The sequence below is a fragment of the Arthrobacter sp. sptzw42 genome (assembly GCF_059089685.1).
In genome coordinates, this window is sequence record NZ_JBNHEX010000011.1 from 1 (window position 1) to 55,366 (window position 55,366).

Genomic DNA, 55,366 nt, shown 5'->3' on the forward strand with positions numbered 1-55,366 from the left:
CCGGGAGGGTGTGGGAGAGTAGGTCACCGCCGGACAACCATTACCAGTAGGGCCCTGACAAACGACGTCAGGGCCCCACTGCTTTAACCACCACACCACCACCCCCGGCGAGCACTCCTGATGCCAGCCCCCGGCGACAAGGTCCGCCCCGCCGCAACTAAGGAAGCGATGTCCGGGACGCTGCAAGGAACTGCGAGAGCGTTGCCCGGAAGGCTGCAGGAACTGAGAGAGCGTCGCCGGGAAGGCTGCAGGAAGTGAGAGAGCGTCGCCCGGAAGGCTGCCAGGCGGGCTGATTGCTCTGGGTCCGCCCGCCAACCAACGTCCTGACTCAGTACAACCAGCAGCCGCCAGGACGTTCGAGCCCCAGAAAACCGTTGCGGGCGGCCCGAGGCGGTGGTTCCATGGTGGGCATGACAACCGCAGAGAGTTTTGTCCTGGCGATCGGGACCAAAAAGGGCCTCTGGTTGGCCACCAGCGGGGACAGGCGCCAATGGTCTTTCACCGGCCCGCACTTCCTGATGAGCGAGATTCCCAGCGTCGGGATCGACACCCGGGAGGGCCGCACCCGCATCATGGTCGGGGTCCGGAACGAGCACTGGGGGCCAACTGTTGCCCACTCCGATGACCTGGGCACCAGTTGGTCCGAACCGGAGCAGGGCGCCATCAGGTTCCCGGAGGACACCGGGGCGGCGCTGGAGCGGATCTGGCAGATTTACCCGGATGCCGAGTCCCGTCCGGGTGTGGTGTGGGCGGGAGCCGAGCCAATCTCCGTGTGGAAGTCCACCGATGGCGGCGAACACTTTGAACTGAACCGCGGTCTCTGGGACCACCCCCACCGGAACGAATGGGGTGCCGGCTACGGCGGTGCGGCCGCCCACTCCATAGTGGTCCACCCTGTCCGTGAAACCGTGCATATCGCCATGAGCACCGGCGGCGTTTACCGCTCGGTCGACGGCGGCACCTCCTGGGAGGCGCGGAACCGGGGAATCTCCGCCTACTTCATGCCGGACCCCAACCCTGAGTTCGGCCAGTGCGTGCACAAGATCGCCGCGGACGCCGCCGTCGACGGCCGCCTGTACGCCCAAAACCACCACGGTGTCTACCGCACGGATGACAACGCAGAGACGTGGAACTCCATCGCGGAGGGCCTGCCGGCGGACTTCGGATTCGTAATGCTGACCCACCCCCGCCGGGAAGGTACCGCCTGGGTCGTCCCGCTCAAGGCCGACGGCGAGCGAATCCCGCCCAACGGGGAACTGGCAGTGCACCGCACGGATGATGCCGGCGGCACGTGGAAGAGGCTCAGCAACGGGCTGCCAACAGGCGAATACAACAGCGTTCTCCGGGACGCTGCCTCGGTGGACACCGCGGAGCCGGCCGGTGTCTATTTCGGCACTCGTGGCGGCACGGTCTACGCCAGCGCGGACGAGGGGGAGACGTTCGCCGAGGTGGTGGCCCACCTGCCGGATGTGCTGTGTGTGCGGGCAGCCGTGGTTGCCGGTGCCTGAGATTACCGTGGTTCTTCCCAGCGTGCTGCAGCCCCTGGCCGGCGGGCAGTCCGTACTGACTGCGCCCGCCGCGGTGCCTGTGACGGTTGAAAACCTCCTGGACACCGCCACCGCCGGCTACCCTGTGCTCGCCAGGCGGCTCCGCGACGAGACCGGCGCCCTGCGGCGCTTCGTGAACATCTACGTGGACGGTGACGAGGTGCGGCGGCTGGAGGGCCTGGAGACGCGGGTGGCCCCGGGCCAGGAGGTGCTGATCATCCAGTCGGTGGCTGGCGGCTGAAACGCGGTTCGCGTGGAGCCTGCGCACGGGCAGCGGGCAGTCCTTCCTGACTACGCCCGCCGTGCCGAAGCTGCAGGCTCCACACAGGCAGTGGACGAAAGGTGTGTCAGGCGATCCGCCAGACGCTGCATTCGTCGGTGTTGATAGCCTTGCGGAGGCCGCTGATCCGGTCCAAAATCCACACCACGCCGATGCCGGGTGCTGTCTCCTGGACGCTGCCGCGGCGGATTACTACATCATCGTAGGAAGGTCCCACCGAGAGGCGGGCTTCGATTTCGTCGCCGCGGCGGAGCTGGTCCAGGGCGCGGACTCTGGTTACATGGGCTGCTGCTTCCTTCAACATGGCGGGGCCTCCTGGCTGGAGCTGGTGCCGGCTCTTGCCTGCATTACCAAGTGTGGGCGGCCAATGTTGCGGCTTGGTTTCCTGACGGTTAGACGCCGGTTAGTTCTTGAAGCCGGTACTGTTTCCCAACCGCAAGCCGGGACAGTCGGGTCCTAAGGTGGTGCCATGGAGATCGTTGATGGGATCAGGACCGCCTTGCTGGGTGCGGCGGCAATAGCGCCGCTGGCTACGTTCGGCGTCGTGTTGGTGGCCTACCTGACGTACCGGCAAAGATCGCACGCGGACAGGCGCGACCAGTGGTGGAAGCGGGCGCAATGGGCCATTGACTCCGCACTGAATGACGCCGACCCGCAGCGACGGCTGGCCGGCCTGACGGTGCTGGTGAAGCTCATCGGCAGCGATCTCGCCAATGCCGAGGATGCAGCGTTGATGAGTTCCCTGGCCGTTGGCATCCGCGACCAGGAGCAGGACGGCCGGCGCACTGTAACCGTACCCCCACCCGTGAGGGAGCGGATCCTGGCAGAAGCTGACCGCCTGTTGGCGGCGTCCTCAGCCCGCTGACCGCCATGACCGGCCTTGGGTACTTCCCGGCCGCTGCCGTCCCGCCGCCGGATGCCTGCGCACTCAAGGTGCCAGCCGGTCGCCCTTCCGGTGGACCCGGAACCAGCGGTAACCGTACCGTCCCAGCTCAACCGTGAAGCCGCCGTCTGGCTCCAGAGGCACGTTGTCGCCGTCGAACAGGTCCAGCAGGATGGCATCCTGGAATGCCTGCTCCGGCCCGTCTTCCGGCCCGGCCTTGGCAGTGACTTTTACCGGTTCCTCGCCGAGGTTATGCAGGAGGACCAGGGTGCCGCCGTCGGAGCTGCAGGTGTGTGCGAAAACCGCGGGCTCCGGCTGGTCGATGATGGCGAATTTGCCCCAGCCCAGCTCAGGGGATTCGCGGTAGCGCAGGATCAGGGTGGCCATGAAGTTGAACAGGGAGCCGGGGTCGCGCTTTGCGTCGGCGGCGTTAACCCGTTCCGGGCCGTACTCCCCGCGGGCCAGCGATGCCACCAGGTCTGATGCTTTGGCCGTGGAGAAACCGCCGTTGTCCGCGTCGCTCCACTGCATGGGGGTGCGCACCGCGGCGCGGCTCTTTTGCTGGAGGTCCTCGCCCATGCCGATCTCCTCGCCGTAGAACAGCACCGGGGTGCCGGGGAGGGAAAACATCAGTGAGTACACCATCCGAAGGCGCTCCGGGTCACCGCCCAGCATCGGGGGGAGGCGCCGGCGCAGCCCGCGGCCGTAGATCTGCATGTCCTCCTCCGGGCCGAAGGCGGCGAAAACCTCGCCGCGTTCGCCGTCGCTGAGCTTGTCCAGGGTGAGTTCGTCATGGTTGCGCACGAACATGGCCCACTGGTTGTCGGGATGGAGCGCCGGGCGGCTGGTGAGCGTTTCTGCCAGTGGCCGGGCATCCTGCCGGGCCAGGGACAGGTAGAGGTGCTGCATGGTCATAAAGTCGAACTGCATATTCAGTTCGTTGCCTTCCGGGCCGCCGAAGTACTCCAGCTGCTCTTTGTACGGCAGGTTCACCTCGCCCAGCAGCACCGCGCTCCCGTTCCGGCGGCTGACGAAACTCCGCAACGCGGTGAGGTAGCCGTGGGGATCCAGGTTGGCCGCCTCCTCCTTGGGCTGGCCGCGGGTTTCCAGGAAGAACGGCACGGCGTCCAGCCGGAAGCCGTCCAGCCCAAGTTCGAGCCACAGGCCCATGGCCTTCGCAATCTGATTCCGCACCGCAGGGTTGGTGACGTTCAGGTCCGGCTGGTGCTTGGCGAACATGTGCAGGTACCACTCCCCGGTGGCGTCATCCTGGGTCCACAGCGAGGTTTCCTCTCCAGGGAACACCACCTCGGCGGACGTGTCCGGGGGAGTGTCGCTGCGCCACACGTAGAAGTTCCGGTACGGATTGTCGGTGGACTGCCGGGCCTGAACGAACCAGGGGTGCTGGTCCGAGGTGTGGTTGACCACGAAGTCCGCGATGACCCGCATGCCCCGGTCCTTGGCCGCGCGGATGAACTCCACCAGGTCCCCCATGGTGCCCAGCCGGGGGTCGACGCCAAAGAAATCGGTGACGTCGTAGCCGTCGTCCCGGTCCGGGGAGGGGTAGAACGGCATCAGCCAGATGCAGGTGACGCCCAGCGCAGCGAGGTAGTCCACGCGCTGGGTGAGGCCGTCGAAATCACCGGTGCCGTCGCCGTCATCGTCGAAGAACGTCTCCACGTCCAGGCAATAGACCACTGCGTTCTTCCACCAGAGGTCTGAGGTTTCGGCGATCCTCACGCCGGAGCGCCCGACGCCGGTTCGGCAGCGGAGGCGACCAACTGGGGTTCGGCCGGGGTACCGGAAGTGATGCTGCCGGGAGTGCGGAGCTGCGGCAGGACCTCCCCGGCAAAGGCATCGATGAACCGTTCCTGTTCCTGTCCCACGAAGTGCAGGTAGAGCTCGTCGAACCCCAGGTCCGCGTAACCGGCCAACAGGTCCACGTGCCGGTCCAGGCTGGCTGAGATGTTGACCGTCTTGCGGACCTGCTCCTCTGTCACGTGTTCGCCCACGAGGTCGAAGTGTCCGGCCGTGGGCAGGTCCCAGGGGATGGGCGGATCGTAGGTGTTGGTGCGCCACTGATCGAGGGCAATGGCCGTTGCCTCGTCCTCGTTCGCGGCCCAGGACAGGTGGACCTGCAGGACAGCCTTGCCCTGTCCGCCGTTGTCCCGGTAGGCGGCGAGCACTTCCCGAAGCTTGTCAGCAGGCTGGTTAACGGTGACCAGCCCATCGGCCCAGCTGGCAGCCCGCCGGGCGGTGTCCGCGCTGACCGCGGGAGCAATGAGCGGCGGCGGATTTTCGGGAACATCCCAGATCCGCGCCTGCTCCACGGTAACCAGGCCGCGGTGGGTGACCTCCTCGCCGCGGTGCAGCCGCCGAATCACCTCAACACACTCCTCCAGCCGGCGCTGGCGGATGTCCTTCGCCGGCCATCCGTCACCGGTAATGTGTTCGTTCATGTTCTCGCCGCTGCCTGGTGCAAGCCAGAAGCGGTCCGGGAACATGCTGGCCAGGGTGGCCGAAGCATGCGCGGTGATGGCCGGGTGGTACCGCTGTCCGGGCGCCGTCACCACCCCGAAGCGGAGCTGTGTGGTGGCCAGCGCCGCACCCAGCCACGACCAGGCGAACCCCGAGTGCCCCTGCCGGGCGGACCACGGCTCAATGTGGTCCGAGCACATGGCGGCGTCAAAGCCCGCCCGTTCGGCGTGCTGGACGTCCTTGAGCAGTTGGCCGGGACTGATCTGTTCGTGGGAGGCATGGAAGCCGACAGTAACCATCCGTTAACCTCTACCGTCACGGACGGTGCTGTGTCGAGGATTTTCTTGGCGCCGCCGCCGGGGACCGGGGGCGGCGCCAGGTGCACGCTACTTGTCGGATAAGTCTGTAACTTGTAGTACTGCGCTCCCCGGAACTCCTGCGCAGGCGGAACTGGAAGGAAGTACCACTCGTGGGCGGTGTGCTGATCGGGTTGGCGGTGATCGGCGTCGTCATCGCGGTGGGATACATCGCCGCACGGTGCGGGCTGGGCGGTGAGCCGACCGTTTCGGCGTTGACAAAAACCGCGTTCTTCATCACCAACCCCGTGCTGCTGTTCACAGTGGTACTGGAATCCGATGTCACCACCATCTTTTCCGCGTACGTTCCGCTGGCGCTGGTCACTGCCCTCTTCACCGCACTGCTGTACATCCTGGCCAGCCGGCTGTGGTTCCGCCGCCCGCTCGCGGAAACGGCCATCGGCGCCATGGCCAGCTCTTACGTCAACGCCAACAACATCGGCATCCCCATAACCCTGTACGCCTTGGGCGACGCAACGCCGGTGGCCCCGGTCCTGCTGGTCCAGCTGCTCCTGCTGGCACCGCTGGTCCTCACCCTCCTGGACCTGTCGGCGGCGGGCCGGTTTTCCCCGAAGCTGATGCTCACGCAACCCTTCCGGAATCCCATGATCATCGCGACCCTCCTGGGTGTGGTCCTGGCAGCGTTCGACGTCGAACTGCCCGAACCCGTGATGGCGCCATTGACACTCCTGGGCGGTGCCGCCGTTCCGGTGGTGCTGCTGGCTTTCGGCATGTCCCTGCACGGCAGCCGGATGCTGGGCAGCGGCGGGCACACGGCGGAGATCCTTACTGCCACCGCGCTGAAGTCCGCGGTGATGCCCGCAGTAGCCTTCGTCGTCGGGCGCTTCCTGTTCAATCTGGACCAGCACATGCTCCTGGGTGTGGTGCTGATGGCGGCCCTGCCGCCGGCCCAAAATGTCTTCCTGTTCGCCAGCAAGTACGGGAGGGGAGTTGCGGTGGCCCGGGAAAGCATCCTCATTTCGACGGCCGCGGCCGCCCCGGTGCTGGTCCTGATCGTGTGGTTGCTCGCGGGATAAGCAACCCCTGCAACCCGGGCTCCGTGACCCCTGCAACCCGCCTGGGGTTCCACGAGCGGCTGTCTCCGGGCAAGAATGGGCACATGGAACTTCCCGTGATGCCGCCCGTCCCGCCCATGCTCGCCAAGGCCGTCAGCGGCGTCCCGGAAGGGGACCTCAGCTATGAGCCAAAGTGGGACGGCTTCCGGTCCATCATCTTCCGTGACGGCGACGAGGTGGAGATCGGCAGCCGCAATGAAAAGCCCATGACCCGCTACTTTCCCGAACTCGCGGAGGCGCTGAAGGAGAACCTCCCTGAGCGCTGCGTGGTGGATGGCGAGATCATCCTGATTGGCTCCTCCGGTGACCGCCTCGATTTCGATGCTCTCCAGCAGCGCATCCACCCGGCGGCCAGCCGGGTGAAGCTGCTCGCTGCGCAGACGCCCGCCTCGTTCGTTGCCTTTGATCTGCTGTCCCTGGGTGATGACGATTACACGGGCAAACCTTTCACCGAGCGGCGGGCGGCGCTTGAAAAGGCGCTGGCGGCCAGCAGGGCCCCGGTGCATCTCACCGCCGCCACCACGGACAAGGCCACGGCGGAACAGTGGTTCGAACAGTTCGAGGGCGCGGGCCTGGACGGCATTGTTGCCAAGCGCCTGGACGGGCGGTATGAGCCGGACAAGCGGGTGATGTTGAAAACCAAGCACGAGCGCACCGCCGACTGCGTGGTTGCAGGGTACCGGCTGCACAAGAGCGGACCGGACGCCATCGGCTCGCTGCTGCTCGGCCTGTACAAGGACGACGGCGCCCTGGCCAGCGTGGGCGTGATCGGCGCCTTCCCCATGAAGCGCCGGCAGGAGCTGTACGAACAGCTCCAGCCGCTGGTCACCGGCTTCGACGGCCACCCCTGGGCCTGGGGAAAGCAGGAGGAAGGGGAGCGGACCCCGCGGAACGCCGAAGGGAGCCGCTGGAGCGCCGGGAAGGACCTCTCCTTTGTGCCGCTGCGCCCGGAACTGGTGGTGGAGGTCCGGTACGACCACATGGAGGGGGACCGTTTCCGGCACACCGCCCAGTTCAACCGCTGGCGGCCGGACCGGGACCCGGATTCGTGCACCTACGCGCAGCTGGAGGAGCCTGTCAGCTTTGACCTGGCGTCTGTGTTGGAGACCGGCCGGCCTTAGTTGGGCTTCGCACCGTCCAGGACACTCCACAGCCCGTCCGCGCGGCAGGGGATCGAGGCCTCCACCAGCGCCTGGCTGTGCTGGTGCTGCGGCGCGGCGAAGAAGTCCTTGGTTTCCGCCACCTCAACCACCCGGCCCTCAAGCAGAACAGCTACGCGGTCGCACATGTACCGCACCACGTCCATATCGTGCGAGATGACGATCAGGGACAGGTTGCGCTCACGCTGGAGCCGCAGCAGCAGGTTGAGGATGGTGCGCTGTGTGAGGGCGTCAAGTGCCGAGGTGGCTTCATCACAGATCAGGACCTGCGGCTCCAGCAGCAGGGCCCTTGCGATGGTGGCACGCTGCAGTTGGCCGCCTGAGCACTGGCCGGGGCGCTTGTCCAGCAAGGCCGCATCCAGCTCCACCTCAGCCATCACGGCGGTTATCCGCTGGTCCTGCTGTTCCGGCGACAAGCCGTGGCGTGTGTGCAGCGGGGCCTGGAGGCTGGTGCGGAGCGTCATCCGCGGGTCAAACGCGCCGTGCGGTTCCTGGAACACCAGCTGCACGGCCGTGGCCTCGTGAGGTCCGGCAGCATCGAGCTGCCGGGTGATGGTTCCCGTGCTGGCGGTCTCGAGGCCCACAATGGCCTTGGCCAGGGTGCTCTTGCCGGAGCCTGACTGGCCCAGCACGCCCAGGATTTCCCCGCGCCGAAGGGTCAGTGACACGTCCTGCAGCGCCGCGTGGCCCAGCTTCCGCCGCGACCCGAAGTGCTTGCCCACGCCGCTGAGCACCAGGACTTCACGTTCCCTGGACGGCGGACGACGGCGGGACTCCGGCGCAAGGCGTGCGGCGGCCAGCAGCTCACGGGTATAGGCGGTTTCGGGCCGGGTGAGGAGGGCGCCGGCGGGGCCGGCTTCCACAATGCTGCCCGAGTTCATCACGAGCACGCGGTCGGCAAATGCGGCAACGGAGGCGATGTTGTGGGTGATGTAGAGGATGCCCAGGCCGCGTTCCCGGCGTTCCCTGTCCAGCAGCTGCAGGATCTGGCGCTCCAGCACCTTGTCCAGCGCCGACGTCGGCTCATCCGCCAGCAGCATGCCGGGCTGCCCGGCCAGCGCCAGTGCGGTCATGGCCCGCTGTGCCATGCCTCCGGAGAGCTGGTGCGGATAGGCCCGGATGCCCTTGCCGGGATCGGCAAAGCCCACCTCCTCGAGCAGTTCCAGCGCCTTGCTGCGCGCCTTCGCTCCCCGCAGCTTGGCATGCAGGCGCAGCGGTTCCTTGAGGTGCTGCTCAATGGTCCGGTTCGGGTTGAACATGCGCTTGGGCTGCTGGAACAGCATCCCCAACCGTCCGCCGCGCACCGAGTTGAGTTCCTGTTCGGACGCACGGGTCAGGTCCAGGTCGCCGAGCCTGATGGAACCACCGGCAATGCCAAGGCTGGGCGGCAGCAGCTGCAGGCAGGACATCGCGGTCAGCGTCTTGCCGGAACCGGAACTGCCCACGAGCGCCACGAACTCACCGGGATCAACGGACAGCGAGACCCCGGACAGCAGGAGTTTGCCGGACGTCCCGCCGTCGGACTCCTTGTGGCCCACCGCCAGGTTCTCCAGGACCAGGCGGGTGTTCATGAAGCTGCCTTTTCCAAAGTTTGCGGCATCAGCAGCGGCGCCGCGGCCATGTGGGCGGCCCGCTGGCCGAGCAGTGTCACGCACAGGGCCACAGTGAAGATGACCAGGCCGGGGGCGAGGATACCCAGCGGTGCACGGTCCGCGAACGGCTGCGCCGCAGCCAGCATGGAACCCCAGTCCGACTGCGGCGGCTGCACACCCAGGCCCAGGTAGGACAGCGCCCCCACGCTGATGAGCAGGTGCCCGAACCGCAGCGTCGCCTGCCCGAGGATCGGCGCCGCAAGGTGGGGCAGGACGTGCCGGAAGACAATAAACAGCGGCGTGCAGCCCACCACGCGCGCGGCGTCCACGAAACCCCGGGCCGAGACGTCGTACGCCAGGGTGCGGGCAAGCCGGGCGAAGGGAGTCCACCCGGTGACCACAAGCGCGAGCAGCAGCGGCCCGAAGCCTGTGCCCAGCGCCGCCACGATGAACAGCGCCACCACCATTTCCGGCAGGGCGAGCAGGACGTCGTTGGTGCGGGTCAGGAACTCATCCACCCAGCCGCGCCGCCTGGCGCTGATGATGCCGATGGCCACACCCAGCAGGCACGTCAGCAGCGTAGCCAGAGCCGCCACGGACATGGAGAAGCGGCCACCCTCCAGGATCCGGCTGAGGGTGTCACGGCCCAGGTTGTCCGTCCCCAGCCAGTGCCCGGGAGAGGGCGGCGCCAGGCGTTCGGCCAGGTTCTGTTCCGCCGGCGGGTAGGGCGAGATCCACGGTGCCAGGAGCACCGCCAGCACGATCAGGGCCAGCACGGCCGCGGCCAGGGTGGTCACGTTCAGCCATTTACGCAAGGGAGGCCCCCACGGTGCGGCTGAGGAAGCGGTGCACGAAGTCCGCCAGTGTGGTCACGCCAACGGCAAGGGCCACCACTACCACTACGCCGCCCTGGGCAAGCGGGATGTCGCTGTTGACCACGGCGTCAAAGAGCAGCCTGCCCATGCCGGGCACGGCGAAAATGACCTCCACGATCACCGATCCGCCCAACAGGCCCGCGAACCATACGGCGAACAGGGTGGACAGCGGTACCAGTCCGTTCGGCACCACGTGGCGGAGGATGGCCTGGCCCTGGCTCAGGCCGCGTGCCCGGGCTGCCGGCACGTGCTCGGCGGCAGCGGCGTCAATGATGCCGGCCCGGACAGCTGAAGTGAAAAAACTGATGGGCCGCAGGGCCAGGGTCAGGGCGGGCAGGACAGCGGACGAAAGATCGTTCCAGCCCGCCGTGGGCAGCACGGCCAACTTCAGGGCGAAGACCAGCACCAGCACGGGCGCCACCCAGTACTCCGGCATGGCGATCAGGGCCTGGGTGACCGCGGTAATGGCCTTGTCCGCGGCGCTTCCCGGCCGCAGCCCGGCAATGATTCCCAGCGGCAGCGATACCGCCACGGCCAGGACCAGCGCCATGGTGACCAGGCTGAGCGTGACCGAAAGCGCCGGAAGCACCTGCTCCGCCACAGGGGTGCGGCTGACAAAAGACAGCCCCATATCCCCGCTGAAGAAGTCCCCCAGCCAACGGAAGTACTGGACGGCCAGGGGATCGTTCAGGCCGAGGCTCTCGCTGAGGCCCTGCACCGCTGACTCGTCCACGGCGTCCCCCGCCACCCTGGAGCGGATGATCTTCCGCACGGGGTCACCGGGGGTGAAGTACGGGATCAGGAAGACCGCGAAAGAGGACACCACAACGGCGGCCACCAGCGTGGCCGTCCGTTTAGTGATGAACTGCAGCATTCGCGGGGGATTCGGGGAGTTGGACTAGGACGCGGCCTTGGCCGTTTTCGCCGTCAGGACGTAGCGGGACAGCGGGTCCTGGACGTAGGAGAGGACGTTGGTGCGGATCGCGTCGGTTGCCTGTTCGTTCACGAGCCAGGCGTTGACGGCTTTGTCCTGGAGAATCCGGCCTGCCTCCGCGTACAGCTTGTAGCGCTCGTTCGTGTCAATGGTGGTGGCGGCTTCGGCGATGATCCGGTCGTACTCGGGATCGCAGAAGTGGCTCAGGTTGTAGGTGCCCTTGCAGGTGTAGTCCGCGGTGAGGAAGCCGATGGGATCGGCGATGTCGATCAGCCGGTTCCGCTGGCTGAGCAGCATGTCGTAGTTGCCGGCCAGGACATCCGGCTCCGCCGAGGCGTATTCCTTGGACGTAATGGTCACCGGGATGCCGATGTTCTTCAGGTTTTCCTGCACGACGGCGGCAACGTCCGCGAACTCCGCGCGCTCCACGATGGCGATGATCTCCAACGGGCGGTCCGCGGTGTAGCCGGCGCCGGCCAGCAGGCTGCGGGCTTCCTCAACGTTCTGCTGCTGCTTGTCCTGTTTCTCGCCGGCCCAGGGTTCGGACGGGGCAAAGGGTCCGGTGGCGGGGAGGGCGGCACCTTCGTAGACGCTGGCAGCCAGGGCATCAAGGTCCAGCGCGTCGCGGATCGCCTTGCGGACGTCAACCTTGTCCAGCGGTGCACGGCCGTTGTTCATGTAGAGCGTGGCAGTGCGGGGGGAATCGGCACCCAGCACGGAGACGCCGTCGTCTGCCTTCAGCGCCGCCAGGCTGGCGACGGGGATGGACAGCGAGATGTCTGCCTCGCCGGTCTGCACCTGGGCGGCGCGGGTGGCGCCGTTGGTGATGAAGCGGATTTCTGCGCCGGCGAGCTGTACGTCGCCGCCCCAGTAGTTCTCGTTGCGGTCCAGGGTCAGGGACTGCTTGGCTTTCTCGGACACGGGGGTGAAGGGGCCGGTGCAGTGGCCGAACGGGTCCAGGCCTTCAGGCTTGTAGGCAGCCGGCGCGAGGATTCCTGTGTTGACGCTGGCCAGCCGGTACGGCACAAGCGGGTTCTCCGCGGGCGTGCTGACGCGGACGATCTGCGCATCCACCGCCGTGACACTGCTGATCATGGTGCGGTTGAAGGCGCGGGCGGGGACCTTCGCATCGAGCACGTGGTTGAGTGCCGACACCACCGACTCGGCGGTGAGATCGGTGCCGTCCTGGAACTTGACGCCCTGGCGGATGCTGAAGTCCCAGTCCAGGGGCGAGCTCTGCTTCCACTCCGTTGCCAGCGAGGGGAGGACCTTGCCCTCGGCCTGGTTGAAGGTGGTCAGCGTCTCCAGGCAGCCTGACAGGGACAGGATGTAGGCGGCGTCGGATTCGACGGCCCAGTTCGCTACCGGCGCGCGGAAGTTGTCGACGACGATCCGCTGGCTGGTGTCCGCCACTGCCGAGGGCTGTGGGGCCTGGGTCTGGGTGCCGCTGAACCCGCAGCCGGTGAGGGCGAGGGCAGCCGCCGCGGCCATCAGGACGCGGGGACGGAGGTAGGAACGCACAGAAAACCGCCTTGAAAGGTTGCCGTGGGGAAGGCAGAAATAAAAAAGGGGACGACTTAGGGTAGCCTTCCCTTCCGGTAAAGCGTGAATTCATGAAGCGGCTGCTCAGTGCCGGACGCGATTGGTGGAGCTGCCCCCGCCCTCCCCGGGATCCACTGGGGCTGCGCTGGGGCCAGGCCGCCGGGTAACTGTTTGCCATCCAAGCCCGCGGACCTACTCCCGCGACAGCGCGTGCGGGCCATAGACTCTAGCCAACTACGTGCAGCAGCGCCGCTCCGCGAAGCCGACTGGATCCAGAACCAGGGAGTACAGCAGGGCAGGGCGGCGCTCCCGTACTCGTGCAGCGAGGGGAGTCGGCGGGTGAAACTAGGCATACCGCGGGAACGCCGTGAAGGTGAACGGCGGGTGGCCGCCATACCGGAAACGGTGAAGCAACTGACCGCGTTGGGCGTGGAGGTACTCCTTGAGGCAGGCGCGGGTGCAGCTGCCGGTCATCCCGACGCCGACTACGGCCATGCTGGAGCACGCATCGTCCCGGCACTCGACGGAACCCAGTTGGATGTCCTCACACACGTACGCCCGCTCGATCCGCAAACGGCGGGGTCCCTGAAAAGGGGCGCCGTGACAGTGGGGCTGGCATCGCCGTCGTCCGAACTGCCTACCGTCGAGGCACTCGCACAAGCCGGCGTCACGTCCTTCGCCCTTGAACTGGTGCCCCGCATCTCCAGGGCCCAGTCCATGGACGCCCTCAGCTCGCAGGCACTGGTGGCCGGCTACCGCTGCGTTCTGGAGGCGGCCATCAGGCTGCCCCGGTTCTTTCCGCTGTACATGACCGCCGCCGGCACCGTCCCACCCGCCCGCGTGCTGGTTTTGGGGGCGGGCGTCGCCGGACTTCAGGCCATCGGCACCGCGAAACGGCTCGGCGCCCGGGTCTTCGCCAACGACATCCGGCCAGCCTCCGCAGACGAGGTTGCCTCCATGGGCGGCACGTTCATCCGGCTGGACCTTGAGACAGCTGAGGCGGCAGGAGGATACGCGCGCCAGCTCAGTTCCGACGCCGGCACCCGCCAACGGCAGCTGCTCGCCCCGCATGTGGCGCAGGCTGACGTTTTGATTACCACCGCGGCCGTCCCCGGAAGGCGGGCCCCGCTTCTGGTCACCACCGAGATGGTGCAGGGAATGCGGCCGGGGTCGGTCGTCGTCGACCTCGCTGCCGAGTCCGGCGGCAACGTGGAGGCGGTGGTGCCGGGCCAGGACATTCCCGTCCCGACGGCCGACGGTTCCGGCCATGTGACCCTGGTGGGCCTGAAGGACGCGCCCTCCGCAATGGCGTCCGACGCCTCACGCCTGTATGCGAAAAACGTGGCCAACCTGCTGGCCCTCATCATCCGGGACGGCTCCCTGGCCCCCGATTTCGACGACGAAGTGCTCGCCGGAGCCTGCCTCACCCACGACGGCGCGGTGCGGCACCAGCCCACGGCGGAATTGCTCGCTGCCAGGGCCGGCACACGGCGGGAAGAGGTGCTCTGATGGACGGGATGAGCCTGCTGACCATCACGGTCCTGGCGGTATTTGTGGGCTTCGAGGTGGTATCGAAGGTCTCCAGCACCTTGCACACGCCGCTGATGTCCGGCGCCAACGCCATCCACGGAATCATCCTCGTGGGCGCCATCATTGTGGCCGGGCAGGCAACGGACCCCTGGATGCTCGCGGTGGCGCTCCTCGCCGTCGTCCTGGCCACCGCGAACCTGGTGGGCGGATTTGTGGTGACCGACCGCATGCTGCACATGTTCCACGCGAGGAAAGAGGTGGGGCGCAAGGACTCCGGCGCCGCGGCAATCAGGAAGGACGGCAGATGACCCTCCTCGACCCGGTCTCGACCTCGCTCCTGTACCTGGCCGCCGCCGTCTTCTTCATCCTGGCCCTGCGCGGCCTCAGTTCCCCGAGGACCGCCCGCCGGGGCAACCTGATCGGAGCGCTGGGAGCCCTGATCGCCGTCGTCACCGTGTTCCTGTCCTCGCGGCTGGAGAACATCCCGTGGATCCTCGCCGCAATTGCCGTTGGCTCGGCCGTAGCCGCCCCGGTGGCGCGCCGGGTCAAAATGACCCAAATGCCTCAGCTGGTGGCGCTCTTCAACGGCGTGGGCGGCGGCGCCGCGGCGTTGGTGGCACTCCTGGAACTCAGACATGCGGACAACCCCTGGGTCCGCCTGGCCATCGTGTTCACTCTCCTGGTGGGGGCCGTTTCCTTCGCCGGATCCGGAGTTACCTTCGCAAAGCTGCAGGAGTTGATGACCACCCGGCCCGTGGTGTTCCGGGGCCTTCCGGTTGTGATGGCTGCCGTGCTGCTCGCAGCAGTGGCAGCCGGCGTGGGCGTCATCTTTACCGGCTCCGCTGCGCTCGCGGTGCTGCTCCTGGTCCTGGGACTCGCCGCGGGGATCCTCCTGGTGCTGCCTGTGGGCGGCGCCGACGTCCCGATCGTCATCTCGCTGCTGAACGCCTTCACCGGCCTGGCCGTGGCCGCCTCCGGCGTGGTCCTCGGCAACGTGCTGCTTGTGGTGGCAGGCACCCTGGTGGGAGCGTCCGGCACAATCCTTACCCGGGCCATGGCAGCGGCAATGGGCCGCAGCGTCGCCGGCATCCTCTTCGGCGCCTTCAAGGGGCGTTCGACGGCGGGATCCACCGCCGTGAGTGAGCGTCCGGTGCGCTCCTCCAGCCCCGAGGACGTGGCCGTGCTGCTGGGCTACGCGCAGCGGGTAATCATCGTGCCCGGTTACGGCCTGGCAGTGGCGCAGGGCCAGCACACCGCTGCCGAGCTGGCACAGGCGCTGGAAGCCCGCGGCATCGATGTCGACTTTGCCATCCACCCGGTTGCCGGCCGGATGCCGGGGCATATGAACGTCCTTCTGGCGGAAGCCAACGTGCCCTACGAATCGCTCAAGGAAATGGGTGAAATCAACCCGCAGTTCAAAACCGCGGACGTGGCACTGGTGGTGGGCGCCAACGACGTGGTTAATCCTGCTGCCAAGACGTCCTCCGGGTCACCGATCTACGGCATGCCCATCCTGGAGGTGGCGGACGCACGTCAGGTGGTGTTCCTGAAACGGTCCATGCGGCCGGGTTTTGCCGGGATCGAAAACGACCTGCTTTACGAGCCCCAGACATCCCTGCTCTTCGGCGACGCCAAGGACTCCCTGGCCCAGGTTCTCGGAGCAGTAAAAACGCTTTAGCCGCCTTACTGCTGACCCGCCCTCGGCGGGCAGGCTACTCTTCTTTCAGAAGCAACCTTTCCATTCGCCACCAGAGGACGCCATGACTGCCACCCCCACTGCCCCCCAGCGCGCAGCCATCATCATCAATCCCGCCAAGACGGTGGATATCGACGTGCGTGAACTGGCAGCCAAGCACAGCGCCGAGAACGGCTGGGGCGAAACACTGTGGTTCGAGACCACCAAGGAGGACCCCGGCGTCGGCCAGGCCAAGGAAGCCCTCGCGCAGGGGGCAGACATCGTTATCGCCGGCGGCGGCGACGGCACAGTCCGCTGCGTGGCGGAAGTCCTCTCCGGGGGCAACATTCCCATGGGCCTGCTTCCCCTGGGTACGGGCAACCTCCTGGCCCGCAACCTTGGCATGGATGTAACTGACTACGACGGCGCCATGGCCGGCGCGTTCGCCGGGACTGAGCGTAAGATCGATGTGGTCCGCGCCCGCCGCAGCGATCCCGAGAAGGAGCAGCTCTTCCTGGTGATGGCGGGCGTTGGCTACGACGCCACCATCATGGCTGACACCGACGAGGAGCTTAAGCACAAAGTGGGCTGGTTGGCCTACGTGGACGCAGGCATCCGCAACCTGCCGGGCAAACCGGTCAAAGCAACCATCGTGATTGATGGAAAGACCGCTGTCCGCCGCGGCGTCCGCAGCGTGATGGTGGGCAACTGCGGCAAGGTCCAGGGCGGCCTGGAGATTTTCCCCGAGGCCAAGATGGATGATGGCCTGTTGGACGTTGCGGTGCTCGCCCCCCATCATGGCCGGCTGGGCTGGCTCTCCGTTCTCGTGGGAATGATCGGCAAGGGCCGGGGCAAAGACACCGCCGTGGAGTATTACCAGGGCAAGACCGTGGAAATCACCCTTGAACACAAGGACGATTACCAGCTCGACGGCGACCACGAGGGCGAGGGCAAGCACGTCCTGATGACCATGGACCCGGGCGCCCTGACTATCCGGATGTAACTCCCCAACTGACTCGCATTTATTGTCGTTTTGGAGCTTCAAAACGACAATAAATGCGAGTCAGTTGAGTGCGGTGGTCTGTTCCAGGCACGGCCTGGCCTACCTTGCCGAGGCCTGCACCGGCTGGCGGGCACTGTTTCCCAGCACGCCGCGTCCTGGACATACGACGGCGGGTGAGTGCCGCTGCGGCGGCAGGCCGCCGTCGGGCGGGTAAGGAAAGCAGTGGCAAAAGGCGCCTTAGGGCACCAGCAGCCGCCGGATGGCCGCGGCGATGGCGGCCGGGTCAGGCTGCTCGTCCCGCCTGACGGTCAGCAGGTGGAGCAGCACGCCGTCACCGTAGTCGGCCACATCCCGCGCCCGTGCGCGCGCATCCGGCACTCCCAGCGCGGCAAGGGCCTGCTCGAGGCCCCCCACCAGCCTGAAGTGCCCCGGGGTCACCGCCTCGGGCCTGTCCAGGGAGACGGCCAACCGGACGCGGGTCAGGCCCGCTTGCTGTCCGGCAAGCGCCAGCACCAGGGCGGCCAGCTGATCGGCCAGCTCCTCAATGTTCTGCGGGGGACCGGCTGGCCCCTGGTCCTGCAGGAGTGCGGCGTCCCGTTGTTCCAGGCGGTCCAGCACTGCTTCGACGAGGGCGCTGCGGTTCCGGTAATAGTTGGACGTCGTTCCTTCGGGGAGCTGCGCCGCGCCGTCGACAGCCCGGTGGGTCAGGCCCTTCATGCCTTTGTCCGCCACGACGGCCAGGGCAGCGTCCATCAGTTCGGTGCGGCGGTCGGGCATGGGGCCAGTGTATTGCCCCTTTCCTGCCACTACAAAAGTAGTAAAATTGACGCATGGAAAAGATCTCGATCATTGGCGGAGGAATTGCCGGGCTTGCACTGGCCGCCTGCCTGGATCAATCCAAGTTCCAGGTGAGCGTCTACGAGAAGCGGCCGGAACTGCCCACTGTTGGCACCGCCCTGGGAATGTGGCCAGACGCCCAACGCGCCCTGGCGCGGATCGGGGTGCTGGAGGAGGCGCGGGCCGCCAGTCCGGTGATCGGCAGCGGATCTGTACGGAATGCCGCAGGTGAACCCTGGATCACCGTGAACGGCGGGGAGATGTTTGCGATCGCCCGGCTAGACCTGGTGCGGCTGCTTGATGCTGCCGTGCCCGGAACTGTCCGAAGGATTACCGCCAATGTCAAGGGGCCCCCAGGTGAAGGCGGCCTGGTTGTAGGCGCTGACGGCGTGCACAGCATGGTCCGCCGCAAGGTTTGGGGCGCAGGCACCGCTGCGAGGCTCACCCCGTACCTTGCGCTGCGCGGGACTCTTCCCTTCCCGGTTGCTCCGGATGAGGTGGGCGAGTACTGGGGCCGCGGAGACCTCTTCGGGATGGCGGCCGCGCGCGCCGGAATGTTCTGGTACGCCAGTTACCGGTCCGGACTTGGTCCCTACGGCATCGAGGTGGAACCGGTTCTGGCGGAGGCACGTGAACGCTACGCCGGTCACGCGCCGGCCATCAGGCGGGTGCTTGGCGCGGCCACTCCGGAAGCCTGTTTGGTGCAGCGGATTTGGACTGCTCCGCGTCTTCCGTCCTTTGCGCGTGGCCGAACCGTGCTCATCGGCGACGCCGCCCATGCCATGCTGCCCACCCTAGGCCGTGGTGCCTGCGAATCGCTGGTGGACGCCGTGACACTGGCCGACCTCCTCAATACGCTCCACGAGGACCAGGCGCTTCGAGCCTACGACCGGCAGCGGCGGCTGAGGACACGTGCCCTGAGTGTGGCCTCCGCCGCGCTTGGGCGCGTTGCGCTTGCCGAAGGGGCCCAGCCCCTGCGTGACCGCCTGCTCAACCTGGCCCGGCTGCGGCAGGCCCGCACCGCCGTCGCCAGCCGTTCCGGCGGCTGATCAGACCTACGCCTGCAGCAGAAAGGGTGACCGGCCCGGTCCCCGCACTGCTACGCCATGGCGGTGTGGGCCGCACTGCGGGCATCAATGCTTTTGGCGTAGCAGTAGGAGTGCGCCACCCCCACGTAGGCGCCAAAATTGGGCACGGGCTCAAAGCCGGAGTTTTCATAGAAGTTCCGTCCGTCGGGCTGGGCGGATCCCGCCTCCGCCTTGATGCGCGTGATCCCCTGTTTGTGCGCTTCGGCTTCCAGGGCGGCGAGGATGGAGCTGGCCACTCCTGATCCCCGGGTATAGGGGAGAACGTACAGGCGTTTGATTTCGGCTGTCCTGTCATCCAGGAGCCGCAAGCCGCCGCACCCTACTGGCTGGCCGGACCCTTTGTCATACGCCACGAGGAACACGGCGCAATCAGCGTCCGACGGCGGGGTGCCGGGTTCGTGCTCAGGGGAACCAAAGCGGGCGTCAAGTTCAGCCTGCTGTGCCCGGCGCAGATCAGCGCCCACGGGATGGGCCCAGGCAACCTGCCGGATGTTCAGGCGCGGGTTGGTTTGCATGTCTGCCTCGTTTCGCCGAAGGGATATGCGAAACAAGACTAGAAGTGTGCAGTTACGCTGATGTTTCTTCTGCGTAAGCGCCGGGATAACCCCGCGCATGCATTCTGCTTGGTTGCCTAGATACATGCTGGTCTAGAATGTTTCCATGCGTTCAATAGGAAATGAGGGCTCTGGCTATTGGTACGGGCCGGACGGCCAGTTGGATTACAGTGCCGCCGTATTGAAGTCCCTGCGGGATTACCGGGCTGCTGAAACCAACGTCCGGCGGACTACCCGCGATTCCATGGGAATGGGTGAAACAGACATCCTCGCCCTGCGGTACCTCCTGCGCATGCAGGCCTCCGGCAAGGCCACGGCCCCCAAGGACTTGAGCCAGTTCCTCCGTATCACCAGCGCTTCCACCACTTCGTTGATCGACCGCCTGGTGGCAAGCGGACATGTGCGGCGTGAAGCCCACCCAACCGACCGCCGCTCGGTGGTGGTGGTCCCAACAGCGGAATCGGACAAGGAGGTCCGGGTCACCCTGGGGGCTATGCACCGGCGGATGATGGCCGTTGCGGAAGGGCTAAGTGCTGACGAGGCGCAGGTTGTGATCGGATTCCTGCAACGCATGACCGACGCCCTGGCCAACCTCGGTGAAGAAAGTGAACAAAGTAGTTAGCTGGACTAGCTAGCTTGACTAGTAATATGTATGCTTACGATCAGTCCTGAAAATCCCCTGGCTGGAGTCGTGAGTGTGTTGGTAATTTTCACTGGGCTAGGTGCCCTGGTCGCCCCGGCCAAGATGGCTGTGCAGCACGAAGAGTATGAGGAAGGCGGCTGGGACGGCGCCGCCGTTCATTGCGGCTCCGCGATGGACCTTGTGACGCCGGCTGTAGGTCCTGCCGACGTCGGCTACTCCTTCGAGCCGGACGCTGCCGGCCCCGTTCAGCTTCCTCCGGTGTGGCGGTGCGGCTGCGGGTTTCAGCTCGACGCCTGGTTCTACTCGCCGTACGCTTCGCAGGGCCAGGTTGCTGGTCCGGGAGCAGTGCACAGCCCGGTTCTCTCGGCGTGACGTGCGTCGCTGCAGCGCGGCAGCAGAACGCTGCCCCCATGCTTTCCGTGGAAACCGTGAGTGGGCGCTACGAGCTCAAAGAGCGTTTGGGACGGGGTTCACTAGCGGAGGTGTACCGCGCCGTCGACCGTGACAATGGCCCGGATGTGGCGGTCAAGGTTGCTGTTGGCACCTCGGAAAAGCACTTCGAGCGGATCCGCAATGAAGCCCAGTTTCTGGCAGCACTGGACCACCCCTCCATCATCAGGTTCATCGCCAAGTCCGTCATGCCCGGTACCACGCCCCTCGCGGGCCGTCCTTTCCTGGTTGAAGAGCTGGCCCTCGGTGCGAGCCTTGCCGAGGCATCCCGCGCCGGCTTGCCGGGCGCCGTCAACGTAGCCGCCTGGGCACGCGGCCTCTTCGGAGCGTTGGCCCACCTGCATGAGCAGGGGCTCGTCCACCGGGACATCAAACCCGCGAACCTCATGCTCAGCGGTCTGCGGAGAAGTCCGGTCCGCATCATCGACTTCGGCATAGTGGCCGCTGCCGGAGCGGCTCCCGAGCCAGGCATCTCCTCGGGAACAGTTCACTACATGAGCCCGGAGCAGGCTGCAGGCGGACCTGCGCGTACCTCCTGGGACGTTTACGCCATGGGCCTTGTCCTGCTGGAACTCCTCACGGGCACCAAAGCCTTTCCCGGAACGGCCATTGAATCCCTGGTAGCCAGGACCCTTAGGAGCCCGGAAATACCCGACTCGCTCGGGCCCGTATGGTGCTCCTTCCTTCGCGCGCTTACCGCAATGGACGGTGACGCACGGCCGACGGCGGCTGATGCGGCCGTTATGGCGGCGGGGCTTATCCCCCCGGCCGCCGCCGGCCAGTCCAACGGCACGTGCCGAAGTATGGCGGTGTTCCCGGCACGCCGGATCAGGCAGCTGGTTTAGGGCTCCGCCAGGTTCCGTCCCATGGGGTCCTCCGCAGTGGGATCGGCAAGGGCAAGTCCGCCCACCGGGCTGCCGTCCCAGTGGATCAACCGCCAACCGCTGTCCGGGTCACCATTCAGCGCCACAATTCCGGTGTTGGCCAGCACATGCTTGGCCGCGAACTCGTGGTCCGCGTCCTGAGCCCTGCGGCCGGCCCAGGTGCGGATCGCGGCGCCGTGGCTGACGACTGCTGCCGTGGCCTGCTCCCCGGATGTGCGTTCAAGGACGCGGGCGATGGCGGCATCAAAGCGCTCAAAGAATGCATGGCCGTCGGGCCCGGCGGGCATGCGCCGGTCCAGGTCGCCCGCGGCCCAGGAGATTACCGTCCCCATGTACCGCTTGTGCGACTCGTGGTCCGTCAGTTTCTCCAGCGAGCCGGCTTCTATCTCGTGGAGTCCATCCAGCACCTGGACGTCGAGGCTGTGCAGCCGGCCCAGCGGTGCTGCGGTGATCTGCGTCCGAACCAGGGTGGAGGCATATAGCGCGTCGATCGGCTCGTTGGCCAGCGAACGGGCCAAGGCTTCCGCCTGCCGCTCACCCAGTTCGGTTAAGCCGGGACCCGGGTGGGCGGTGTCCAGTTGGCCGAGCACATTCCCCGGGGTTTGTCCGTGGCGGATCAAGAGCAACCTCATGCTTCCAGTTTCGCACTAGGAAGCATGCCGCCCCGCCCGCCCCGTCCCAGGGAAGGCGGGCCGAAAGGCGCCGGGCATGTAGCAGCCCGGCGCCGCCGTCGAGCGTTACTTCAGGTGGTCCACCAGCTGGTCCGCGATGCCGGTGTACTTGCCCGGGGTCAGCGCCAGGAGGCGTGCTTCGGCTTCGGGTGAAAGGCCCAGGCTTTGAACGAATTCCTGCATGCGGGCAGCGTCCACCCGCTGTCCGCGGGTGAGGTCCTTGAGTCGCTCGTAAGGGTTCTCCATGCCTTCGACGCCCGCAATCGCCTCGGCGCGCATGACCATCTGGATCGCTTCGCCCAGAACTTCCCAGTTGGTGTCCAGGTCCCCAGCGAGAACATCCTCGGCAACATCCAGGCGCTCGAGGCCCTTGGCCACGTTGGAAATCGCCAGCAGGGAGTGGCCGAACGCCACCCCGATGTTCCGCTGGCTCGAGGAGTCGGTGAGGTCGCGCTGCCACCGGGAGGTAACCAGGGTGGAACCCAGGACGTCCAGCAGCCCGGACGAAATCTCAAGGTTGGCTTCGGCATTTTCGAAACGGATGGGGTTGACCTTGTGCGGCATGGTGGACGATCCCGTGGCCCCGGCCACCGGGATCTGGGCGAAGTAGCCGATGGAGATGTAGCTCCAGATGTCCGTGCAGACGTTGTGCAGGATGCGGTTGAAGCGCGCGATGTCGGCGTACAGTTCGGCCTGCCAGTCGTGGCTTTCGATCTGCGTGGTCAGCGGATTCCAGGTCAGTCTCAGGGCCTCCACGAAGGATTTGGACACCTGCTGCCAGTCAGCGCCGGGGACGGAGGCAACGTGGGCGGCGTAAGTGCCGGTGGCGCCGTTGATTTTCCCCAGGTACTCGGTCTTTTCGATCCGGTCCAGCTGCCGGGTCAGGCGGTGCGCAATGACCGCAAGTTCCTTGCCGAGCGTCGTAGGGGTGGCGGGCTGGCCGTGGGTGCGGGACAGCATGGGGACGGCCCGGTTGTCCTGCGCCATCCTGCTGATCTGGGCCACCAGCGCACGCGCTGCCGGGAGCCACACGTCTTCCACAGCGCCCTTGACACCGAGCGCGTAGGAAAGGTTGTTGATGTCCTCGGAGGTGCAGCCGAAGTGCACCATGGCCGTGAGGTGCCCGATGCCGATGGCCGGGAGGCGGCGGCCGATGTAGTACTCCACAGCCTTCACGTCGTGGACTGTTACCGCTTCGATGTCAGCCAGTTCCGTCACTGAGTTGGCGTCGAACCCGGTGACAATGGCCCGGAGCTGCTCCTGCTGCTGGGCTGTCAGTGGTCCCGCGCCGGGAAGGACATTGTTGCTGGTCAGGTGGATGAGCCATTCAACTTCCACTGCCACCCGGTCGCGGTTGAGCGCAGCTTCCGACAGGTAGTCCACCAGCGGGGCGACGGCGGACTGGTAGCGGCCGTCCAGCGGGCCGAGCGCGATTTTTTCCGGGGACGCGGCGAGGGCCAGGCGTCCTGAGGGCGTACGGGTGTCAGCTGTGGCGGCAGTTTCAGGCATGTGCTGATTCTTTCATGAACTCCCGCGGCGGCTTTAGCCCTTCGCGGGACGTTACTTGTCCACATACACGACGGCGGTGGTTGGGCAGGCCGGTTGCCCTCCGTAGCGTTCATTCCAGGCAGGGCCTGCCGCGGGAGCCGCGGTGTTGCAGGCGGGAGAGGTAAGAGCCATGGGCGGTCAATTGGCAGGGGCGGAGCTGCAGCAGGACATGCTCCGTGCTGCACAGGTGGAGCAGTTGGCTGTCCGCGTCGCCTCCTGCATCGGCCGCGCAGAAGAGGTGCTTGCCGGGTTCAGGGAGATCCAGCTGCTGGAATGGGAGTCTCCGGCCGGCCGTGCTTACCGCGATACCGTGTCGCTGCAGTCCACTGCCCTGCGGCGTGCGCTTGAAGCGCTGGTTGAGGCAAAGGCTGCTGTGGAGCGGCACGCCCGCGAGACATTTACCGCTGGCTGCACCTATTTGGGCAGCCCCTGATGGCCGAGGCAACACCGTCCAGCACTGGGTCCATCAAGGTTTTCAGCCCGCCCGATGACGGAGCCCTTTCCATTCGCGGCGGCGTGAGCGGAATAACTTTCCAGCTGGAGGAACTGGCGGCGGGCGCGAAGAAGCTGGATGAACTGGCGTGCACACTCTCCGATTTGGAGATTGAAGTCCGCCGGATATGGGAGGAACTCGTGCCTTTCCAGGACTTGCCGCGGTGGTCCGGCACGCAGGCTCTTAGCGTGGTGGGTGAGTCCGGGCGGACTATCCAGGCAGTGCGCGCCGGGCTGCAGCACATCAGCGGCGAGGTCCGGGCGTGCAAACAGGAGTACGAAGTGGCGGAGTGGCTTGCCGGCACTGCAAGATACCTCGGCATAGTCAGCCCGCAGGACGTCCACGCGTCCCTGGCGCATATGGCCTCCACCCGGGCCGTTGACAGCAAGACGGCAGAAACCATGGTGGCCGGCCTTGGTCTCGAGGCCGCCGATGTGAAGCGGCGGGTCAAGGAGGATCCCGGGGTCTGGGGTGGCTTGGAGCAGGGAGGCATCTTCGGCCGCCCTTTGGCCATGCACCAGGAGGAGACAGTTCAGGTGGACCTGGACCCGTCCCCGGCCGGCCTGCTGGAGCGTATCCGGCTTATAGATGCTCGTGGTGCGGGGTTTATCGAGGTCATCGAAGTCCCCAGCGGAGGGGAGAAGGCTTACGTGCTCGTTGTTCCCGGCACCCAGCCTGCTGGTTCCGGTGCCGGTGGTAAGAACCCGTTTGATGAAGCTGGAATAGTGGAAGCCTTGGTTTACAGCTCCGATGATTTGAGCGCTGCGGCGGTTGCAGCTCTGCAGGCGGCGGGCGCCGAGCAGAGAGCCGCCGTGGTGGCCGTTGGATACAGCCAAGGCGGTATCCATGCCATGAACATGGCCGCCGATCCGCATTTCCTCCGAAACTACGACCTCCGGTATGTGCTCACGGCCGGTTCCCCGGTCGCCGGCATCAACGCCGCGGAGGGAGTGCAGTCGCTGCACCTGGAGCATCGCACAGATTGGGTGCCGGGATCAGACGGGTCACCAAATCCGGACTCAAGGGACCAGGTGACGGTTTCCTTGGGGAACGCGCCGAGGGCCGCAGAAGGAGAAGGGGGCCTCGGGCCGGGCCACACCCTCAGTACCTACCAGGACGGCGCCCGGCTGGTGTCCGCCAGCAACGACCCCTCACTGGTGGGATCCACTGCCGCGTTGGGCGCTGTGCTCGGAGCGGGTGGCGCGGCCACCGCTACCCGCTTTTCCCTGACCCGGACCAAGGCCCCCGCTCCAAAATCCCACGCGACAGACAACCGCACCGAGGGGCGCGGGTATGGCGGACGGTAGCCATGGCCGCCGGCGAAGTCTCTCAGGCAGCAGGTTTGCGAGCGGGAGCAGCACTACTATTGCCCAGCTACCGCCGTGCTCCGGTAATCCGGCCGGCAACCAGGGACGTCAGCGTGATGATGATCGCCGCCAGGATGGCAGTCCAAAAGAAGGAATCAATCGTGAAGCGCACCGGCGTATAGGTGCTGATCCATGATGTCAGGTAGAGCATCGCGGCATTGATGACGATAGTAAACAGGCCAAGGGTCAGGATGGTTATTGGCAGGGCGAGGAGGCTCACCAGCGGGCGGACCAAGGCGTTGACCAGACCGAAGATGACACCGATGAACAAGTAGCCGAGGACGGTGCCGATCGTGTCACTTCCCTGCGTAACCCCGGTTTCGGCCACTGCATCAGCGGCTGCGGAGCTGGAGATCTCCAGCCCTGGCAGTATCCAACCCGCCACCCAAAGGGCAAGGGCGTTAATCAGTACCCGGGCAATCAGTCGCATGGGCTAATGGTTGCATATGCCCCTGATGGTCTGCCGTTCAACCGCTGCATTTGTTGGCCGGGCTCCTGCATCGGAGCCCGTCCGCCGAAAGTGGCTCCTCGAAAAGTGCGTGCCGGAAAATCAGCCGATCGCAGACCCACCTCCAGCAGGCCGCAGCTCGATCCGGGGCTGGCAAAAGAGTTCACACCGGAGGCGTACCTCCATGGTGCCGCCAGCGTGGGAACACCGCCTACTTCCCCTGGCTGGAGAAGTAGGCTGGTCTGCATGACGTCATCAGAGACCCTTGCAGGGGGCATCCAGCCGCGCCCTGTGGTGGCAAAGCTGCCCCGCTATGCGGCCGGCAAGCCGCCCGCCGCAGTTGACGGACTGGCCAGTTACAAGCTGTCCTCAAACGAAAACCCCTTGCCCCCGCTGCCCGCGGTGGTTGAGGCAGTCGCCGGGCAGACAGACTTCAACCGCTACCCAGATCCGCTGAGCAGCCGGCTTCGCACCGAACTCGCCGCTTTCCTCGATGTTCCTGCTGAGGATATCGTCACGGGAGCCGGCAGTCTGGGCGCACTGAACCAGCTGCTGGCGGCATTCGCGGGGCGGAACGACGACGGCAAACCCGATGAAGTCATTTACGCGTGGCGTTCCTTTGAGGCATACCCCATCAGTGTTGGCCTCTCAGGAGCCGAAGGTGTCCCTGTTCCCCTGGCTGCCGGGGGCCGGCACGACCTCGCGGCCATGGCAGCGGCAGTAACAGCCCGCACCAAACTGATCCTCCTCTGCACACCGAACAATCCCACCGGCCCCGCCCTTCGAGCTGCCGAGACCGAGGCCTTCATCCGTTCCGTCCCGTCAGGCGTGGTGGTAGTGATTGACGAGGCCTACCAGGAATTCGTGCGGGACCCGGAGGCGGTGGATGGGATCGCGCTCTACCGCAAATACCCCAATGTTGTAGTGCTGCGCACATTCTCAAAGGCCCACGGACTGGCCGGCCTGCGGGTTGGCTACAGCATTTCCAATTCCGGGCTGACCCAACACCTGCGGGTGGCTGCCACACCCTTTGCGGTGTCGCAAATAGCCGAAACTGCTGCAATTGTGTCCCTGCAAAATTATCCCCAGATTGTAGAAAGGGTACAAAGGCTTGTGGACGAACGGGAGCGCGTCACGGCCGGACTGAGGAATCTGGGCTGGGCCGTACCCGACGCTCAGGGCAACTTCGTGTGGTTGGATCTGGGCGCAGACAGTGCCGGGTTTGCGGAACTGGCGGGGGCGCGGGCCCTGTCCGTCAGGGCGTTCCCCGGGGAAGGGGTCCGGGTAAGCATTGGCGAGGCCGAAGCGAATACGCGTTTCCTCGAGCTGTGTGCGAACTATACAAAGGCCCCACACCGTTCCTAGCACTTAACAAGTAGGCCCGCACTTACCTACTGAAGATAAAGTTAGGATCAATAAGCCATTGTATATGCCTTAGCAGGAATCTATTCCTTTTGCGGCATATATCCCAGGGACATTGCATTGCATCCGCATGCGGCAAGCAAGGAGACGGTATGGGCGCACATCTGCCTGCCACCGAGTTCGACGGAACAGCTGTAGACGACCAACGCGAAGCTGATGCCGAAGCCGTTATGGGCGAACCTCCGGCACAGATGGTCCAGCTCCTGGCGCCGGATGGAAAGCTCGGTTTCGATCCCGTTTTCTCCGGTTACGCAGAAAAGATCACGCCGGAGAAGCTTCGCGGGCTCTACGCGGACATGGCCGCAATCCGCCGGTTCGACGTCGAAGCCACCGCCCTGCAGCGCCAGGGACAGCTCGCGCTGTGGGTCCCACTGACCGGCCAGGAAGCTGCCCAAATCGGATCGGGCCGCGCCAGCCAGCCGCAGGACTACATCTTTCCCACTTACAGGGAGCACGGCGTCGCGCTGACACGCAATGTGGACCTGGCCGAACTCCTGCGCCAGTTCCGCGGCGTGTCCAACGGTGGCTGGAACCCGAAGGACACCAACTTCCACCTCTACACACTGGTCCTGGCGGCCCAGACGCTCCATGCCGTGGGCTACGCCATGGGCATCCAGCGGGACCAGAAGTTGGCCGCTTCCAGTACTGCCGGCTCCCCGACCGCCGGCTCGGGCGCCGCAGCGGCCGCGCCGGATGCTGCAGTGATCGCCTACTTCGGGGACGGCGCCAGCTCCGAGGGCGACGTCCATGAATCCATGGTCTTCGCCTCCTCCTACAGCGCCCCCGTGGTGTTTTTCTGCCAGAACAACCACTGGGCCATCTCCGTCCCCACCAACGTGCAGACGCGGGTGCCGCTGTCCAACCGGGCCAAGGGCTACGGCTTCCCTGGTATCCGGGTGGACGGCAACGACGTCATCGCCGTGCACGCGGTTACGGAGTGGGCATTGGAGCACGCCCGCCAGGGCAAGGGCCCCGTCCTGATCGAAGCCTTCACCTACAGGGTGGGTGCGCACACGACGGCCGATGATCCCACCAAGTACCGCGAGTCGGCGGAGGAGGATGCCTGGCGGGCGAAGGATCCGCTGGCGCGCCTGGAGAAATACTTGCGCTCGGAAGGCCTGGCTGACGAAGCATTCTTCGCCAAGGTCAAGGCCGACGGCGACGAACTCGCAGCCTACGTCCGGCGCACCACCCATGACCTTGAAACTCCCGATATCCGGTCCGCTTTCGCCAACACCTACGTGGAAGCCCACCCCCTGGTGGCAGAAGAACTGGCCTGGTTCGAGGAGTACTCGGCGGGCTTTGCGGGCGAAGAGCCGGCAGAAGAACTGCAGGCAGCAACGCCGGCGTCCCAAAAGGCAGGCCACTGATGACCACCATGACCATCGCCAAGGCCATCAACGAGGGCCTCCGGGCAGCACTGTCAGACAACCCCAAGTCGCTGCTCATGGGCGAAGACATCGGCGCCCTGGGCGGTGTCTACCGGGTGACGGACGGGCTCATCGCCGAGTTCGGCCCGGACCGCGTGGTGGACACCCCGCTCGCCGAATCAGGCATCATCGGCACCGCGATCGGCTTGGCCTTGCGCGGCTACACCCCGGTCTGTGAAATCCAGTTCGACGGGTTCGTCTTCCCCGGCTTCAACCAGATCACCACCCAGCTGGCCAAGATGCACGCGCGCAGCAACGGCAACCTCACGGTGCCGGTGGTCATCCGGATCCCCTACGGCGGCGGCATCGGCTCCGTAGAGCACCATTCCGAGTCTCCCGAAGCGCTCTTCGCCCACACGGCAGGCCTCCGGATCATCACCCCGTCCAACCCGCACGACGCCTACTGGATGATCCAGCAGGCCGTGGACTGCCAGGACCCGGTGATCGTCTTCGAGCCCAAGCGCCGCTACTGGCTCAAGGGCGAAGTGGACACCGAAGCGCCGGGCCACGCCGCGGACCCGTTCAAGGCCCACGTCCTCCGTGAAGGCGCCGACGCCACCGTCGTCGCCTACGGGCCACTGGTACCGGTGGCCCTGGCCGCCGCCAACGCCGCGGAGGAGGACGGACGCAGCGTCGAGGTCATTGACCTGCGCTCCATCTCACCCTTGGACTTCGACACCGTCACCGCCTCGGTACAGAAGACCGGGCGCCTGATCGTCGCCCACGAGGCACCCACGTTCGGCGGCATTGGCGGCGAAATCGCCGCCCGGATCAGCGAGCGGGCCTTCCATTCCCTGGAGGCGCCGGTGATCCGTGTGGGAGGCTTCCACATGCCCTATCCCGTGGCCAAGGTGGAGGAAGACTACCTTCCGGACATCGACCGCATCCTCGAGGCGCTGGACCGCGCCCTCTCCTACTGAGGACACTATGACTCTGAACAAGTTCAACCTGCCCGACGTCGGCGAAGGCCTCACCGAGGCCGAAATCGTCTCCTGGAAGGTCAAGGCCGGCGACGCCGTCGCCATCAATGACGTCCTGTGTGAGATCGAAACCGCCAAGTCCATCGTGGAACTGCCTTCCCCCTTTGCCGGGACCGTCACGGAACTGCTGGTGCCTGAAGGGGTGACCATCGACGTCGGCACGGCCATCATCAGCGTCAGTGATGACGTCGCGGGCGACCCCACACCGGCCGACGCGCGGGCACCCGAGACACCCGTGCAGCCGCTGTACGGCAAGCTCCCCGCTGAGGACGCAACGTCCGACGCCGGCACAACAGACAGTGCCCCGGCTGGAGAAAGTTCCCTAACCGGCGGCCCGCTGGTGGGCTCGGGTCCCAAGGCCGACGCCGTCAAACGCCGCCCGCGGAAGGCTGCAGCTGCCTCGGGCTCTCAGGTGAGCGGGCCCGCCGCCGCCCGCGCCGCGGCTTCCACCCTGGAGCCTGTGCAGCCGCATTCTGCGGCCGAGGTGGTGGAGGCTGCCGGGACCCAGTCCGCCGAGCCGGTGGACAGCCGGCCGACTTTCGGCGGCGCCATCACCGGGCTGGTAAACAAGGTCCTGGCCAAGCCGCCGGTCCGCAAGATCGCACGGGACCTGGGCATCGATCTGGCTGACGTGGTGGCCACCGGCCTGCGCGGCGAGGTGACGCGCGAGGACCTGGTCAGCTACCAGGCCCAGCGGGACGCCGAGCTGGACAAGGCGGACGGCTTCTGGGGCAAGGCAGGAAAACCGCAGGACCAGCGGGTTGAGCGGATTCCGGTCAAGGGGGTCCGCAAGGCCACGGCAAAGGCGATGGTGGACTCGGCTTTTTCGGCACCCCATGTCAGCATCTTCGTGGATGTGGACGCCAGCCGCACCATGGAGTTCGTTAAGCGGCTCAAGTCCTCACGCGACTTTGAGGGGATCCGTGTATCGCCGCTGCTTATCCTCGCCAAGGCCGTGATCTGGGCGGCCGCCCGCAACCCGAGCGTCAACGCCACGTGGGTGGACAACGGCGAGGGCGCTGCGGAGATCCAGGTCAAGCACTACATGAATCTGGGAATTGCGGCGGCAACCCCCCGCGGCTTGATGGTCCCGAACATCAAGAACGCCCAGGACCTGTCCCTGAAGGAACTGGCGCTGGCCCTGAACAACCTCGCCACCACTGCCAGGGCCGGAAAGACGCAGCCTGCCGAGATGCAGGGCGGAACCTTGACCATCACCAACATCGGGGCCTTGGGCATCGACACGGGTACCCCCATCATCAACCCCGGCGAGGTGGCAATTGTTGCCTTTGGAACGATCAAGCAGAAGCCTTGGGTCCTGGACGGCGAGGTGATCCCCCGATGGATCACTACGCTGGGCGGTTCCTTTGACCACCGCGTGGTGGACGGTGACCTGTCGGCCCGTTTCATGGCCGACGTCGCCGCCATCCTGGAGGAACCCGCGCTGCTGCTGGACTAGGAAAACTGACAGCAGTGGTAATGGATGCAGGGGCTGTCCGTGCCAAAAACAGGACAGCCAGGTGGATCACTGAGGTGTTCCAGCCGCCAGTGGTGGTGAGCGTGCAGCTGTTGTTCAGCCCGATGACCCAGGCCGGCTTTCCCGGAACCATGGCCTATGGGGCGCTGGCAGCCTTGTTCGTCTGCGTGATCCCGCTGTTGCTGCTGCTTGTCCTGGTGAAGCGCGGTAAAGTCACCGACCATCACGTCAGCGACCGCAAACAGCGCGCACCCGTCCTGCTGATGGCGCTGGCTTCCATTGTGGCCGGCCTGCTGGTGCTGGCGGCGGTGGGGGCGCCGCAGAGCGTGGTCGCCATGGTCCTGGCGGTGGTGGGGGGAGTTGTGGTCCTGGCGGGGGTCAGCCCGTTCTGGAAGATCAGCGGGCACGCTGCGGCCATATCCTCGTCAGCGGTGATTGGCGTCCTGATGCTCGGCGCGGCGTGGCTTCCGTTGCTGCTGCTCATCCCCGCTGTCGGCTGGTCGCGGGTGGTGCTGCGCGCCCACACGGTGGCCCAGGTGGTTGCCGGCTCATTGTTCGGCGGTGTGGTGATGGCCGGTATCTGGTGGCTCCTGCAGGGCTGGATGGTGCCTTGGCCGGGAGCCCTCCTTTAGTGGACCGTGTAGGCCGAGAGCATCTCAACGGTGGATAGATCCGCAATGGTGCCCAGGGCAACGGCCGCTGAGATCATCAATGCGCCCATCCCGGCAGCCACGGCCCCGCAGACGGTCAGGATCTTCCAGTCCTCACGCAGCACGCTGCCCACCGAAGCGGGAAGTTCGAGGCCTGGAGAAATGAGGTTCGGTGCGCTGTCCACGGTTCCATCGTCCAGCAGCGCTACAACCCTGCCGCTGCTGCGGTCTATGCGCATGGAACAGATGTGGTTTCCGTGGCGGGCCAGGAGGATGTCGTGCCCTACGAGCTGGCGGCGCTGGAGAGTTATCAATGAAGCCCCTTGAAGATGGTGAATGGCGGATGACCGCACCATTGAGGGCTTAACCAATTTTATCCGGGGCTTCAGCTTCAAAACCCTGTTTTCAGGGTGAGAACGGACACCACGGGGCGGGATGCTGCCGCCCCATGGTGTCCAGCCGCTAGTCGGCGTCGTAGGTGTTGGCGATGTACACGTCGCAGGGAGCGTTGTGGGCCACGCTGTTGGCAACGCTGCCCAGGACCCGCCCAATGCCCTGCATCCTGCGGTTCCCCACCACGATGATTCTGGCCTCCATCCGGATGGCCTCCTTGATGAGGGCGTCTGCCGGGCGGCCGCGGGCTGCTGAGTAGGTCACTTTGATGTCCCGGCCGAGGGAGTCGGCGACGGTGCGGGCCACATGCTCGGCAGCATCGGCGTCGGAGACAATCCACTGGTCGCTGCCACTGCCGAAGACCTCGGTGCGGTCGCTGTCGAAAGCTGACACCACGTGCAGCGAGGCGCCGAGTGCTGCAGCGAGGTCCCGGGCGGACTCTGCTGCCTTCTTGGCCGTACCGCTGCCGTCAACGCCTACAACGATGATTCCGCTCATGTGCTGCTCCTTTGCTTGGTGATGGGGCTTAAGCCAGTGAGCCCAAGGCTACCGTCCTGCAATGGCTTCCCGCAGTACCGGCGCCAGGCGCCGCACGCCTTCGGTGATGGCTTCCGGCGGCACGGCGCTGTACGCCAGGCGCAGCTTGTTGGACGGCTCGTCCGACGGCGTGAAGGCGGCACCGGGGATGAACACCACTCCGGCGTCGATCGCCTTTTGCAGCAGCGGGTAGGTGTCCACGCCCTCCGGCAGCGTCACCCAAACAAAAAATCCGCCTTCCGGACTGGTCCAGCTGGTTCCGGCGGGCATGTACATCTCGAGCGATGCCAGCATTGCCCGGCACCGCGCCGCATACAGGCCGCGGTAGGTTTCGATCTGGCCGCGCCAGTCGAAGTCGCGCAGGTAGGCGGACACCAGCATCTGGTTAAGCGCCGGCGGGCAGAGGGTGACAGCTTCTGCGGCCAGGTAGTACCGGCGCTGCAGGTGCTCGGGCACGAGGGCCCAGCCGATGCGAAGGCCGGGGGCGAAGATCTTTGAAAAGGAGCCCATGTAAATGACGTCGGCGGCATTGCCGGCGCGCAGCGGGGCCAGCGGCTCGCCGTCGAACCTCAGGAGTCCGTATGGGTTGTCCTCAAGGACCAGTATATTCGCCTTACGGCATATGTCTACGACCTGCTGCCGCCGCTCCCGGGCCAAAGTGATGCCGGAGGGGTTGTTGAAGTTCGGAATGGTGTAGAGGAATTTCACGCTTTTGCCCGCGAGCTGCAGGGCGGCGATTTTTGCCTCAAGAAGATCCGGAACGAGGCCGTCTCCGTCCATCTCCAGAGTTTCCACCTGAACCTGGTATGCCTCGAACGTGTTGAGCGCGCCCACGTAGGTGGGGTCCTCAACCAGCACCACGTCCCCCGGATTGCAGAAAACCTTGGTAGCGACGTCCTGGGCCGACTGTGACCCTGCGGTGATAACAACATTCCGCGGCAGGGCGTCCAGGATGCCCTCCGCCGCCATCACCTCACAGATCTGGGCGCGAAGTTCCTCTGTTCCCTGGCCGCTGCCATACTGCAGGGCCGTGAGGCCGTCTTCCGCAATGATCGCCGCCGCTGTGGCCGCGAGCCGTTCGAGAGGGAGGGACTGAAGGTAGGGGCTTCCGCCGGCAAGGGAAACCAGTCCGGGGCGCAGTGAGATGTCGAAGACATCCCTGACTGCTGACTGGCGGATGTTTGCTGCACGCTCTGAGAAGAGTTCCTCGTGGCGGTGGGCGGACGTTGCCGCCCGTTCGATGGCATCAATGGCTTCGGCAGGCAGCGTCTGCGCTGAGGCGTCGAGTGTCTCGTGGCTCACACAGACAGGATACAGCCGGATGTTGCTGAGGAGGCAACATCTGTTGAGGCAGAACCCGCACGAGGTGTAAGCGCCGGGCTGGTCAGTCCAGGCGGAGAGCCTCGGCCAGGCTGCGCCCGTTGACGTAGATTTCCGCCCGGATCGCCCCCACTGCCGCTACCGCAGTCTGTGTCAGCTGTGCTTCCACACGCGGAAGATCACAGGCACCTCCCATGCTGAGCGTGCCGGCAAGATAGACGGTCACGGTGGTGCCGTCAAAGCTTCCCGACAGAAACTTCAGGTCCGAATTAAGGAGTGCGTTATAGACCTCCGGCGGTACTCCGGGCTGTTCCGCGGCCTCCTGTACGTCCAGCAGCGCGCCCACTGCAGCAGCAAGGGTGTCTTCGCCGCCGGAACTGGAGTGGGATAACCCCACCAGGCTGTCATTGCAGCCGAACCGCACGCCATTGCTGCCGCCGTCGTCCAGGAGCACGTAGTAGGCAGTCACCGTCTGCAACCCTCCCGCCTTGCCGGACGGAGGTGGTGCGGAAGGAAGGGGGTCCTCAGGGGCGGTTTCTTCGGGCGCGGGTGATGCTGGGGACGTGACGGCCGGCGGCGTTCCTGCAGGGGCTGCCGGGGCTCCGCCCTGGGTTTCCGGGGCGGGGGAAGGAACAGCTGTTTCCACGGGCGGCGGAACCTGTGGCTGGGGAACGGGGACAGCGGGTGTGGTTGCCGGAGCGGGGGTGACAGCGGCATCAATCGGGGGCAGCGGGGAGGGCGCCGCTCCCGGAGGGGGCACCGGGACGCAGGCGGCGGCCCACAGCGGAACCGCCAGGGCAACTGCCGCCATCACAGCGCGCACCCCCGCCGTCCGCGTTCGAGCAATCGGCCCTTTTGCCATCCCTGCACCGCAATCCCGTTCGGGTTCGTCCGTGGGTTAACGTTACGGCCGGCCCGTCAGGCAGGAAATGTCCCTGAGGTACCGGTTGGGATAAGAGTTGGTCACGGCATATCAGGCAGGACGCCTGATATGCGAGTCATGATCCGGGGCGGCCCGGCCACTCCTTGCCTGCCCAGGGGTCGTAGTCCGCTATGAGTTCCTCCTGTCCAGGGCGTTCAGTCTCGGGGACATGCTGCAGGTTCACCCGCACGCGGTACCAGAGCGAGCTCGATCCGCGCATGCCGTCCACTAGCACATCGGCGGGGTGCAGGGCTGGGATGACGTCTGCATGCCGGGACTTCCATTCATCGAGGGCCGCGAGTGCTTCGGGTTTGGTCTTAGTGCGGGCTACTTCGATGAGCGGCATTGCTGACAGCCGCCGCCCGGAGCCGTCACCACTGCGCGGCGCCTTCTCCGCGGGGCCCAGCTCTGCTGCCAGTGCGAGGAGGCCATCGAGTCGGCCCACCGCCTGGTCGATGCCGGAATGCGGGTCACCCAGGTCAGCGAAGCGCGCCGGCACCGTGCGTACCGTGAACTGGTCGGGACGGGCCGAGCGCACCTCGTCCCACACAAGCGGCGTCGAGACCCGGGCATCGGGCAGCGCGCGGACCGAATAGGCCGAGGCCACGGTTCTGTCCTTGGCGTTTTGGTTGAAGTCGACGAATACACTTTCGCCGCGCTCCTCCTTCCACCACCGCGCAGTGGCAAGGCCGGGGGCCCGGTTCTCCACTTCACGCGCGAGAGTCTCGGCGGCCAGCCGCACGTCACGGTAGGACCATCGCGGAGCGATGCGCACCAGGATGTGAAGCCCACGTGAGCCGCTTGTCTTCGGCCAGCCAACCAGCCCGACGTCGTCGAGCACCTCCCGCGCTATGTAGGCAACATCCACAATCTTGGACCAGTCCACCCCGGGCATCGGATCGAGGTCAACCCGCAGCTCATCAGGGTGCTCCAGGTCCTCTGCCCGCACCGGATGGGGGTTGAGGTCCAGGCAGCCAAGGTTCACCACCCATGCCAGGCCCGCGGCATCCCTGATGACGGCCTCCTCTGCTGAGGTGCCGGAGGCGTAGTGCAGTATGGCGGTATCTATAAAATCAGGATGGTTCTCAGGCACCCGCTTCTGGAAGAACGGCTCGGCGTCAATGCCCTTCGGGAAACGCTTGAGCACCATGGGCCGCCCGCCCGCGCCCCGCAACGCACCATCCGCCACCGTGAGGTAGTAGCGCACCAGGTCCAGCTTCGTCAGCCCGGGCTCGGGGAACACGATTTTGTCCGGGCTTGAGATGCGCACGTCTTCGCCGTTGATGTCGAGGATCTCGGCCGGGGTCTTCGAGGGCGTCATTCCGTCACGCTAGCAACGATCGAAAGCCGCAGCCAGAGCAGGCGCAGTCAGAGCAGGCGCAGTCCTGGCGGAAGGGACGACGCTGCTTTTTAAAGCAGCATGCCCGGTACGAAGGTCCGTACCGGGCACCGCGGCAGCTTGATTATGCGGCAGGCTGGGCAGCTGCGAGGGCATCGAAGACGCCCTTGATCTGCTCAACGACCTCGGCGTCGTCCTTCGGGTGGAGTTCAGCGAAGCGGACCATGGATCCGGGCACTGCGAGCTTGACGTCCTCGAGGATTTGGGCGCCGGCGATTCCTGCTGCCTTCCGCGCCTCGTCCTGGGCCCAGACACCGCCGTACTGACCGAAGGCAGTGCCGACGACGGCGGTGGGCTTGCCGGCGAGGGCGCCCGCGCCGAAGGGGCGGGACAGCCAGTCGATGGCATTCTTCAGGGCTGCAGGAACTGTGCCGTTGTGCTCGGGCGTGACCAGGAGGAGTGTGTCGGCGCCGTTGGCTGCAGCGCGCAGGGCGGCAGCGGCTGCGGGAACCTGGCCTTCGACGTCGATGTCCTCGTTGTAGAAGGGAATGTTTCCCAGGTTTTCGTGGATGACAACGTCCATCTGCTCCGGCGCATTCAGCTGGATTGCTTCGGCCAGCTTCTGGTTGGTGGATTCAGCGCGGAGGCTGCCGACGAGGGTAAGTACAGTGCTCTTGGTCATGGGAACTCCTGGGTAGGGGAGGCGGGAGGGGACCGCCAACCGGTGACAACTGAGGCTCTTTACGCCTTCACCCAATCTAAACGGACTACGGTCCGTTTCTTATTCCCGGGGTCTAGAATATTGACTGTGACCTTCATCCCAATGCATCCCCCCGCATCCACCGGCGAGGCGGTGGAACGCAGCGATGCCGCGCGGAACCGGGAGCGCTTGCTGAAGGCGGCCCGCGACCTGATTGGGCAGTGCGGGGCAGAGGGGCTCACCATGGACCGGCTCGCCGAGCACGCCGGGGTGGGCAAAGGTACTGTTTTTCGCCGTTTTGGCAGCAGGGCCGGACTCATGCTCACCCTTCTAAGCGAGTCCGAGGCTGCCTTCCAGGCGCGCTTTATGTTCGGCCCTCCACCTCTGGGCCCGGGCGCCCCGGGACTGGAACGCCTCGTTGCCTTCGGCACTGAACGCATTGCCTACATCATGGAGTTTGGTGATCTGGCCCTTGCCGCAGAGAACGCCTCGCGGGGCCGCAGTGAAGTTCCCGCTGCTGTCCTTTGGTACCGCCACATCGAACTGCTCCTCGCCCAGGAGGGCTTCACGGCTGACCCTTGGCTAATGGCGCGTGCCCTCGGGGCCACGTTGGCTCCAGAGCGGCTATTGAACCTGGTCCGGGTGCATGGAGTGGCAGAAAGCCGGCTTAGTGACTCTTGGAAGGAGCTTGTTACACGCGTTGTCACCGCCGCGTAGGTTACGTCGATCGGTTTCCTGGCTTACGGTCAAACTGATTTTACAAAAATATTCATAACGATCTGATACGCGTGGGTGGGTTTAGCCATCAGGCGTCCATTTCGGGCGCCGCCTTGTGATAGTTTCCTCTGGAATGTGACCCGCGACATAGTCCACAAGGGCAGGGCCTGCAAGGCTGCGGGAGTCAGTTATCCGCTGGCAGAGGACCCGGTGAAGCGGCACAACCCCCGCCGACCCGGGGAGAACGGAAGGATCCAGCACGTGATTGTTGAATTGCCTAACAGCCTGGCCAGCCTGCCCGCACCGCGGGCCCTTATCGTCCAGCTGCCGGCGGCGAAGCAAAACTAGGCCATGCTCAGGTACCTCGCGAAGCGCGGCATCACGTACGTTTTTATGATCTTCCTGACCACCTCGGCCGGTTACTTCCTGGCGGTCAGTTCCCTCAAGCCCGCGCTGCTTGAACAGGAACGCATTCCCCGCCCCACCCCGGAACAGGTGGCGAACTCGATGCGGCTCAAGGGCCTGGACCCGGACCTGAGCCCGTGGGAACGCTACGTGGAATGGCTCACGGCCATTGTCACCCGATGGGACTGGGGCCGCAGCCCCAACGGGGCCTTCATCAACGCCGAGTTCGGGGACCGGGTGTGGATTTCCACCCGGCTCTTCCTGGCCTCCATCATCCTGACGCTCGTCATCGGTGTGGCACTCGGGGTTTATTCGGCAGCGCGGCAGTACAAGTTCCAGGACCGAGCCATCACGTCCTACAGCTACCTCGCCTATATTGTGCCTGCCCCGATTGCGTACTTCCTGGTGCAGCTTGGTGCCATCAGCATCAATGAGACGGTGGGGGAGCGCATCTTCTTTGTCACCGGAATTTCCACGCCCGGAGTGGAGCCCGGCTGGGCGCAGTTTGTGGACATGCTGGCGCACTACGCTGTTCCAACCGTTGCCATCACGCTGGTGGGCTGGGGTTCCTACCAGATCGCACAGCGGCAGTACCTCCTGGACAACGTCAACGCGGACTTTGTCCGAACCGCGCGGGCCAAGGGGCTCACCCGCAACCAGGCGATTTCCCGGCACGCACTGCGGGTCTCGTTCATTCCGGTGGCCCAGAGCATTGCCTTCACCATCCCGGCCATTTTTGCCGGCGGCTTCTTCGCGGAGAAGATCTTTGCCTGGCCCGGTGTGGGTTCGTGGAGCATCGACGCCATTTCGCTGCAGGACGTCAATGCCGCCACTGCCACGCTGGCCTACGGTTCCGTAATTTTCGCCCTGGGGGCCATTTTGGCTGATTTCGCCACCACCCTCGTTGACCCGAGAGTGCGGGTGCAGTAGCCATGACCAACCTCAATGCCGTCGATCCGGCGGCCGTTGCGCAGGACGCGCACCTGGAAAACGCCGACGCCATCATCGGCAAGAACACCATTATTTTCCGCCGCTTCATGCGCAATAGGACAGCCGTCGCGGGCCTGGCCATCTTCCTGGCCCTCACCGTCTTCTCCTTCGTCGGTGGCTTCTTAACCCAGTGGGACAAGGAAACCATCGACCCGTTCAACATCGGCATGCCTCCCTCCGCCGAGCACTACCTGGGAACGTCCCAGGCGGGCATCGACCTTTACGCCATGACGGTGGAAGGCACCAGGATCTCCATCCTGATCGGCCTGATCGTGGGTCTGGTCTCCGTCCTCATTGCCGCGGTCTACGGCTGCACCATGGCTTACTTCGGCGGCAAGGTGGACAAGGTGATGCTCTTCATCCTTGAAGCGCTCATCATGATGCCGGCGCTGCTGGTGGTGGCGGTGGCCACCAGCGGCGGAGGTGAGGGCTTGAAGCGGGACCTGCCCTCATGGCTGTTGCTGATCATCGTGCTGCTGGTCTTCAGCTGGATGGGCACGGCCAGGCTGATCCGGTCGCTGTCTATGTCCCTCATGCAGCGGGACTACGTCAAGGCCGCCCAGTACATGGGCGTTCCGCCGCGCCGGATCGTCTGGCGGCACCTGGTGCCCAACATCGGGTCCCTGCTGGTCCTGGACATCACCCGCGGCGTTACCGGGGCCATCCTTGCGGAAGTCGCGTTCTCCTTCATCGGCATCGGCATCAAGGTTCCGGACGTCAGCCTGGGTGTCCTCATTGGCGGCGCCACCTCGCAGGTGCAGACCTTCCCCTGGATGTTCTGGGTGCCGTTGACCGTGATGTTCCTGCTCACGGGGTCGCTCGCCATGATGAATGACGGCCTGCGTGACGCCTTCGACCCCAGCTCCAGCTCCAGTGGAAGCGCCAAAAGACAGCGTGCCCTGAAAACCCGAGTCAAGGGGAAGTCCTCATGAGCAGCGAAATTGCCGCCGGGCCCGCCGGGCAGCCCCAGCCAACAGCGGAGCGGCTGCACGTCCAAGGCCTGCACGCCCCCACGGACGCAATCCTGTCCGTGCGGGACCTGAACGTCCGCTTCAACACCGAGAACGGCGTAGTCCACGCCGTCCGGGGAGTCGACTTCGACCTCCTGCCCGGGAAGACACTGGGCATTGTGGGTGAATCCGGCTCGGGCAAGTCCGTCACGTCACTGGCCATCATGGGCCTCCTTCCCGCCACGGCCGATATCTCCGGATCCGTCCGGCTCAAGGGCAAGGAATTGCTGGGCCTTAGCGACAAAGCCATGTGCGCGTACCGCGGCAACGAACTGGCCATGGTCTTCCAGGATCCTCTGTCATCCCTGACACCGGTCTATACCGTGGGTACCCAAATCGTGGAAGCACTCTCCATCCACAACCCCGCCATGAGCAAGCAGGCAAAAGAAGCCCGCGCCGTCGAGCTTTTGGCCATGGTCGGCATCCCCAGCCCCAAGGACAGGCTGAAGGCCTTCCCGCATGAATTCTCCGGCGGCATGCGCCAGCGCGTCATGATCGCCATCGCGATCGCCAACAACCCGCGGGTACTCATCGCTGACGAGCCGACGACGGCACTGGACGTCACCATCCAGGCCCAGGTGCTGGAGGTGCTGCATACCGCGCAGGAGGAGACCGGTGCCGCCGTCGTCATGATCACCCACGACCTGGGCGTGGTGGCCGGCATGGCAGACGACATCATGGTGATGTACGCCGGCAAGCCTGTGGAGACAGGGGCGGTGGATGACATCTACTACAACCCGCGGATGCCCTACACCATGGGCCTGCTCGGCGCTGTGCCGCGCGTTGACGTTGCGGAGAAGTCATCGCTGGTTCCCATCGAGGGCATGCCGCCCAACCTGATCCACACCCCCACCGGCTGTTCGTTTGCGCCCCGCTGCCCGCTGGCCTCCGAGGCCTGCCTGGACGGCGAACCTGCGCTGGCACCAGTACCGGGAAGCGCCCTTCACCGCGCCGCCTGCATCAAATCCGGGGCCCTGGGCGGTGACGTGGACGTCCGCGACGTCTTTTCCGCTCCGCCGGTGCCGGTGTCCCGCTTTGATGCCATTCCCCGCGGGGAGCGCACAGCTGTCCTGGAGCTCAAGGACGTGCGCAAACACTTCCCGTTGACCAGGGGCGCACTGCTCAAGCGCAGGATTGGCACCGTCAAGGCCGTGGACGGGGTCAGCTTCGACATCCGCGAGGGTGAGTGCTTTTCGATCGTGGGAGAGTCCGGCTCCGGAAAAACCACCACCCTGCTGGAAATCATGGAGTTCCACAAGGACCAGGACGGCGAGGTGGTGATCGGCGGCATCAGCAACAAGAAAGCAGCCGATGCCAGGGCCAAGACGGCAATGCGCCGCGAACTCCAGATGGTCTTCCAGGACCCCACCGGTGCACTGGATCCGCGGTTCACGGTGTATGAGGTGCTCGCTGAGCCGCTGCAGAACGCCGGCATGGACAAGCAGGCCATCAAGAAGCGCATTATGGAACTCATGCAGCTGGTGGGCCTGCAGCCGGACCACGTCAACCGCTTCCCCAACCAGTTTTCGGGCGGACAGCGCCAGCGCGTGGGCATTGCCCGCGCCCTTGCCGTAAACCCGAGACTCGTGGTTTTGGACGAACCCGTCTCCGCCCTTGACGTTTCCGTTCAGGCAGGGGTCATCAACCTCCTGGACAAGCTCCGTGCTGAGCTGGGCCTTAGCTACCTGATGGTGGCGCACGACCTCTCCGTGGTCCGGCATATCTCCAACCGTGTGGCGGTGATGTACCTGGGCAAGATCGTGGAGATCGGGGAAGTGGACCGCGTGTTCGATAACCCCCGCCACCCCTACACCCGTGCCCTGCTCTCGGCTATCCCGGTGCCGGACCCGCAGGTGGAGCGGACGCGGGAGCGCATCATCCTGCGGGGCGACCTGCCCTCACCGCTGGATGCTCCCAAGGGCTGCAACTTCGCCACCCGGTGCCCCGTGTTCGCGGCCCTGCCGCCGGCCAAGCAGGAAAAGTGCCTCACCCTGGAGCCTTCGCTGGAACCCGTGGTTCACTCAGCAGCGGCCCAGGCCCTGTCCGCGCATCCGCTGCCGGATCTTGATCAGCGCTTCGCCTGCTTCTTCCCGGACGGGGAACTGGACGAGGACATGCTGGTAGTCCATGACTCGGCGGACCACCATGCACCCTAAGTTTTTTCGACCCATCACCAGCATCACACTCGCATCAATGAAGGGGAACACCATGAGGAATCTGAACAAGATCGGCGGGGCGGCGGCTATCGCCGCTGCGCTGGCGCTGACTGCCTGCGGCGGCGGCGGCGGTGGCGGCGGGGCTACCGGGCCGGAAACGGCAAAGGGCCAGGAGGCAGGCAGCGACCTGTCCAAGCTCATCAGCATCAACGAAAAGCCCGCTGCAGATCTTGAACAGGGCGGCAAGGTCACCCTTCCGCTGGGCAACATCGGCCCGGACTTCAATGGCTTCTCCAACAACGGCAACAGCGCGGACACCTCCGCGCTGATGGCCCCCATCAATCCTGTTGGCGTCTCTGGCGGCGGCATCGGTGGCTGCTGGAAGGTGAACTTCGAAGGCAAGGCAACGCCCAACAAGGACTTCTGCGAGGAGGTTAAGAACGAAGTCAAGGATGGCAAACAGACCATCACCATCAAGGTCAACGAAAAGGCCACCTACAACGACGGCACCCCCATCGATGTCAAGGCTTTCCAGAACACCTGGAACATCCTGAAGAGCCCGGATGCCGGTTACGACATCGTCACGTCTGGCTCGTACGAATTTGTGGAATCTGTCGAGGCAGGAAGCAGCGACAAGGAAGTCATCGTCAAGACCAGCCAGCCGGTGTATCCGCTGGAGGACCTGTTCTTTGGCCTGATCCACCCCGCCGTGAACAGCCCCCAAATCTTCAATGAGGGCTTCAACGGTGAAATGCACTCGGAGTGGATGGCCGGCCCGTTCAAGGTGGACCAGTACGACACAGCAGCCAAGACGGTAAGCCTGGTGCCCAACGAAAAGTGGTGGGGCAACAAGCCGGTCCTGGAAACCGTCGTCTTCCGCCAGCTGGAAACCAGCGCGCAGATCGCCGCTTTCAAGAACGGCGAGATCGACGGCGTGTCCGCCAACACGGTGTCCCTGTACAAGCAGTTGGAAGGCACCAAGGACTCTGAGGTCCGCCGTGGCCAGCGCCTGTTTGCGGGCGGCCTGAACCTGAACGCCCAGCGCATCACCGACGTAGCTGTCCGCAAGGCAATTTTCGCCGCCGTCGATCGTGAGGCCCTCCGCAAGGTGCGGTTCAACGGCCTGAACTGGGAGGAGCCCAGCTCAGGGTCCATGATGCTGTTGCCCTTCTCCGAGTACTACCAGGACAACTACCCCGTCAAGGAAACCGGTCCGGACGCTGCCAAGAAGGTACTGACGGACGCCGGTTACACGGCGAACGCCAACGGCATTATGGAAAAGGACGGCAAGCCGGCTGCCTTCAAGATCAGCAACTTCGGTGACGACCCGACCACCCTGGCGGTTGCCCAGACCCTGCAGAAGCAGCTCCAGGCCGGCGGCATGGATGTCGGCATCGACCAGCGCGCGTCGGCCGACTTCGGCAAGGTCCTTGGCTCGCGTGAGTTCGACTTGAGCATCTCTGGCTACACCGTCGGCGCGGACGCCACGTCCGCAGTCAAGCAGTACTACGATTCAGCGGTCAACGAGAACGGCCTTGGTGACGCCGAGCTGGACAAGAAGATCGCCGACCTCGCCTCCATCGAGGACAACACCGAGCGGAACAAGGCTGCCATGGAAGTTGAAAAGGAGCACATGGAGAAGTACTACTCCATGGGCGTGGTATTCAATGGCCCGCAGATCTCGTTCGTCCGCACCGGCCTGGCCAACTACGGCCCGTCCCTTTTCCAGAGCCTGTCCCAGGTTCCGGACTGGACCACCCTCGGCTGGGAAAAGAAGTAACAACCCGCGGCTGGAAGACAAATCCACTATAGGCAGTACGGCAAGGCCGGCACCTCCTGAAACATCAGGGATGCCGGCCTTCGCCGTTTCTCATACGCTCTCCCACTTAACGCGGGTTTTCCTGCGGCGCTCTCCCACTTAACGCGGCTTTTCCTCCCACGCTCTCCCACTTAACGCAAGTTTCCCTGCGGCGCTCTCTCACCTTTGACGCGCCAGATCCCGCCGACAGTGCGCGGGGGTACCGTAGCCCTATGACTGACTCCGCCGCTCCACGCACCATTCGCACCGCCGTCGTCGGCTACGGCCTGTCCGGAAGCGTCTTCCATGCGCCCTTGATCGCGGCGGACCGCAACTACTCGCTGGATGTCATCGCCACGTCTAACCCGGACCGGCAGAAGGCAGCCACGGCCCGCTACCCCGGCGTGAGGACAGTGCACGACGGCGCCGCTGTCCTCGCGCGCGCGGCTGACCTTGACCTGGTGGTGCTTGGCACCCCGCCGGCTACGCATTACCCGCTGGCGAAGGCGGCACTTGAGGCCGGGCTGGACGTGGTGGTGGACAAACCCTTCACGGTGACCAGCGGCGAAGGGCAGGAGCTTATTGCCCTCGCCCAGGAACTGGGCCGGGCGCTGACGGTGTTTCAGAACCGGCGGTGGGACGGAGACTTCCTGACGCTCCAAAAACTTCTGGCAGTGCAGGCACTTGGAAAGGTGAGCCGCTTCGAATCGCGGTTCGAGCGCTGGTCCCCCGCCATAACCAAGACCTGGAAGGCCCACGCAACCGCTGCGGATGGCGGGGGAGTCCTGTTCGATCTCGGCAGCCACCTGATTGATCAGGCGCTCCTTCTGTTCGGCCCCGCCACTGTGGTCCATGCCGAGCTGAAAGCCCGGCGCGCGGATGAACGGGCCGACGACGACGTGTTCCTGGTGCTGCGGCACCACTCGGGGGTTCTGAGCCACCTCACCATGAACATGCTCTGTGCCCAGCAGGGACCCAGGTTCCGCGTCCTCGGCTCTGTAGGTGCCTTCACCAAGAACGGGGTGGACCCGCAGGAACCTTACATAGCCGCGGGCGGCAGTCCCCTCGACGCTGAGTACGGCGAGGAAGCGCCCGAGTGGGCGGGCCTCCTGGGCCGTGACGGCCATCTGGATGCCCTGCCCACCGAACGCGGCGCCTACCCGGAGTTCTACCGGCTGCTGGCGGACAAATTCCTGGGCGGAGGAGCAAAGTCGCCCCTGCCCCTGCCGGTCGACCCAGCAGAACCAGTAGAGGTCCTCAAGTTAATAGAACAAGCAAGGGAACTGTCTGCGGCCCGAAGCTAACCACCAGCACGCAGAGGATGTGTGCCATTCCGCACAGCGGAACTTGAACTTACGCCGAGACCAGTTCGTGCCAATCCGCTACGAGCGGCAGGTCGTGTGCCTCGGAGACGGAGTGGTGGGCGACGTGGCCGGCGGCTATGTTCAGGCCGGCTGCGAGGGCAGGGTCGCGGTCGAACGCGGCCTTGACGCCGAGGTTGGCCAGCGAAACGGCGTAGCGCAGGGTCACGTTGGTCAGTGCGTAGGTGGACGTGTTGGGCACAGCGCCAGGCATGTTGGCCACGCAGTAGAAGATCGTGTTGTGGACCTTGTAGGTGGGCTCCTGGTGCGTGGTGGGGCGGGTGTCCTCGAAGCAGCCGCCCTGGTCCACGGCGATGTCGACGAGAACCGAGCCGGGCTTCATGCGGGCAACGAGGTCGTTGGTTACCAGCTTGGGGGCCTTGGCGCCCGGGATCAGGACGGAGCCGATCACCAGGTCCGCGTCCACTACGGACTTTTCAATTTCGTACTTGTTGGACGCCACGGTCTTCAGCCGCCCCTGGTACTGGGCGTCCAGTTCGCGCAGGCGGTTGATGTTGATGTCCAGGATGGTGACGTCGGCGCCGAGGCCCAGCGCCATGGCGGCGGCGTTGGTTCCCGCAACTCCGGCACCCAGGACAACCACCTTGGCGGGCCGGACGCCCGGGACTCCGCCGAGCAGCACGCCTTTGCCACCGGCAGGGGCCATAAGGGAAGCGGCACCCACTTGCACTGAGAGCCGGCCGGCTACCTCGGACATCGGGGCCAGCAACGGAAGGGTGCGGCCTTCCTGAACGGTTTCGTAGGCGATGGCGGTGACGCCCGAGTTGATGAGTTCGCGGGTGAGCTCGGGCTCGGCGGCGAGGTGGAGGTAGGTGAAGAGGATCAGGCCCTTGCGGAAGCGGGAGTATTCGGCCTTGATCGGTTCTTTGACCTTCATAACCATGTCCGCGCGGGCCCAGACGTCATCGGCGTCGTTGACGATTTCGGCGCCGGCAATGGCGTACTCCTCGTCGGTGATGCCCGAGCCGAGTCCTGCCCCGCGCTCCACCAGCACCGTGTGGCCGTGGGTGCGGAACTCGTGAACACCGGCAGCAGTGATGGCCACCCGGAATTCGTTGTTCTTGATTTCTTTGGGGACACCGATGATCATCGTGGGCTCCAGGTTCTCGGCCGGTAGGCCGGAAAGTGCGGAAGGATTCTGTGCTTCCACGATAAGTCCGCTTTGTGAGCCAACCGACATAGTTCCCTCCGAGGGCTGGCAGAAAAACCCTGCCATTCTGCGGAATCTTGCTTGCTGCGCTCGACATTTGTCCAACTGCGAAGCGTCAAGTGTCGCCTCTTGTCCGTTCAGTCACCGCGCCCCAAAAGCAGTAATGTTGGCGCATGCAGCAGGGCGTGGAGCAACTGGTTGAACAAGTGGCGCAGAAGCTGGGCCGCGGCCTGTCCCTGGAGGACCTCGACGGCGTACTGCTGGCTTACAGCTCCAACCAGTCCCATGCCGACCGCGTGCGCGTGAACTTCCTGCTCAGCAAGAAGGTGCCGGCGGACGTCAGCGCCTGGCAGCTGTCCCACGGCATTGCCACGGCAGTGCGGCCGGTGGTGGTTCCCGCGAACCCGCACTTGGGCATGCTGGGCCGCGTTTGCGTTCCTCTGATGGTCCGGGGGTTCCGCGTGGGCTACCTCTGGGTGCAGCAGGACTCGGCGGAGGAAAATCCGACGGCGATCCTCACCCAGCTGCCTGCAGTCGCCCACGAGCTGGAAACCCTGTCAGGGCTGCTGCTTGACTCGAACACAGCCGAGTCCGAGTTCCGGCGGGGCCGTGAGCGTGAGTTCCTGGCTGCGTGTGCCGGGGAAGCGAACGCGGTGGCGGCAGTGGCAGGGTGGAAGGAGGTCCAGGGCCGCGGACCGTGGCAGATGGTCACAGTACTCGACGCCGACGGATGGGCGGGCGGACCAGACCCCATCGCCTCGACCCTGATTCACCGTTCAGCTGCGCTGCAGGCCACCATCGGCGTGGATGCAGCCCTCTTCAGCGCCGGAACGGAAACCCACTCGGTGGTGCTGTTCCGTGAGTCGTTGGGCCGGGCCAACCATGCGCAGGTCCTGGTGCACTACCAGCTGGAGCTGGCCAAGCGCTCCGGCCGGCCCGTGCACCGCGTCATCCTGGGGCTCAGCGAAGGGTTTGCGAGGCCGCGGGAACTTGCCGAGGCCTACCGGCAATCAAAAGTGGCTGCCCAGGCCGCTGCCGTGGATCCGCAGCTTGGGGAACTGGTGGACTGCAGGTCTACCGGCGTTTATCAGTTGCTGGCGTCTGCCGGGGGAGGGGCAAGTGCTTGGGCTGACTCCGGTTCCGTGTACTTCCGCCTGCTCGAGGACCACGACCGCAACGGCGAGCTGATTCCGGTCCTGGAACTGCTGTACGACAACGACGGCTCCGTCCAGGACGTGGCCGAAAAACTCCACCTGCACCGCAGCAGCATCTACAACCGGCTGGGCCGGATCCGGCAACTGCTGGGCGTGGATCCGCTGAAGGGACTGCCACGACTGGAACTGCACGCAGCCCTAAAGATGCGCCGCTGGGTTCTCCGGCCCCGGATCTAGCTGGAATCAGCCGTTGCCGGCTGCCTGTTCCGCAGCGGCCTTTTTCTGCCTGTCCTTCTTCTGCCCCTCCAGCCACGCCATGATGGCCGCCAGAGGAATCCGCCGGTGACTGCCGCGGTACTCCACGGGGATCTCTCCGCGGTCCGTCATGTTGCGGAGATAGGTGTGCGAGATTCCCGCCAGTTCTGCAGCCTTGGAGGTGGTCAACATTTCCTCTACGCTGCTCACGGTCACCGCTTCACCCCGGCTGAACCGCTGCAGGAGGTCGACGACGGCGTCCCTCGCCAGGGGCGGCAGGCGGTGGACAGTGCCGTCCACGAAAACGGTGATGTCGTCGCTGCCTGCCAAAGCCTGCTGGAGCTTCACAGCCTCCTCCGGCGGAAGGGCGCCGGCCATTCTCGGAGCAATCAGTGCCATGGACCCAGCCTACCGGTGCGCTCCGGCATCCCGGTGGGCCGGGCGCTCCGGCTGTATGCTCGCTGGATGGCATTATCTGGTGGCCGGGACGTTGAATCCGGCGGTTTGCAGGGAAGGCTTTACTCCTCCGTCCATGAGGCGGGGAATGGAGCGCGGCCAACCTTCGTGTTGCTGCACGGCATCGGCGTCTCACACCGCTACCTCGCCCGGCTGCATCAGGAGCTGGCAGAGGAAGCCGACGTCTACTCCTTTGATCTTCCCGGCTTCGGAAAGTCCTCGAACCCAGGTCGCCAGCTCCAGGTTGAGGAGTACGCGGCGTTCGTGAGCGCCGTCCTGGCGGAAGCTGGAGTTCACACGTACGTGCCGGTGGGGCATTCCATGGGCACGCAGTTCGCAGTGCAACTGGCGCGGCAGGAACCTGAGCGCGTGGCCGGCATTGTGCTGATGGGTCCGGTGGTGGAAACCAGCAGGAAGTCGGTTGCCCGGCAGGCAATGGCGCTGACCCGCGACGCGATGTTCAGGGAGTCCCTGACCTCCAACGCCATTGTATTTGGCGACTACCTTCGGGCCGGCCTTCGCTGGTACCTCACGGAGCTGGCGGTGATGATGGCGTACCCAATGGAGGAACGGGTGGCCGGGGTGACCCAACCGGTGTTGGTGCTCCGCGGCACCAAGGACCCCATAGCCCGCCGGCCCTGGTGCGCACACCTGGCAGAGGTTGCACCCCAGGGAACGATGGCCGAAATCCTGGGCCAGGGCCACGTCTTCCAGCACACGGCACCGGAAACCGCGGCCCAGGCCATCAGCGGTTGGGTCCGGGCGGTGGACGGGTTCGGCGTAACGGCTTGACGGAAAACCCCCGCGGCCGCCGCAGGAGCAGGCGCGCGGGGGGCAGGCGTCAGAGGCCCAGTTCCTCCAGGACCGGCAGCTTTTCGCGCACCCACGCCCGCGCCTCGGTGGCGCTGGGGGCGGACAGTGCAAGCTTGGCCAGCTGCTGCGCTTCCTCCAGGGTGACGGTCTTGAGCACCGCGGCGACGGCGGCAATGGACCGGGCCGTCATGGACAGGGTGCTCACGCCCAGGCCGGTGAGGACGACGGCGAGGGCCGGGTCCGCGGCTGCCTCGCCGCACACGCCTACAGGTTTGTTGTTGCCCTCGGCACGTGATCCCTCCACAGTCAGCCCCACCAGCCGCAGGACAGCCGGCTGCCACGGGGTGTTGAGGTTCGCGAGCGGTCCGAGCTGGCGGTCCGCGGCCATGGCGTACTGGGTGAGGTCGTTGGTGCCCAGGCTGGCGAAGCCGACTTCGCGAAGGATTGCTTCGGCCGTCAGGGCTGCCGAGGGAACCTCAACCATCACGCCCGGGGTCTTGATGCCGGCGGAGACGCACATCGAGGCAAAGCGGGCAGCTTCTTCCGCCGTCGAAATCATGGGGGCCATGACCCACACATCCGCGTCGGACTGCTGTTCGGCCAGTGCGATGGCTTCCAACTGCCGGTCCAGGACGCCGGGCGTGGTGAAGTCTGTGCGGTAACCCCGTACGCCCAAGGCTGGATTGGGCTCAGTGGAGTCGGTCAGGAAGGGGAGCGGTTTGTCGGCGCCGGCGTCGAGCGTGCGCAGGACCACCTTGTTGCCCGGGAAGGCGTCGAAAACACTCTTGTAGGCAGCGGCCTGCTCTTCCACGGAGGGTTCGGTGTCCCGCTCCAGGAAGCAGAACTCCGTGCGGAAGAGGCCTACACCCTGGGCGCCGAGTTTTGCCGCGGCCTGGGCATCCTTGCCGCCGCCCACGTTCGCGAGCAGCGGCACCAGGTGGCCGTCCGCCGTCGCGCCCGTTCCGCTGAACTCGGCCAGCAGGGAGGCCGTTGCCGCCCACGCCTCCGCTGATGCCCGCAGGGACTCATCGGGCTCGGAGGTGATGCTGCCGGCGGCGCCGTCCACGTACACTTCGGTGCCGTCCGGAAGTTCATCGACGCCGACGGCGGCAACGACGGCCGGAAGGCCCAGGGAGCGGGCGATGATGGCGGTGTGGGACTGGGGGCCGCCGCCCGAGGTGACGAGGGCCAGGACCTTGTTGGGGTCCAGGGTGGCGGTGTCGGCCGGTGCCAGGTCCTCCGCGACCAGGACAAAGGGGGTGCCGGACGCAGGGATGCCGGGGGCAGGAACACCGCGAAGTTCGGCGACGATGCGGGCGCGGACGTCCAGGACGTCGGTGGCACGCTCGGCCATGTAGCCGCCGAGGTTGAGCAGCATTTCCGAGACGGAGGAACCGGACTCCCAGATGGCACGCTCGCCGGAGACGCCCCGGGCGATGAGCTTGGCGGCACCTTTGATGAGCATCGTGTCCTTGGCCATCAACGCCGTGGCTTCAAGGACGGCCTTGCCGTCACCGGTGGCGTGGGCGGCCCGTGCCTTGAGTTCGTCGTGCACGGCCTGGGACGCCGCCTTCAGGGCTGCTGTGGCTTCCTCCGCAGTGGTATCCGGCGCCAGTTGCTCACCGGCCGGAGGTTCGCTGATGGGCTTAGGCATCTGCCGTACGGTGCCGATAACGCGGCCTGGACTGACGCCTACTCCTGGGAAGTTCTGCACTGAAGGTCCTCATTCTCTGCCGGTTTGCCAGGCCCCGCCGATACGTCCGGCGCCATGCCGTTCCGCCGGAGGACTGCTACGTCCGGAAGCGGTAAACGTGCCTGAAAAAATTGTATGTGATTCAGTTCATATAGCAATGCTATAGGTGCTAGGGTAGCGGTTATGAGTTTGGATGGCCAGCTTCCCCCCAAAATGCGGCTGCTCCGTGCCGCGGCGGAATTGCTGGCAAACTCTGCGGGAGCCCCGGTCTCCACTCGCCAGATCACCCAGCTGGCAGGGGTAAGCGCTCCCACGCTGTACCACCACTTCGGTGACAAGGAAGGTCTGTTCGACGCCGTCGTCGCCGCAGGGTTTGAAGAGTATGTTGCAGGCGAAAGGGATTTCGCCCCCTCCGGACATCCGCTCGAGGACATCCGGAGAATGTGGGACAACCATGTCCAGTTCGGGCTGAACCAGCCGGAGCTGTACCTGGTGATGTTCGGCAACATCCGACCGGAGAGCCGCCCCGTCATCGTTGCCGATGCCGAGGCGCTGATGGAGGAGATGCTGAACAAGGCAGCGGTGGCGGGCCAGCTGAACGTCCAGCCCCGGGAAGCGGCCAGGTCCATCCTGGCGGCCAACGTGGGCGTGACGCTGATGCTGATTGCGGAACCCGCCGCTGACCGGAACTTCGAACTGTCCACCATGACCCGGGACGCCATGATTTTTGCGGTGTCCGCCGAGCCCTCCGGCGCGGCTCCGGGCGATACCGGGAAATCCTCGGTGGTGGTGGCAGCGATTGCCCTGAATGCCGCACTTCAGGCCTCGCACTCGGACCAGCTCTCCAGCTCGGAACTCAAGCTCTTCCTGGAATGGCTGCACCGCATCTCCACCGGCCCTGCCGGCTGAGAAGCGCCACCCAGTTCCACCAGCACGTCGTCGTAATCATCGGACCATCCTGCGAAGCAGCGGGAATGACGGTTAGGAAATCACATGGCAACAGAGACAGTTGCAAAACCCCGCACCAGTGCGCGGGTACACGTCCAGAAGTTCGGGACGTTCCTGTCCGGAATGATCATGCCCAACATCGGCGCCTTCATCGCCTGGGGCATCATCACAGCCCTCTTCATTGAAAAGGGCTGGCTGCCTGTTCCGGAGCTCGGTGGGTGGGGAAACAACGCCGAGGGCGTGAAAAACCTCGGCCTCGTGGGCCCAATGATCACGTACCTGCTGCCACTCCTGATCGCCTACACCGGCGGCAGGATGGTCTACGACGTCCGCGGCGGCGTCGTGGGCGCTATTGGAGCCATGGGCGTGATTGTGGGTGCCGGCATCCCCATGTTCATCGGCGCCATGATCATGGGCCCGCTGGGCGGCTGGACCATGAAAAAGATCGATTCGATCTGGGACGGCAAGATCCGCCCTGGCTTCGAAATGCTGGTCAACAACTTCTCCGCCGGGATTTGGGGCGCGCTGCTGGCCCTGGTCGGCTTCTACGCGGTTGCGCCGGTGGTCCAGGCCTTCAGCACCGGAGCCGGAAATGTGGTCCAGTTCCTGGTGGACAACGGCCTGCTGCCGCTCACCAGCATCTTCATCGAGCCGGCCAAGGTCCTCTTCCTTAACAACGCCATCAACCACGGCGTTCTGACCCCGCTGGGCGTCCAGCAGTCGCTGGAGCAGGGCAAGTCCATCCTGTTCCTGCTGGAGGCAAACCCCGGCCCCGGCCTGGGCATCCTGCTGGCCTACATGTTCTTCGGCCGCGGCGCCGCCAAGGCCTCCGCTCCCGGTGCCGCCATCATCCATTTCCTCGGCGGCATCCACGAGATCTACTTCCCGTACGTCCTGATGCGTCCGCTGCTTATCCTCGCCGCCATCGCCGGCGGCATGACGGGCATTGCCACGCTGGCCATCACGGGCTCCGGCTTGGTTGCCCCCGCAGCACCCGGTTCCATCTTCGCGGTGCTCGCCCAAACCTCCCGCGACAGCTACCTGGGCGTCATCCTGGCGGTCCTGCTGGCCACGGCGGCGTCCTTCCTGGTGGCCTCGGTGATCATGAAGACCACCAAGCACAGCGACGAAGGCGACCTGAACGCCGCCACCTCCAGGATGGAGCAGATGAAGGGCAAGAAGAGCTCGGTTGCCTCCACCCTGGCGGGCGCCGGTGCAGGTGCTGCCACAGGCGGCGGGGTTGGCGTCCTGGCAGGTCCGGTCCAGAACATCGTGTTCGCGTGCGACGCCGGCATGGGCTCGAGTGCCATGGGCGCCTCGGTGCTGCGCAACAAGATAAAGGCTGCCGGCTTCCCGGACGTCAAGGTCACCAACGCCTCCATCGCCAATCTCAAGGATGACTATGACGTTGTGATCACCCACCAGGACCTGACGGAGCGCGCCAAACCGGCGACGTCCAGCGCAGTCCACTTTTCCGTGGACAACTTCATGAGCAGCCCGCGTTACGACGAAATCGTTGAGCTGGTCAGGGAGAGCAACACTGAGGGGTCCGTGGCAACGGAAGGTCCGGACGCCGGTGCGGGAACGCCCGGCGGGGCCTCCGCAACGGGACCGGCAAGCGGATCAGCAGCGGGTGCAGCAACCGGAGCGGCCGCCGCCGGGACCGCCGCCGGAGCATCCGCTACCAAAGTCCCAGCCCACGGAACGTCCGAAATCCTGGCCCGCGAGAGCGTCGTCCTCCGCGGGACGGCCACAACCCGTGACGCCGCCATTGACGAAGCCGGCCGGCTCCTGCTGGCCCGCGGTGCGGTGGATGAGGACTATGTGCGGGCCATGCACGAGCGCGAGCAGTCCGTGTCCACCTACATGGGCAGCTTCCTGGCCATCCCGCACGGCACCAACGCCGCGAAGGACCACATCCGGAAGTCTGCGGTGTCCGTGATCCGGTATCCCGAAGGCATTGACTGGAACGGCAAGCAGGTCAAGTTCGTGGTGGGCGTCGCCGGTATCAACAACGAGCACCTGCACATCCTGTCCTCCATCGCGAAGGTCTTTACCAACAAGGAACAGGTGGCCCGGCTGGAGGCCGCCACGTCCGAGGACGAGGTCCTGGAGCTCTTCGGAAAGGTCAACGCATAGTGAAGGCTGTACATTTCGGGGCCGGAAACATCGGGCGCGGCTTTGTGGGACTCCTCCTGCATGACGCAGGTTACGAGGTGGTGTTCGCCGACGTCGCCGAGGAACTCATCAACCAGCTCGCCAAGGCGGACAGCTACGCCGTCCACGAGGTGGGGGAGGAGCCCACCAAGCGGCTGGTGAGCAACTTCCGGGCATTGAATTCCAACACCCAGGAAGCGGAGCTCATCGCCGAAATCGCGACGGCGGACATCGTCACTACGGCAGTGGGGCCGCACGTCCTGAAGTTCGTGGCACCGGTCATCGCCAGGGGCATCGCCGCGAGGGATGCCGGGCTGGCCCCCCTGCAGGTCATGGCCTGCGAGAACGCCATTAACGCCACCGATATCTTGGCCGAGGAGGTGGCCTCCCGTCCGGAGGCCGCCGCCGGCGCCCTGGAAGGACGTGCGGTCTTCGCCAACACGGCCGTGGACCGCATCGTCCCCAACCAGGAGGCCGGGCAGGGCCTGGACGTCACCGTGGAGACGTTCTATGAATGGGTCATCGACCGGACTGCTTTTGCCGGTGCCGCCCCGGCAATTCCGGGCGCCACGTTCGTGGATGAGCTCGCGCCCTACATCGAGCGGAAGCTGTTTACGGTGAACACCGGCCACGCGTCGGCCGCCTACTTCGGTTTCGAGGCCGGCCTGGAGAAAATCTCAGACGCCATGGCGGACCAGGACGTGGCCGAGGACGTCCGGGCGGTCCTGGAAGAAACCAAGCAACTCCTGGTGGCAAAGCACGGCTTCAACAACAACGAACAGGAGGCCTATGTCCAGAAAATCCTGGGGCGGTTCTCCAATCCGCACCTGCCGGACACGGTAAACCGGGTAGGCCGGGCCCCGCTGCGGAAGCTGAGCCGGCACGAACGCTTCATCGGCCCTGCCGCCGAACTGGCTGAGCGGGGTGTGGTGCCGGAAGCATTACTTGGCGCCATTGCCGCTGCGCTCCGCTTCAACGATCCCGCAGATTCCGAAGCAACAGAGCTGGCCGGCATTCTTGCCTCGGCCAGCCCGGCAGAGGCAACCGGGCGGATCACCGGACTGGAACCCGGGCACCCGCTGTTCAATGCCGTCTCCACCCTGGTGGAGGAACGGCAGGCGGAGGTCGCCCGGACCCCCGCCTGACCCGTTCTCACTTCCTGCGGCTTTTTCGGAAACCCTAGCGCAGGTTCTGCCGC

The 55,366-nt window shown here is 65.5% G+C and carries 53 protein-coding genes; 32 read left to right on the forward strand and 21 right to left on the reverse strand.

Annotation, left to right across the window (positions count from 1 at the left end):
* The first annotated feature begins 401 nt into the window (after positions 1 to 401).
* Together AC5RT4_RS13600 and AC5RT4_RS13605 are read left to right on the forward strand one after the other, a co-directional pair.
* Positions 402 to 1,508, forward strand: a complete 1,107-nt coding sequence (locus tag AC5RT4_RS13600; protein ID WP_494106079.1) for a WD40/YVTN/BNR-like repeat-containing protein — start codon at positions 402 to 404, stop codon at positions 1,506 to 1,508.
* A complete protein-coding gene (locus tag AC5RT4_RS13605) occupies positions 1,468 to 1,788 on the forward strand; it encodes a MoaD/ThiS family protein (protein WP_494106080.1) in 321 nt (106 codons plus the stop codon). Before AC5RT4_RS13600 ends, AC5RT4_RS13605 begins: the two co-directional genes overlap by 41 nt.
* 106 nt (positions 1,789 to 1,894) lie before the next feature.
* Here AC5RT4_RS13605 and AC5RT4_RS13610 read toward each other — a convergent pair whose 3' ends face one another.
* The gene (locus AC5RT4_RS13610) at positions 1,895 to 2,131 is read right to left on the reverse strand and encodes a hypothetical protein (RefSeq protein ID WP_494042397.1); all 237 of its coding nucleotides are present in this window, start codon (positions 2,129 to 2,131) and stop codon (positions 1,895 to 1,897) included.
* 165 nt (positions 2,132 to 2,296) lie between these two features.
* Between AC5RT4_RS13610 and AC5RT4_RS13615 the strand changes: the two genes are divergently transcribed.
* Entirely contained in the window at positions 2,297 to 2,692 is a 396-nt protein-coding gene (locus AC5RT4_RS13615) for a hypothetical protein (RefSeq protein WP_494106081.1), read from the forward strand.
* A gap of 63 nt (positions 2,693 to 2,755) precedes the next feature.
* On the opposite strand, the gene AC5RT4_RS13620 is transcribed toward AC5RT4_RS13615, so the two are convergent.
* On the reverse strand, positions 2,756 to 4,450 hold the full coding sequence (locus tag AC5RT4_RS13620) for an alpha-amylase family protein (RefSeq protein WP_494106082.1): 1,695 nt from the start codon (positions 4,448 to 4,450) through the stop codon (positions 2,756 to 2,758).
* Positions 4,447 to 5,487 carry a TIGR03885 family FMN-dependent LLM class oxidoreductase gene (locus AC5RT4_RS13625; protein ID WP_494106083.1) on the reverse strand — a complete coding sequence of 347 codons (1,041 nt, stop codon included), beginning with the start codon at positions 5,485 to 5,487 and terminating at the stop codon, positions 4,447 to 4,449. The genes AC5RT4_RS13620 and AC5RT4_RS13625 overlap by 4 nt, the downstream gene beginning before the upstream one ends.
* 170 nt (positions 5,488 to 5,657) lie before the next feature.
* Here AC5RT4_RS13625 and AC5RT4_RS13630 point away from each other — a divergent pair, with 170 nt between their 5' ends.
* Together AC5RT4_RS13630 and AC5RT4_RS13635 are read left to right on the forward strand one after the other, a co-directional pair.
* Entirely contained in the window at positions 5,658 to 6,581 is a 924-nt protein-coding gene (locus AC5RT4_RS13630; RefSeq protein WP_494042393.1) for an AEC family transporter, read from the forward strand.
* A gap of 83 nt (positions 6,582 to 6,664) precedes the next feature.
* The gene (locus AC5RT4_RS13635) at positions 6,665 to 7,741 is read left to right on the forward strand and encodes an ATP-dependent DNA ligase (protein ID WP_494106084.1); all 1,077 of its coding nucleotides are present in this window, start codon (positions 6,665 to 6,667) and stop codon (positions 7,739 to 7,741) included.
* On the opposite strand, the gene AC5RT4_RS13640 is transcribed toward AC5RT4_RS13635, so the two are convergent.
* The 4 genes from AC5RT4_RS13640 to AC5RT4_RS13655 are packed head-to-tail and all read right to left on the reverse strand — an operon-like array spanning position 7,738 to position 12,672.
* Complete coding sequence (locus AC5RT4_RS13640) at positions 7,738 to 9,351, reverse strand: ATP-binding cassette domain-containing protein (protein WP_494106085.1); 1,614 nt, start codon at positions 9,349 to 9,351, stop codon at positions 7,738 to 7,740. The two genes, AC5RT4_RS13635 and AC5RT4_RS13640, sit on opposite strands and share 4 nt — an antisense overlap.
* On the reverse strand, positions 9,348 to 10,187 hold the full coding sequence (locus AC5RT4_RS13645; protein WP_494106086.1) for an ABC transporter permease: 840 nt from the start codon (positions 10,185 to 10,187) through the stop codon (positions 9,348 to 9,350). The genes AC5RT4_RS13640 and AC5RT4_RS13645 overlap by 4 nt, the downstream gene beginning before the upstream one ends.
* The gene (locus tag AC5RT4_RS13650; RefSeq protein ID WP_494042389.1) at positions 10,180 to 11,121 is read right to left on the reverse strand and encodes an ABC transporter permease; all 942 of its coding nucleotides are present in this window, start codon (positions 11,119 to 11,121) and stop codon (positions 10,180 to 10,182) included. Before AC5RT4_RS13650 ends, AC5RT4_RS13645 begins: the two co-directional genes overlap by 8 nt.
* 24 nt (positions 11,122 to 11,145) lie before the next feature.
* The gene (locus AC5RT4_RS13655; RefSeq protein WP_494106148.1) at positions 11,146 to 12,672 is read right to left on the reverse strand and encodes an ABC transporter substrate-binding protein; all 1,527 of its coding nucleotides are present in this window, start codon (positions 12,670 to 12,672) and stop codon (positions 11,146 to 11,148) included.
* Positions 12,673 to 13,062: 390 nt separating this feature from the next.
* Between AC5RT4_RS13655 and AC5RT4_RS13660 the strand changes: the two genes are divergently transcribed.
* The 4 genes from AC5RT4_RS13660 (at position 13,063) to AC5RT4_RS13675 (ending at position 16,931) form a co-directional block, all read left to right on the forward strand.
* Positions 13,063 to 14,232, forward strand: coding sequence for a Re/Si-specific NAD(P)(+) transhydrogenase subunit alpha (locus AC5RT4_RS13660; protein ID WP_494106087.1), 1,170 nt, complete (start codon positions 13,063 to 13,065; stop codon positions 14,230 to 14,232).
* Positions 14,232 to 14,561, forward strand: coding sequence for an NAD(P) transhydrogenase subunit alpha part 2 (locus AC5RT4_RS13665; RefSeq protein WP_494042387.1), 330 nt, complete (start codon positions 14,232 to 14,234; stop codon positions 14,559 to 14,561). Before AC5RT4_RS13660 ends, AC5RT4_RS13665 begins: the two co-directional genes overlap by 1 nt.
* Entirely contained in the window at positions 14,558 to 15,931 is a 1,374-nt protein-coding gene (locus AC5RT4_RS13670) for an NAD(P)(+) transhydrogenase (Re/Si-specific) subunit beta (protein ID WP_494042386.1), read from the forward strand. Before AC5RT4_RS13665 ends, AC5RT4_RS13670 begins: the two co-directional genes overlap by 4 nt.
* 82 nt (positions 15,932 to 16,013) lie before the next feature.
* On the forward strand, positions 16,014 to 16,931 hold the full coding sequence (locus tag AC5RT4_RS13675) for a diacylglycerol/lipid kinase family protein (protein ID WP_494042385.1): 918 nt from the start codon (positions 16,014 to 16,016) through the stop codon (positions 16,929 to 16,931).
* 237 nt (positions 16,932 to 17,168) lie between these two features.
* Here the strand turns inward: AC5RT4_RS13675 and AC5RT4_RS13680 are convergent, their stop codons facing one another.
* Positions 17,169 to 17,708, reverse strand: coding sequence for a TetR/AcrR family transcriptional regulator (locus AC5RT4_RS13680; protein ID WP_494042384.1), 540 nt, complete (start codon positions 17,706 to 17,708; stop codon positions 17,169 to 17,171).
* A gap of 53 nt (positions 17,709 to 17,761) precedes the next feature.
* Between AC5RT4_RS13680 and AC5RT4_RS13685 the strand changes: the two genes are divergently transcribed.
* Positions 17,762 to 18,817 (forward strand): FAD-dependent monooxygenase, encoded by a 1,056-nt coding sequence (locus tag AC5RT4_RS13685; RefSeq protein WP_494106088.1) that lies wholly within the window; start codon positions 17,762 to 17,764, stop codon positions 18,815 to 18,817.
* Positions 18,818 to 18,867: 50 nt separating this feature from the next.
* Here the strand turns inward: AC5RT4_RS13685 and AC5RT4_RS13690 are convergent, their stop codons facing one another.
* Positions 18,868 to 19,371: a GNAT family N-acetyltransferase gene (locus AC5RT4_RS13690; RefSeq protein ID WP_494106089.1), complete on the reverse strand. Its 504-nt coding sequence runs from the start codon at positions 19,369 to 19,371 to the stop codon at positions 18,868 to 18,870.
* A 145-nt stretch (positions 19,372 to 19,516) separates the two neighbouring features.
* Between AC5RT4_RS13690 and AC5RT4_RS13695 the strand changes: the two genes are divergently transcribed.
* From AC5RT4_RS13695 to AC5RT4_RS13705, 3 genes are all read left to right on the forward strand, one after another.
* Positions 19,517 to 20,032 carry a MarR family winged helix-turn-helix transcriptional regulator gene (locus AC5RT4_RS13695; protein WP_494106090.1) on the forward strand — a complete coding sequence of 172 codons (516 nt, stop codon included), beginning with the start codon at positions 19,517 to 19,519 and terminating at the stop codon, positions 20,030 to 20,032.
* 69 nt (positions 20,033 to 20,101) lie between these two features.
* Positions 20,102 to 20,425, forward strand: coding sequence for a hypothetical protein (locus AC5RT4_RS13700; protein ID WP_494042380.1), 324 nt, complete (start codon positions 20,102 to 20,104; stop codon positions 20,423 to 20,425).
* 38 nt (positions 20,426 to 20,463) lie between these two features.
* Positions 20,464 to 21,348 carry a serine/threonine-protein kinase gene (locus AC5RT4_RS13705; protein WP_494106091.1) on the forward strand — a complete coding sequence of 295 codons (885 nt, stop codon included), beginning with the start codon at positions 20,464 to 20,466 and terminating at the stop codon, positions 21,346 to 21,348.
* Here the strand turns inward: AC5RT4_RS13705 and AC5RT4_RS13710 are convergent.
* A complete protein-coding gene (locus AC5RT4_RS13710) occupies positions 21,345 to 22,019 on the reverse strand; it encodes a histidine phosphatase family protein (protein WP_494042378.1) in 675 nt (224 codons plus the stop codon). The two genes, AC5RT4_RS13705 and AC5RT4_RS13710, sit on opposite strands and share 4 nt — an antisense overlap.
* Before the next feature lie 105 nt (positions 22,020 to 22,124).
* Complete coding sequence (purB, locus tag AC5RT4_RS13715; protein ID WP_494106092.1) at positions 22,125 to 23,567, reverse strand: adenylosuccinate lyase; 1,443 nt, start codon at positions 23,565 to 23,567, stop codon at positions 22,125 to 22,127.
* A 169-nt stretch (positions 23,568 to 23,736) separates the two neighbouring features.
* Between purB and AC5RT4_RS13720 the strand changes: the two genes are divergently transcribed.
* Positions 23,737 to 24,039: a hypothetical protein gene (locus tag AC5RT4_RS13720; protein ID WP_494042376.1), complete on the forward strand. Its 303-nt coding sequence runs from the start codon at positions 23,737 to 23,739 to the stop codon at positions 24,037 to 24,039.
* The gene (locus AC5RT4_RS13725) at positions 24,039 to 25,406 is read left to right on the forward strand and encodes a hypothetical protein (protein ID WP_494106093.1); all 1,368 of its coding nucleotides are present in this window, start codon (positions 24,039 to 24,041) and stop codon (positions 25,404 to 25,406) included. The genes AC5RT4_RS13720 and AC5RT4_RS13725 overlap by 1 nt, the downstream gene beginning before the upstream one ends.
* Before the next feature lie 67 nt (positions 25,407 to 25,473).
* Here AC5RT4_RS13725 and AC5RT4_RS13730 read toward each other — a convergent pair whose 3' ends face one another.
* On the reverse strand, positions 25,474 to 25,896 hold the full coding sequence (locus AC5RT4_RS13730) for a phage holin family protein (protein ID WP_494042374.1): 423 nt from the start codon (positions 25,894 to 25,896) through the stop codon (positions 25,474 to 25,476).
* Positions 25,897 to 26,160: 264 nt separating this feature from the next.
* Here AC5RT4_RS13730 and AC5RT4_RS13735 point away from each other — a divergent pair, with 264 nt between their 5' ends.
* From AC5RT4_RS13735 to AC5RT4_RS13755, 5 genes are all read left to right on the forward strand, one after another.
* Positions 26,161 to 27,279, forward strand: a complete 1,119-nt coding sequence (locus tag AC5RT4_RS13735; protein WP_494042373.1) for a histidinol-phosphate transaminase — start codon at positions 26,161 to 26,163, stop codon at positions 27,277 to 27,279.
* Positions 27,280 to 27,428: 149 nt separating this feature from the next.
* A complete protein-coding gene (gene pdhA / locus AC5RT4_RS13740) occupies positions 27,429 to 28,706 on the forward strand; it encodes a pyruvate dehydrogenase (acetyl-transferring) E1 component subunit alpha (RefSeq protein ID WP_494042372.1) in 1,278 nt (425 codons plus the stop codon).
* Positions 28,706 to 29,686: an alpha-ketoacid dehydrogenase subunit beta gene (locus AC5RT4_RS13745; protein ID WP_494042371.1), complete on the forward strand. Its 981-nt coding sequence runs from the start codon at positions 28,706 to 28,708 to the stop codon at positions 29,684 to 29,686. Before pdhA ends, AC5RT4_RS13745 begins: the two co-directional genes overlap by 1 nt.
* Positions 29,687 to 29,693: 7 nt before the next feature.
* The gene (locus tag AC5RT4_RS13750) at positions 29,694 to 31,205 is read left to right on the forward strand and encodes a dihydrolipoamide acetyltransferase family protein (RefSeq protein WP_494106094.1); all 1,512 of its coding nucleotides are present in this window, start codon (positions 29,694 to 29,696) and stop codon (positions 31,203 to 31,205) included.
* 20 nt (positions 31,206 to 31,225) lie between these two features.
* Positions 31,226 to 31,855 carry a phosphatase PAP2 family protein gene (locus tag AC5RT4_RS13755; RefSeq protein ID WP_494106095.1) on the forward strand — a complete coding sequence of 210 codons (630 nt, stop codon included), beginning with the start codon at positions 31,226 to 31,228 and terminating at the stop codon, positions 31,853 to 31,855.
* On the opposite strand, the gene AC5RT4_RS13760 is transcribed toward AC5RT4_RS13755, so the two are convergent.
* The 6 genes from AC5RT4_RS13760 to AC5RT4_RS13785 form a co-directional block, all read right to left on the reverse strand.
* Complete coding sequence (locus AC5RT4_RS13760; protein ID WP_494106096.1) at positions 31,852 to 32,187, reverse strand: hypothetical protein; 336 nt, start codon at positions 32,185 to 32,187, stop codon at positions 31,852 to 31,854. The two genes, AC5RT4_RS13755 and AC5RT4_RS13760, sit on opposite strands and share 4 nt — an antisense overlap.
* A 148-nt stretch (positions 32,188 to 32,335) precedes the next feature.
* A complete protein-coding gene (locus AC5RT4_RS13765; RefSeq protein WP_494042367.1) occupies positions 32,336 to 32,764 on the reverse strand; it encodes a universal stress protein in 429 nt (142 codons plus the stop codon).
* A 48-nt stretch (positions 32,765 to 32,812) separates the two neighbouring features.
* Complete coding sequence (locus tag AC5RT4_RS13770) at positions 32,813 to 34,105, reverse strand: aminotransferase-like domain-containing protein (RefSeq protein WP_494106097.1); 1,293 nt, start codon at positions 34,103 to 34,105, stop codon at positions 32,813 to 32,815.
* A gap of 82 nt (positions 34,106 to 34,187) precedes the next feature.
* Complete coding sequence (locus tag AC5RT4_RS13775) at positions 34,188 to 34,934, reverse strand: GerMN domain-containing protein (protein ID WP_494042365.1); 747 nt, start codon at positions 34,932 to 34,934, stop codon at positions 34,188 to 34,190.
* 187 nt (positions 34,935 to 35,121) lie between these two features.
* Complete coding sequence (gene ligD / locus AC5RT4_RS13780; protein WP_494106098.1) at positions 35,122 to 36,366, reverse strand: non-homologous end-joining DNA ligase; 1,245 nt, start codon at positions 36,364 to 36,366, stop codon at positions 35,122 to 35,124.
* A 142-nt stretch (positions 36,367 to 36,508) separates the two neighbouring features.
* Entirely contained in the window at positions 36,509 to 37,066 is a 558-nt protein-coding gene (locus AC5RT4_RS13785; protein WP_494106099.1) for an NAD(P)H-dependent oxidoreductase, read from the reverse strand.
* A 126-nt stretch (positions 37,067 to 37,192) separates the two neighbouring features.
* Between AC5RT4_RS13785 and AC5RT4_RS13790 the strand changes: the two genes are divergently transcribed.
* The 7 genes from AC5RT4_RS13790 (at position 37,193) to AC5RT4_RS13820 (ending at position 45,464) form a co-directional block, all read left to right on the forward strand.
* Positions 37,193 to 37,801, forward strand: coding sequence for a TetR/AcrR family transcriptional regulator (locus tag AC5RT4_RS13790; protein WP_494042362.1), 609 nt, complete (start codon positions 37,193 to 37,195; stop codon positions 37,799 to 37,801).
* 135 nt (positions 37,802 to 37,936) lie between these two features.
* Positions 37,937 to 38,149: a hypothetical protein gene (locus AC5RT4_RS13795; RefSeq protein ID WP_494106100.1), complete on the forward strand. Its 213-nt coding sequence runs from the start codon at positions 37,937 to 37,939 to the stop codon at positions 38,147 to 38,149.
* A gap of 3 nt (positions 38,150 to 38,152) precedes the next feature.
* On the forward strand, positions 38,153 to 39,136 hold the full coding sequence (locus AC5RT4_RS13800) for an ABC transporter permease (RefSeq protein ID WP_494042360.1): 984 nt from the start codon (positions 38,153 to 38,155) through the stop codon (positions 39,134 to 39,136).
* Between the two features lie 2 nt (positions 39,137 to 39,138).
* Complete coding sequence (locus AC5RT4_RS13805) at positions 39,139 to 40,128, forward strand: ABC transporter permease (protein WP_494042359.1); 990 nt, start codon at positions 39,139 to 39,141, stop codon at positions 40,126 to 40,128.
* Positions 40,125 to 42,362, forward strand: coding sequence for an ABC transporter ATP-binding protein (locus AC5RT4_RS13810; RefSeq protein ID WP_494106101.1), 2,238 nt, complete (start codon positions 40,125 to 40,127; stop codon positions 42,360 to 42,362). Before AC5RT4_RS13805 ends, AC5RT4_RS13810 begins: the two co-directional genes overlap by 4 nt.
* Before the next feature lie 52 nt (positions 42,363 to 42,414).
* Positions 42,415 to 44,142: an ABC transporter family substrate-binding protein gene (locus tag AC5RT4_RS13815; RefSeq protein ID WP_494042357.1), complete on the forward strand. Its 1,728-nt coding sequence runs from the start codon at positions 42,415 to 42,417 to the stop codon at positions 44,140 to 44,142.
* Between the two features lie 251 nt (positions 44,143 to 44,393).
* Positions 44,394 to 45,464: a Gfo/Idh/MocA family protein gene (locus AC5RT4_RS13820; RefSeq protein WP_494106102.1), complete on the forward strand. Its 1,071-nt coding sequence runs from the start codon at positions 44,394 to 44,396 to the stop codon at positions 45,462 to 45,464.
* Between the two features lie 49 nt (positions 45,465 to 45,513).
* On the opposite strand, the gene ald is transcribed toward AC5RT4_RS13820, so the two are convergent.
* Positions 45,514 to 46,632 (reverse strand): alanine dehydrogenase, encoded by a 1,119-nt coding sequence (ald, locus tag AC5RT4_RS13825; RefSeq protein WP_494106149.1) that lies wholly within the window; start codon positions 46,630 to 46,632, stop codon positions 45,514 to 45,516.
* A gap of 233 nt (positions 46,633 to 46,865) precedes the next feature.
* On the opposite strand from ald, the gene AC5RT4_RS13830 reads away from it, so the two are divergent.
* Positions 46,866 to 48,083 (forward strand): PucR family transcriptional regulator, encoded by a 1,218-nt coding sequence (locus AC5RT4_RS13830; protein WP_494106103.1) that lies wholly within the window; start codon positions 46,866 to 46,868, stop codon positions 48,081 to 48,083.
* 6 nt (positions 48,084 to 48,089) lie between these two features.
* Here the strand turns inward: AC5RT4_RS13830 and AC5RT4_RS13835 are convergent, their stop codons facing one another.
* Entirely contained in the window at positions 48,090 to 48,500 is a 411-nt protein-coding gene (locus AC5RT4_RS13835; protein ID WP_494042354.1) for a helix-turn-helix domain-containing protein, read from the reverse strand.
* A 66-nt stretch (positions 48,501 to 48,566) separates the two neighbouring features.
* On the opposite strand from AC5RT4_RS13835, the gene AC5RT4_RS13840 reads away from it, so the two are divergent.
* Positions 48,567 to 49,349: an alpha/beta fold hydrolase gene (locus tag AC5RT4_RS13840; protein ID WP_494042353.1), complete on the forward strand. Its 783-nt coding sequence runs from the start codon at positions 48,567 to 48,569 to the stop codon at positions 49,347 to 49,349.
* 49 nt (positions 49,350 to 49,398) lie between these two features.
* Here AC5RT4_RS13840 and ptsP read toward each other — a convergent pair whose 3' ends face one another.
* Positions 49,399 to 51,084, reverse strand: a complete 1,686-nt coding sequence (ptsP, locus tag AC5RT4_RS13845; protein WP_494106104.1) for a phosphoenolpyruvate--protein phosphotransferase — start codon at positions 51,082 to 51,084, stop codon at positions 49,399 to 49,401.
* A 162-nt stretch (positions 51,085 to 51,246) separates the two neighbouring features.
* On the opposite strand from ptsP, the gene AC5RT4_RS13850 reads away from it, so the two are divergent.
* The 3 genes from AC5RT4_RS13850 (at position 51,247) to AC5RT4_RS13860 (ending at position 55,313) form a co-directional block, all read left to right on the forward strand.
* Positions 51,247 to 51,972, forward strand: a complete 726-nt coding sequence (locus AC5RT4_RS13850) for a TetR/AcrR family transcriptional regulator (protein ID WP_494106105.1) — start codon at positions 51,247 to 51,249, stop codon at positions 51,970 to 51,972.
* An 84-nt stretch (positions 51,973 to 52,056) separates the two neighbouring features.
* On the forward strand, positions 52,057 to 54,150 hold the full coding sequence (locus AC5RT4_RS13855; protein WP_494106106.1) for a PTS mannitol transporter subunit IICBA: 2,094 nt from the start codon (positions 52,057 to 52,059) through the stop codon (positions 54,148 to 54,150).
* Positions 54,150 to 55,313, forward strand: coding sequence for a mannitol-1-phosphate 5-dehydrogenase (locus AC5RT4_RS13860; RefSeq protein WP_494042349.1), 1,164 nt, complete (start codon positions 54,150 to 54,152; stop codon positions 55,311 to 55,313). The genes AC5RT4_RS13855 and AC5RT4_RS13860 overlap by 1 nt, the downstream gene beginning before the upstream one ends.
* Positions 55,314 to 55,366: the final 53 nt, after the last annotated feature.

Bases quoted from the DNA above. Each gene is read 5' to 3' on its own strand.
- AC5RT4_RS13600 (WP_494106079.1), top strand. From the start codon at position 402: ATGGTGGGCATGACAACCGCAGAGAGTTTTGTCCTGGCGATCGGGACC.
- AC5RT4_RS13605 (WP_494106080.1), top strand. From the start codon at position 1,468: ATGTGCTGTGTGTGCGGGCAGCCGTGGTTGCCGGTGCCTGAGATTACC.
- AC5RT4_RS13610 (WP_494042397.1), bottom strand. From the start codon at position 2,131: ATGTTGAAGGAAGCAGCAGCCCATGTAACCAGAGTCCGCGCCCTGGAC.
- AC5RT4_RS13615 (WP_494106081.1), top strand. From the start codon at position 2,297: ATGGAGATCGTTGATGGGATCAGGACCGCCTTGCTGGGTGCGGCGGCA.
- AC5RT4_RS13625 (WP_494106083.1), bottom strand. From the start codon at position 5,487: ATGGTTACTGTCGGCTTCCATGCCTCCCACGAACAGATCAGTCCCGGC.
- AC5RT4_RS13635 (WP_494106084.1), top strand. From the start codon at position 6,665: ATGGAACTTCCCGTGATGCCGCCCGTCCCGCCCATGCTCGCCAAGGCC.
- AC5RT4_RS13640 (WP_494106085.1), bottom strand. From the start codon at position 9,351: ATGAACACCCGCCTGGTCCTGGAGAACCTGGCGGTGGGCCACAAGGAG.
- AC5RT4_RS13650 (WP_494042389.1), bottom strand. From the start codon at position 11,121: ATGCTGCAGTTCATCACTAAACGGACGGCCACGCTGGTGGCCGCCGTT.
- AC5RT4_RS13655 (WP_494106148.1), bottom strand. From the start codon at position 12,672: ATGGCCGCGGCGGCTGCCCTCGCCCTCACCGGCTGCGGGTTCAGCGGC.
- AC5RT4_RS13665 (WP_494042387.1), top strand. From the start codon at position 14,232: ATGGACGGGATGAGCCTGCTGACCATCACGGTCCTGGCGGTATTTGTG.
- AC5RT4_RS13670 (WP_494042386.1), top strand. From the start codon at position 14,558: ATGACCCTCCTCGACCCGGTCTCGACCTCGCTCCTGTACCTGGCCGCC.
- AC5RT4_RS13675 (WP_494042385.1), top strand. From the start codon at position 16,014: ATGACTGCCACCCCCACTGCCCCCCAGCGCGCAGCCATCATCATCAAT.
- AC5RT4_RS13680 (WP_494042384.1), bottom strand. From the start codon at position 17,708: ATGCCCGACCGCCGCACCGAACTGATGGACGCTGCCCTGGCCGTCGTG.
- AC5RT4_RS13685 (WP_494106088.1), top strand. From the start codon at position 17,762: ATGGAAAAGATCTCGATCATTGGCGGAGGAATTGCCGGGCTTGCACTG.
- AC5RT4_RS13690 (WP_494106089.1), bottom strand. From the start codon at position 19,371: ATGCAAACCAACCCGCGCCTGAACATCCGGCAGGTTGCCTGGGCCCAT.
- AC5RT4_RS13695 (WP_494106090.1), top strand. From the start codon at position 19,517: ATGCGTTCAATAGGAAATGAGGGCTCTGGCTATTGGTACGGGCCGGAC.
- AC5RT4_RS13705 (WP_494106091.1), top strand. From the start codon at position 20,464: ATGCTTTCCGTGGAAACCGTGAGTGGGCGCTACGAGCTCAAAGAGCGT.
- AC5RT4_RS13710 (WP_494042378.1), bottom strand. From the start codon at position 22,019: ATGAGGTTGCTCTTGATCCGCCACGGACAAACCCCGGGGAATGTGCTC.
- purB (WP_494106092.1), bottom strand. From the start codon at position 23,567: ATGCCTGAAACTGCCGCCACAGCTGACACCCGTACGCCCTCAGGACGC.
- AC5RT4_RS13720 (WP_494042376.1), top strand. From the start codon at position 23,737: ATGGGCGGTCAATTGGCAGGGGCGGAGCTGCAGCAGGACATGCTCCGT.
- AC5RT4_RS13725 (WP_494106093.1), top strand. From the start codon at position 24,039: ATGGCCGAGGCAACACCGTCCAGCACTGGGTCCATCAAGGTTTTCAGC.
- AC5RT4_RS13730 (WP_494042374.1), bottom strand. From the start codon at position 25,896: ATGCGACTGATTGCCCGGGTACTGATTAACGCCCTTGCCCTTTGGGTG.
- AC5RT4_RS13735 (WP_494042373.1), top strand. From the start codon at position 26,161: ATGACGTCATCAGAGACCCTTGCAGGGGGCATCCAGCCGCGCCCTGTG.
- pdhA (WP_494042372.1), top strand. From the start codon at position 27,429: ATGGGCGCACATCTGCCTGCCACCGAGTTCGACGGAACAGCTGTAGAC.
- AC5RT4_RS13745 (WP_494042371.1), top strand. From the start codon at position 28,706: ATGACCACCATGACCATCGCCAAGGCCATCAACGAGGGCCTCCGGGCA.
- AC5RT4_RS13750 (WP_494106094.1), top strand. From the start codon at position 29,694: ATGACTCTGAACAAGTTCAACCTGCCCGACGTCGGCGAAGGCCTCACC.
- AC5RT4_RS13755 (WP_494106095.1), top strand. From the start codon at position 31,226: ATGGATGCAGGGGCTGTCCGTGCCAAAAACAGGACAGCCAGGTGGATC.
- AC5RT4_RS13765 (WP_494042367.1), bottom strand. From the start codon at position 32,764: ATGAGCGGAATCATCGTTGTAGGCGTTGACGGCAGCGGTACGGCCAAG.
- AC5RT4_RS13775 (WP_494042365.1), bottom strand. From the start codon at position 34,934: ATGGCGGCAGTTGCCCTGGCGGTTCCGCTGTGGGCCGCCGCCTGCGTC.
- ligD (WP_494106098.1), bottom strand. From the start codon at position 36,366: ATGACGCCCTCGAAGACCCCGGCCGAGATCCTCGACATCAACGGCGAA.
- AC5RT4_RS13785 (WP_494106099.1), bottom strand. From the start codon at position 37,066: ATGACCAAGAGCACTGTACTTACCCTCGTCGGCAGCCTCCGCGCTGAA.
- AC5RT4_RS13800 (WP_494042360.1), top strand. From the start codon at position 38,153: ATGCTCAGGTACCTCGCGAAGCGCGGCATCACGTACGTTTTTATGATC.
- AC5RT4_RS13805 (WP_494042359.1), top strand. From the start codon at position 39,139: ATGACCAACCTCAATGCCGTCGATCCGGCGGCCGTTGCGCAGGACGCG.
- AC5RT4_RS13810 (WP_494106101.1), top strand. From the start codon at position 40,125: ATGAGCAGCGAAATTGCCGCCGGGCCCGCCGGGCAGCCCCAGCCAACA.
- AC5RT4_RS13815 (WP_494042357.1), top strand. From the start codon at position 42,415: ATGAGGAATCTGAACAAGATCGGCGGGGCGGCGGCTATCGCCGCTGCG.
- AC5RT4_RS13820 (WP_494106102.1), top strand. From the start codon at position 44,394: ATGACTGACTCCGCCGCTCCACGCACCATTCGCACCGCCGTCGTCGGC.
- ald (WP_494106149.1), bottom strand. From the start codon at position 46,632: ATGATCATCGGTGTCCCCAAAGAAATCAAGAACAACGAATTCCGGGTG.
- AC5RT4_RS13830 (WP_494106103.1), top strand. From the start codon at position 46,866: ATGCAGCAGGGCGTGGAGCAACTGGTTGAACAAGTGGCGCAGAAGCTG.
- AC5RT4_RS13835 (WP_494042354.1), bottom strand. From the start codon at position 48,500: ATGGCACTGATTGCTCCGAGAATGGCCGGCGCCCTTCCGCCGGAGGAG.
- AC5RT4_RS13840 (WP_494042353.1), top strand. From the start codon at position 48,567: ATGGCATTATCTGGTGGCCGGGACGTTGAATCCGGCGGTTTGCAGGGA.
- AC5RT4_RS13850 (WP_494106105.1), top strand. From the start codon at position 51,247: ATGAGTTTGGATGGCCAGCTTCCCCCCAAAATGCGGCTGCTCCGTGCC.
- AC5RT4_RS13855 (WP_494106106.1), top strand. From the start codon at position 52,057: ATGGCAACAGAGACAGTTGCAAAACCCCGCACCAGTGCGCGGGTACAC.